55 protein-coding genes and 2 pseudogenes (1 of these 57 only partly in view) are annotated in these 56,893 nt (G+C 49.3%); 41 read left to right on the forward strand and 16 right to left on the reverse strand.

Features of this window, described 5'->3' with window-relative positions; all coding sequences use genetic code 11:
* From BN3772_RS10385 to BN3772_RS10405, 5 genes are all read left to right on the forward strand, one after another.
* Nucleotides 1-1,264 carry the 3' portion of an ABC transporter ATP-binding protein gene (locus tag BN3772_RS10385; RefSeq protein WP_042199254.1) on the forward strand. It extends 476 nt beyond the left edge of the window, so only the last 1,264 of its 1,740 coding nucleotides appear in the window; its start codon lies beyond the left edge, outside the window; it ends in the stop codon at nucleotides 1,262-1,264.
* Nucleotides 1,261-3,000, forward strand: a complete 1,740-nt coding sequence (locus BN3772_RS10390) for an ABC transporter ATP-binding protein (RefSeq protein WP_042199256.1) — start codon at nucleotides 1,261-1,263, stop codon at nucleotides 2,998-3,000. Before BN3772_RS10385 ends, BN3772_RS10390 begins: the two co-directional genes overlap by 4 nt.
* 186 nt (nucleotides 3,001-3,186) lie before the next feature.
* Nucleotides 3,187-3,720 (forward strand): TetR/AcrR family transcriptional regulator, encoded by a 534-nt coding sequence (locus tag BN3772_RS10395; RefSeq protein WP_042199258.1) that lies wholly within the window; start codon nucleotides 3,187-3,189, stop codon nucleotides 3,718-3,720.
* 13 nt (nucleotides 3,721-3,733) lie between these two features.
* Nucleotides 3,734-4,063, forward strand: coding sequence for a DMT family transporter (locus BN3772_RS10400; RefSeq protein WP_042199259.1), 330 nt, complete (start codon nucleotides 3,734-3,736; stop codon nucleotides 4,061-4,063).
* Nucleotides 4,064-4,099: 36 nt separating this feature from the next.
* Nucleotides 4,100-4,447, forward strand: a complete 348-nt coding sequence (locus tag BN3772_RS10405; RefSeq protein WP_042199329.1) for a DMT family transporter — start codon at nucleotides 4,100-4,102, stop codon at nucleotides 4,445-4,447.
* A gap of 262 nt (nucleotides 4,448-4,709) precedes the next feature.
* Here BN3772_RS10405 and BN3772_RS10410 read toward each other — a convergent pair whose 3' ends face one another.
* From BN3772_RS10410 to BN3772_RS10420, 4 genes are all read right to left on the reverse strand, one after another.
* On the reverse strand, nucleotides 4,710-5,726 hold the full coding sequence (locus BN3772_RS10410; protein WP_042199331.1) for an aminoglycoside phosphotransferase family protein: 1,017 nt from the start codon (nucleotides 5,724-5,726) through the stop codon (nucleotides 4,710-4,712).
* The gene (rsgA, locus tag BN3772_RS31230; RefSeq protein WP_244444712.1) at nucleotides 5,723-6,136 is read right to left on the reverse strand and encodes a GTPase RsgA; all 414 of its coding nucleotides are present in this window, start codon (nucleotides 6,134-6,136) and stop codon (nucleotides 5,723-5,725) included. Before rsgA ends, BN3772_RS10410 begins: the two co-directional genes overlap by 4 nt.
* 23 nt (nucleotides 6,137-6,159) lie before the next feature.
* Nucleotides 6,160-6,528, reverse strand: coding sequence for a ribosome small subunit-dependent GTPase A (locus tag BN3772_RS31235; RefSeq protein ID WP_244444713.1), 369 nt, complete (start codon nucleotides 6,526-6,528; stop codon nucleotides 6,160-6,162).
* Nucleotides 6,529-6,899: 371 nt separating this feature from the next.
* Nucleotides 6,900-8,282, reverse strand: coding sequence for a WD40 repeat domain-containing protein (locus tag BN3772_RS10420; protein ID WP_042199261.1), 1,383 nt, complete (start codon nucleotides 8,280-8,282; stop codon nucleotides 6,900-6,902).
* A 196-nt stretch (nucleotides 8,283-8,478) separates the two neighbouring features.
* Here BN3772_RS10420 and BN3772_RS10425 point away from each other — a divergent pair, with 196 nt between their 5' ends.
* The 4 genes from BN3772_RS10425 (at nucleotide 8,479) to BN3772_RS10440 (ending at nucleotide 11,749) form a co-directional block, all read left to right on the forward strand.
* The gene (locus tag BN3772_RS10425; RefSeq protein ID WP_042199262.1) at nucleotides 8,479-9,129 is read left to right on the forward strand and encodes a hypothetical protein; all 651 of its coding nucleotides are present in this window, start codon (nucleotides 8,479-8,481) and stop codon (nucleotides 9,127-9,129) included.
* 18 nt (nucleotides 9,130-9,147) lie between these two features.
* Nucleotides 9,148-9,435: a hypothetical protein gene (locus tag BN3772_RS10430; RefSeq protein WP_042199263.1), complete on the forward strand. Its 288-nt coding sequence runs from the start codon at nucleotides 9,148-9,150 to the stop codon at nucleotides 9,433-9,435.
* 383 nt (nucleotides 9,436-9,818) lie between these two features.
* Nucleotides 9,819-10,853: a ParA family protein gene (locus BN3772_RS10435; RefSeq protein ID WP_042199264.1), complete on the forward strand. Its 1,035-nt coding sequence runs from the start codon at nucleotides 9,819-9,821 to the stop codon at nucleotides 10,851-10,853.
* Nucleotides 10,850-11,749: an SIR2 family protein gene (locus BN3772_RS10440; protein ID WP_042199265.1), complete on the forward strand. Its 900-nt coding sequence runs from the start codon at nucleotides 10,850-10,852 to the stop codon at nucleotides 11,747-11,749. The genes BN3772_RS10435 and BN3772_RS10440 overlap by 4 nt, the downstream gene beginning before the upstream one ends.
* A 1,051-nt stretch (nucleotides 11,750-12,800) precedes the next feature.
* Here the strand turns inward: BN3772_RS10440 and BN3772_RS10445 are convergent.
* Nucleotides 12,801-13,187 (reverse strand): hypothetical protein, encoded by a 387-nt coding sequence (locus BN3772_RS10445; RefSeq protein WP_042199266.1) that lies wholly within the window; start codon nucleotides 13,185-13,187, stop codon nucleotides 12,801-12,803.
* Between the two features lie 142 nt (nucleotides 13,188-13,329).
* Between BN3772_RS10445 and BN3772_RS10450 the strand changes: the two genes are divergently transcribed.
* From BN3772_RS10450 to BN3772_RS10505, 12 genes and pseudogenes are all read left to right on the forward strand, one after another.
* Nucleotides 13,330-13,665: a helix-turn-helix domain-containing protein gene (locus tag BN3772_RS10450; protein ID WP_042199267.1), complete on the forward strand. Its 336-nt coding sequence runs from the start codon at nucleotides 13,330-13,332 to the stop codon at nucleotides 13,663-13,665.
* A gap of 152 nt (nucleotides 13,666-13,817) precedes the next feature.
* On the forward strand, nucleotides 13,818-14,546 hold the full coding sequence (locus BN3772_RS10455) for a restriction endonuclease (protein WP_042199268.1): 729 nt from the start codon (nucleotides 13,818-13,820) through the stop codon (nucleotides 14,544-14,546).
* 239 nt (nucleotides 14,547-14,785) lie between these two features.
* Complete coding sequence (locus tag BN3772_RS10460) at nucleotides 14,786-15,517, forward strand: formylglycine-generating enzyme family protein (protein WP_042199269.1); 732 nt, start codon at nucleotides 14,786-14,788, stop codon at nucleotides 15,515-15,517.
* A gap of 281 nt (nucleotides 15,518-15,798) precedes the next feature.
* The gene (locus tag BN3772_RS10465; protein ID WP_042199271.1) at nucleotides 15,799-16,545 is read left to right on the forward strand and encodes a creatininase family protein; all 747 of its coding nucleotides are present in this window, start codon (nucleotides 15,799-15,801) and stop codon (nucleotides 16,543-16,545) included.
* Nucleotides 16,546-16,859: 314 nt separating this feature from the next.
* Entirely contained in the window at nucleotides 16,860-17,432 is a 573-nt protein-coding gene (locus BN3772_RS10475; RefSeq protein ID WP_042199273.1) for a hypothetical protein, read from the forward strand.
* A 26-nt stretch (nucleotides 17,433-17,458) separates the two neighbouring features.
* Nucleotides 17,459-18,076 (forward strand): hypothetical protein, encoded by a 618-nt coding sequence (locus tag BN3772_RS10480; protein ID WP_042199274.1) that lies wholly within the window; start codon nucleotides 17,459-17,461, stop codon nucleotides 18,074-18,076.
* Nucleotides 18,077-18,123: 47 nt separating this feature from the next.
* Nucleotides 18,124-18,660 (forward strand): hypothetical protein, encoded by a 537-nt coding sequence (locus tag BN3772_RS10485; RefSeq protein WP_042199276.1) that lies wholly within the window; start codon nucleotides 18,124-18,126, stop codon nucleotides 18,658-18,660.
* A 32-nt stretch (nucleotides 18,661-18,692) separates the two neighbouring features.
* Nucleotides 18,693-19,166 (forward strand): SMI1/KNR4 family protein, encoded by a 474-nt coding sequence (locus BN3772_RS10490; RefSeq protein WP_042199278.1) that lies wholly within the window; start codon nucleotides 18,693-18,695, stop codon nucleotides 19,164-19,166.
* Between the two features lie 33 nt (nucleotides 19,167-19,199).
* Nucleotides 19,200-19,760 carry a DUF4303 domain-containing protein gene (locus tag BN3772_RS10495; RefSeq protein WP_042199279.1) on the forward strand — a complete coding sequence of 187 codons (561 nt, stop codon included), beginning with the start codon at nucleotides 19,200-19,202 and terminating at the stop codon, nucleotides 19,758-19,760.
* Nucleotides 19,761-19,802: 42 nt separating this feature from the next.
* Nucleotides 19,803-20,540, forward strand: coding sequence for a hypothetical protein (locus tag BN3772_RS10500; protein WP_042199281.1), 738 nt, complete (start codon nucleotides 19,803-19,805; stop codon nucleotides 20,538-20,540).
* A gap of 3 nt (nucleotides 20,541-20,543) precedes the next feature.
* Nucleotides 20,544-20,705 (forward strand): hypothetical protein, encoded by a 162-nt coding sequence (locus BN3772_RS30595; protein WP_157643575.1) that lies wholly within the window; start codon nucleotides 20,544-20,546, stop codon nucleotides 20,703-20,705.
* Nucleotides 20,692-21,108: pseudogene (locus tag BN3772_RS10505) on the forward strand (DNA alkylation repair protein); the annotation flags it as partial. The gene BN3772_RS30595 and the pseudogene BN3772_RS10505, both read left to right, overlap by 14 nt.
* A 66-nt stretch (nucleotides 21,109-21,174) precedes the next feature.
* Here BN3772_RS10505 and BN3772_RS10510 read toward each other — a convergent pair.
* The gene (locus BN3772_RS10510; protein WP_052380453.1) at nucleotides 21,175-22,887 is read right to left on the reverse strand and encodes an ABC1 kinase family protein; all 1,713 of its coding nucleotides are present in this window, start codon (nucleotides 22,885-22,887) and stop codon (nucleotides 21,175-21,177) included.
* Nucleotides 22,888-23,163: 276 nt separating this feature from the next.
* Here BN3772_RS10510 and BN3772_RS10515 point away from each other — a divergent pair, with 276 nt between their 5' ends.
* Nucleotides 23,164-25,095 carry an AraC family transcriptional regulator gene (locus BN3772_RS10515; RefSeq protein ID WP_042199283.1) on the forward strand — a complete coding sequence of 644 codons (1,932 nt, stop codon included), beginning with the start codon at nucleotides 23,164-23,166 and terminating at the stop codon, nucleotides 25,093-25,095.
* Between the two features lie 140 nt (nucleotides 25,096-25,235).
* Here BN3772_RS10515 and BN3772_RS10520 read toward each other — a convergent pair whose 3' ends face one another.
* Together BN3772_RS10520 and BN3772_RS10525 are read right to left on the reverse strand one after the other, a co-directional pair.
* Nucleotides 25,236-25,706, reverse strand: coding sequence for a pyridoxamine 5'-phosphate oxidase family protein (locus tag BN3772_RS10520; protein WP_042199285.1), 471 nt, complete (start codon nucleotides 25,704-25,706; stop codon nucleotides 25,236-25,238).
* 147 nt (nucleotides 25,707-25,853) lie between these two features.
* Entirely contained in the window at nucleotides 25,854-26,732 is an 879-nt protein-coding gene (locus tag BN3772_RS10525) for an AraC family transcriptional regulator (RefSeq protein ID WP_042199287.1), read from the reverse strand.
* A 187-nt stretch (nucleotides 26,733-26,919) separates the two neighbouring features.
* Between BN3772_RS10525 and BN3772_RS10530 the strand changes: the two genes are divergently transcribed.
* From BN3772_RS10530 to BN3772_RS10540, 3 genes are all read left to right on the forward strand, one after another.
* Nucleotides 26,920-28,992: a beta-galactosidase gene (locus BN3772_RS10530; RefSeq protein ID WP_042199289.1), complete on the forward strand. Its 2,073-nt coding sequence runs from the start codon at nucleotides 26,920-26,922 to the stop codon at nucleotides 28,990-28,992.
* 272 nt (nucleotides 28,993-29,264) lie between these two features.
* Complete coding sequence (locus BN3772_RS10535; protein ID WP_042199291.1) at nucleotides 29,265-31,043, forward strand: aminopeptidase P family protein; 1,779 nt, start codon at nucleotides 29,265-29,267, stop codon at nucleotides 31,041-31,043.
* Nucleotides 31,044-31,255: 212 nt separating this feature from the next.
* The gene (locus BN3772_RS10540) at nucleotides 31,256-31,525 is read left to right on the forward strand and encodes a hypothetical protein (protein ID WP_042199293.1); all 270 of its coding nucleotides are present in this window, start codon (nucleotides 31,256-31,258) and stop codon (nucleotides 31,523-31,525) included.
* 202 nt (nucleotides 31,526-31,727) lie between these two features.
* Here the strand turns inward: BN3772_RS10540 and BN3772_RS10545 are convergent, their stop codons facing one another.
* Complete coding sequence (locus tag BN3772_RS10545; protein WP_042199294.1) at nucleotides 31,728-32,675, reverse strand: SDR family oxidoreductase; 948 nt, start codon at nucleotides 32,673-32,675, stop codon at nucleotides 31,728-31,730.
* Between the two features lie 155 nt (nucleotides 32,676-32,830).
* Here BN3772_RS10545 and BN3772_RS10550 point away from each other — a divergent pair, with 155 nt between their 5' ends.
* The 7 genes from BN3772_RS10550 (at nucleotide 32,831) to BN3772_RS10580 (ending at nucleotide 38,144) form a co-directional block, all read left to right on the forward strand.
* Complete coding sequence (locus tag BN3772_RS10550; RefSeq protein WP_042199296.1) at nucleotides 32,831-33,205, forward strand: MerR family transcriptional regulator; 375 nt, start codon at nucleotides 32,831-32,833, stop codon at nucleotides 33,203-33,205.
* 83 nt (nucleotides 33,206-33,288) lie between these two features.
* Complete coding sequence (locus tag BN3772_RS10555) at nucleotides 33,289-34,257, forward strand: sigma-70 family RNA polymerase sigma factor (protein ID WP_042199298.1); 969 nt, start codon at nucleotides 33,289-33,291, stop codon at nucleotides 34,255-34,257.
* An 87-nt stretch (nucleotides 34,258-34,344) separates the two neighbouring features.
* Nucleotides 34,345-34,767 (forward strand): VOC family protein, encoded by a 423-nt coding sequence (locus BN3772_RS10560; protein WP_042199299.1) that lies wholly within the window; start codon nucleotides 34,345-34,347, stop codon nucleotides 34,765-34,767.
* Nucleotides 34,768-35,062: 295 nt separating this feature from the next.
* Complete coding sequence (locus BN3772_RS10565) at nucleotides 35,063-35,947, forward strand: DegV family protein (RefSeq protein WP_042199300.1); 885 nt, start codon at nucleotides 35,063-35,065, stop codon at nucleotides 35,945-35,947.
* A 667-nt stretch (nucleotides 35,948-36,614) separates the two neighbouring features.
* Complete coding sequence (locus BN3772_RS31025) at nucleotides 36,615-37,022, forward strand: hypothetical protein (RefSeq protein ID WP_042199301.1); 408 nt, start codon at nucleotides 36,615-36,617, stop codon at nucleotides 37,020-37,022.
* A 153-nt stretch (nucleotides 37,023-37,175) separates the two neighbouring features.
* Nucleotides 37,176-37,658, forward strand: a complete 483-nt coding sequence (locus BN3772_RS10575; protein ID WP_042199303.1) for an NUDIX hydrolase — start codon at nucleotides 37,176-37,178, stop codon at nucleotides 37,656-37,658.
* A 114-nt stretch (nucleotides 37,659-37,772) separates the two neighbouring features.
* Nucleotides 37,773-38,144 (forward strand): hypothetical protein, encoded by a 372-nt coding sequence (locus BN3772_RS10580; protein ID WP_042199304.1) that lies wholly within the window; start codon nucleotides 37,773-37,775, stop codon nucleotides 38,142-38,144.
* 311 nt (nucleotides 38,145-38,455) lie between these two features.
* On the opposite strand, the gene BN3772_RS10585 is transcribed toward BN3772_RS10580, so the two are convergent.
* On the reverse strand, nucleotides 38,456-39,730 hold the full coding sequence (locus tag BN3772_RS10585) for an MFS transporter (RefSeq protein ID WP_042199305.1): 1,275 nt from the start codon (nucleotides 39,728-39,730) through the stop codon (nucleotides 38,456-38,458).
* A 41-nt stretch (nucleotides 39,731-39,771) separates the two neighbouring features.
* Entirely contained in the window at nucleotides 39,772-40,395 is a 624-nt protein-coding gene (locus tag BN3772_RS10590; RefSeq protein ID WP_042199306.1) for an NUDIX hydrolase, read from the reverse strand.
* Nucleotides 40,396-40,564: 169 nt separating this feature from the next.
* Here BN3772_RS10590 and BN3772_RS10595 point away from each other — a divergent pair, with 169 nt between their 5' ends.
* Complete coding sequence (locus tag BN3772_RS10595) at nucleotides 40,565-41,650, forward strand: stalk domain-containing protein (protein WP_052380454.1); 1,086 nt, start codon at nucleotides 40,565-40,567, stop codon at nucleotides 41,648-41,650.
* A 134-nt stretch (nucleotides 41,651-41,784) separates the two neighbouring features.
* Here the strand turns inward: BN3772_RS10595 and kduD are convergent, their stop codons facing one another.
* From kduD to kduI, 3 genes are read right to left on the reverse strand one after another with little or no spacing between them, the layout of a single operon-like run.
* A complete protein-coding gene (gene kduD / locus BN3772_RS10600) occupies nucleotides 41,785-42,540 on the reverse strand; it encodes a 2-dehydro-3-deoxy-D-gluconate 5-dehydrogenase KduD (RefSeq protein ID WP_039874009.1) in 756 nt (251 codons plus the stop codon).
* Nucleotides 42,541-42,577: 37 nt separating this feature from the next.
* On the reverse strand, nucleotides 42,578-43,333 hold the full coding sequence (locus tag BN3772_RS10605) for a DeoR/GlpR family DNA-binding transcription regulator (protein ID WP_042199308.1): 756 nt from the start codon (nucleotides 43,331-43,333) through the stop codon (nucleotides 42,578-42,580).
* Between the two features lie 34 nt (nucleotides 43,334-43,367).
* Nucleotides 43,368-44,201, reverse strand: coding sequence for a 5-dehydro-4-deoxy-D-glucuronate isomerase (gene kduI / locus BN3772_RS10610; protein WP_042199309.1), 834 nt, complete (start codon nucleotides 44,199-44,201; stop codon nucleotides 43,368-43,370).
* 189 nt (nucleotides 44,202-44,390) lie between these two features.
* Here kduI and BN3772_RS10615 point away from each other — a divergent pair, with 189 nt between their 5' ends.
* The 4 genes and pseudogenes from BN3772_RS10615 (at nucleotide 44,391) to BN3772_RS10630 (ending at nucleotide 49,598) form a co-directional block, all read left to right on the forward strand.
* The gene (locus BN3772_RS10615) at nucleotides 44,391-46,079 is read left to right on the forward strand and encodes a hypothetical protein (protein WP_042199310.1); all 1,689 of its coding nucleotides are present in this window, start codon (nucleotides 44,391-44,393) and stop codon (nucleotides 46,077-46,079) included.
* 335 nt (nucleotides 46,080-46,414) lie between these two features.
* On the forward strand, nucleotides 46,415-46,897 hold the full coding sequence (locus BN3772_RS10620) for an SRPBCC family protein (RefSeq protein WP_042199311.1): 483 nt from the start codon (nucleotides 46,415-46,417) through the stop codon (nucleotides 46,895-46,897).
* A 1,121-nt stretch (nucleotides 46,898-48,018) separates the two neighbouring features.
* Nucleotides 48,019-49,185 (forward strand): annotated as a pseudogene (locus tag BN3772_RS10625) (right-handed parallel beta-helix repeat-containing protein); the annotation flags it as partial.
* Nucleotides 49,186-49,325: 140 nt separating this feature from the next.
* Nucleotides 49,326-49,598, forward strand: coding sequence for a YolD-like family protein (locus BN3772_RS10630; protein WP_280114384.1), 273 nt, complete (start codon nucleotides 49,326-49,328; stop codon nucleotides 49,596-49,598).
* Between the two features lie 67 nt (nucleotides 49,599-49,665).
* On the opposite strand, the gene BN3772_RS10635 is transcribed toward BN3772_RS10630, so the two are convergent.
* Nucleotides 49,666-50,430, reverse strand: a complete 765-nt coding sequence (locus tag BN3772_RS10635) for an amidohydrolase family protein (RefSeq protein ID WP_042199314.1) — start codon at nucleotides 50,428-50,430, stop codon at nucleotides 49,666-49,668.
* Between the two features lie 82 nt (nucleotides 50,431-50,512).
* On the opposite strand from BN3772_RS10635, the gene ybaK reads away from it, so the two are divergent.
* Nucleotides 50,513-50,986: a Cys-tRNA(Pro) deacylase gene (ybaK, locus tag BN3772_RS10640; protein ID WP_042199316.1), complete on the forward strand. Its 474-nt coding sequence runs from the start codon at nucleotides 50,513-50,515 to the stop codon at nucleotides 50,984-50,986.
* 75 nt (nucleotides 50,987-51,061) lie between these two features.
* On the opposite strand, the gene BN3772_RS10645 is transcribed toward ybaK, so the two are convergent.
* Entirely contained in the window at nucleotides 51,062-51,808 is a 747-nt protein-coding gene (locus tag BN3772_RS10645) for a YdcF family protein (protein ID WP_042199340.1), read from the reverse strand.
* A 218-nt stretch (nucleotides 51,809-52,026) separates the two neighbouring features.
* On the opposite strand from BN3772_RS10645, the gene BN3772_RS10650 reads away from it, so the two are divergent.
* From BN3772_RS10650 to BN3772_RS10660, 3 genes are read left to right on the forward strand one after another with little or no spacing between them, the layout of a single operon-like run.
* The gene (locus tag BN3772_RS10650) at nucleotides 52,027-53,628 is read left to right on the forward strand and encodes a response regulator (protein ID WP_042199317.1); all 1,602 of its coding nucleotides are present in this window, start codon (nucleotides 52,027-52,029) and stop codon (nucleotides 53,626-53,628) included.
* A gap of 35 nt (nucleotides 53,629-53,663) precedes the next feature.
* Nucleotides 53,664-55,421 carry a cache domain-containing sensor histidine kinase gene (locus BN3772_RS10655; RefSeq protein ID WP_086074503.1) on the forward strand — a complete coding sequence of 586 codons (1,758 nt, stop codon included), beginning with the start codon at nucleotides 53,664-53,666 and terminating at the stop codon, nucleotides 55,419-55,421.
* Nucleotides 55,422-55,448: 27 nt separating this feature from the next.
* Nucleotides 55,449-56,765: an ABC transporter substrate-binding protein gene (locus BN3772_RS10660; protein ID WP_042199319.1), complete on the forward strand. Its 1,317-nt coding sequence runs from the start codon at nucleotides 55,449-55,451 to the stop codon at nucleotides 56,763-56,765.
* Nucleotides 56,766-56,893 lie beyond the last annotated feature (128 nt).

Below are 56,893 nucleotides of genomic sequence, written 5' to 3' on the forward strand. Positions count from 1 at the left end.
GCTGGCTGCAACACCGGTATTCGGGGTAATCCTGTACTTTATTATCACCCGGAGCAGCCCGCTGTACCGCAAATACCAGCAGAAGCTGGATCACCTGGCGCTGGTGCTGAGCGAGAATCTGTCCGGTATCCGCGTTATCCGTGCTTTTGCGAAGTCGCGCCGCGAGAAGCAGCGTTTTGCTGCGGCATCAGACGACCTGACTGCGACAGCGATCCGGGTCGGACGCATCGCCGCCTGGCTCGGGCCGATGACGACACTAGTCGTCAACGCGGCAATTATCGCCATTCTCTGGGCAGGCGGCTGGCACATCGACGCCGGACGCCTCTCACAGGGGGAGATTATCGCTTTTATCAACTACGTGACCCAGATTCTGCTGGCCCTGATTGTTGTATCGAACCTGGTGATCCTGTTCACTAAGGCCTCCTCCTCTGCTAACCGGGTCAATGAAGTACTGGCCGCAGCAACATCGGTTCCGGATGAGGGGAATACTGCGGTTACTGCGGCAGCAGCCTCTGACGTTCCGCTTATCTCCTTCGAGCATGTCTCCTTCGGTTATAACCGTACCGGCGAGCTTGCACTGGAGGACATCACGGTAAAGATAAACCAAGGCCAGACAATCGGACTGATCGGCAGTACCGGCTCCGGCAAGTCGACGTTTGTTAATCTGATTCCGCGTTTTTATGATACCGTTCAAGGGGATATCAGGATTAGAGGCGTGAATGTGAAGGATTACCCGCTGGAGCAGCTGCGGAGCCTGATAGGCATCGTACCGCAAAAAGCGCTGCTGTTCACCGGAACCATCGCCGATAACATCCGCTGGGGCAAGCAGGAGGCTACCCGTGACGAGCTTATGCAGGCTGCAGCGGTGGCTCAGGCGGAGGAGTTCATCAGCAAGCTTCCGGAAGGACTGGAAACACCGGTAGCCCGGGGCGGCCTGAATCTGTCAGGCGGACAGAAGCAGCGTCTGACCATTGCACGCGCCGTGGTCGGCCGTCCTCCTATTATGATTCTGGATGATTCCTCGAGCGCGCTGGATTTTGCAACAGATGCGGCGCTGCGCAAGGCGCTTAAGGAATACGGGCGGGAGATGACCGTGCTGCTGGTATCTCAGCGGGTGAGCACGGTACAGCATGCGGACCAGATCATTGTCTTTGATGAGGGACGTATTGCCGGAACCGGCACTCATGAGGAGCTGCTTGTATCCTGCGCGGTCTACCGTGAGATTTGTGAATCACAGCTGTCCAGCCAGGAGGTGGCGCAATGAATACTAACAACACGTGGAAAAGACTGCTGAATTATACCCGGCAATACCGCGCCATCTCTATCGGTGCTGTAATCTGTGCCATTCTGAGCGTAGCTGCCAGTCTGATCGGGCCGCTCCTGATCGGGCAGGCCATCGACCGGATGATCGGGCCGGACAATGTTGATTTTCCAGAAATTCTCCGGCTGCTGCTGATTCTTGGCGCCGTTTATGTTACAGGCAGTTTTTTCGGCTGGCTCCTGACCTATTACACCAACAAAATCGCCTATAGAACGGTCTATGATCTGCGCAGTGACTTATTCGATAAGCTGGACACCCTGCCGCTCAAATTCCATGACAATCACCCGCAGGGTGACAGCATCAGCCGGTTTGTCAACGATATGGATGCCGTATCTGACGGGCTGCTGCAGGGCTTCTCGACGCTGCTGACGGGCATTGTCACCATTGCAGGTGCAATCGGCTTCATGCTCTATATCAGTCCTGTTATGACCGTGGTGGTGCTGTTGTCTGCGCCGGTGACCTACTATGTCGCGAGATTTATTACCACCCGCTCCCAGAAGCTGTTCCGTGAGCAGGCCAAGATTCTTGGCGGACTGAACGGCTATGTGGAGGAGATTGTCGGCGGGCAAAAGGTTGTGCAGGCCTACCATTATGAGGACCGTTCCTTTGCACGCTTCTCTGAACGCAACAATGAGCTGTATCAGACTGGCGTCAAATCACAGTTTTACGGCTCTCTCGCCAATCCGACAACCCGGCTGGTCAACAATATTACGTTCTCAGTCATTGCGATGATCGGCAGTGTGCTGGTAATAGGCGGACATCTCTCTGTCGGGGACCTGTCCAGCTTTCTGATCTACTCCAATCTGTTCGCGAAGCCGTTTAATGAAATTACCGGTGTTATCACCCAGCTGCAGTCTGCAACAGCCTCGGCACAGCGGATCTTCAAGATTCTCGATATGGTGCCGGAGATACCAGATGCCCCTGACGCTCATGTGCTGGGGGTAAGCAAAGGGACAATTATTTTTGACAAAGTAAGCTTTGCGTACACGCCGGAGCGGCCGCTAATCCGTAATTTCAGCCTGGAAGTCAAGCCGGGTACCCGTGTAGCCATTGTCGGCCAGACAGGAGCAGGAAAGACGACGCTCGTCAACCTGCTGATGCGCTTCTACGATGTGGACAGCGGCAGCATTCGGATCGACGGTACGGATATCAATCAGATCACCCGCGACAGCCTGCGGCAGAACTTCGGAATGGTGCTCCAGGATACATGGCTGTTCGGAGGCTCGATCCGCGATAATATCGCCTACGGCAAGCCGGAGGCGAGTGATGAAGAGGTTATTGCCGCTGCCAAGGCGGCGAGCGCCCACAGCTTCATCAAGCGGCTGCCAGAGGGCTATGCGACCAAAATCAGCGGCTCCGGTGACAATCTGTCCCAGGGCCAGAAGCAGCTGCTGACGATCGCCCGCGTCATGCTGGCTGATCCGCCGATGCTGATCCTTGATGAGGCAACCAGCAGCATTGATACGCTGACCGAAATCCGGATCCAGAAGGCTTTTCTGCGGATGATCTCAGGCCGGACCAGTTTTGTTATCGCCCATAGGCTGTCAACCATCCGCGAGTCGGATATTATCCTCTATATGAAGGACGGGGACATTGTCGAGAGCGGCACACATGAGGGGCTGCTGGCCAGCGGCGGGCATTATGCGAAGCTGTATAACAGCCAGTTTGCGGCGGTGTAAAGCTTTATTATGCGATAAAGACTGTATACAGTGATATTTTGCTGTGTGCAGTCTTTTTGTATATGTCGATTAAAACTCGGGAGCATTATTTTCTTCTGCGCTCATTTATTGTCACAACAAGGTCATACAATTATACTTTGACATTAAAACCGTCCAGACGGTATAGTAAATACAGAGGTGAATGATATGAACGTTAATTCCAGGCGAGGGGTTATTTTGACGGCCGCATCCTTAATCATCAGAAGCCAGGGGGTAGAGAAGCTAACCCTTGAGGCGGTTGCCAGGGAGGCCGGCGTCAGTAAGGGAGGGCTGCTGCATCATTTTCCTAATAAGAATGCTTTGATTCAGGGGCTGGTGGAGGAGCTGACGGACGAATTCGTAACCGATGTCCAGGAGCGGGCAGCGGTTTCCGCTGTTAATCAAGGGAAATGGAGCCGGGCATACACGGAATCTGTGGCCTGTGATATCAAGGACGGGAACGGGATCAGCACGGCGCTGACTGCGGCGTTATTCAGCAAACCGGAACTGCTGGAGAAGCTGCAGGAGCAATATGCATTATGGCAAAAAGACATTGAAAACGACGGGATCGACCCTGTGCGTTCAACCATAGTACGGCTGGCTGCCGACGGCCTGTGGTTCTCTGAAATGTTCAGCTTAGGGAAGCTGGATTCAGAGCTGCGTGAACAGGTCATACAGGAACTGCTCAAAATGACGGTGTAGGAGGAAAAGAATTGTGAACCCCTTTGTGTTATTGGCTTTTGCCATTGTGTCAGAGGTCTGCGGCAGCTCGCTGCTCAAATTATCCAACGGCTTCAGACGGCTATATCCATCTCTTGGGGTGGTAATTGGACTCGGCTCTGCGTTTTATTTTCTGTCGCTGGCGCTGCAGTCGATTTCACTCGGAACGGCTTATGCGATCTGGTCCGGGGCAGGGACGGCTTTAACGGCGATGGTCGGAGTCTTCTTTTATAAAGAAAGGCTTAACCGAAAAAAAATATTGGGACTGCTGCTGATCATCGGCGGTGTCATTACACTGAAGCTTGCTACAGGCGGAGCGCATTGATTGATTCTACGGGCAAAGAAGAGGATGGGGATTGAATTGAAAAGTTACATGTACCTGGCTATGGCCATCTGCTTTGAAATATTCGGGACAACGATGCTTAAGCTATCGGACGGGTTCACGAATCTGCTGCCGGGTCTCGGGGTCGTTGTGGGGATGGGGTTATCTTTTTTCTGCTTATCCATGAGTCTGCGGGTTATTCCGCTCAGCTTCGCGTATGCAGTCTGGTCAGGCGTCGGGACGGCCATTACAGCTTTGCTCGGTGTGGTGGTGTGGGGCGATCCATTCACCTTTGTATCTTTCCTCGGAATCGCGGCTATTATCGGCGGTGTAGTGCTGCTCAATTCATCTAATCAGCCGGAAAAAGCACCCCAGGGGCAGCTGTGAGTTCATTAGAACATGGAGGGATCTATGGTGCATGACCTGGAGAAAGAATTGAGGGACATTTGTATAGCCCTTACTGTGAAGCAGCAGATTCCACGTACAAAGTAAATATTCTAACAATGAAGCCGGTCTTATAAAAGAATATCATGAATTAAATCAAAAGTTAGTTCGCGTTTTCGGCAATTACAATATTTAGTTAGGAAAAGAAACTCCGAAACCCACTGCATAAGCGGGTATACGGAGTTCTTTTTTTTAGAGATTAAAATCAGCTCAGAACAGGAGTGTTCTTCATTTCATAGATTTTTTGAAGCGTCTGGAGATTTAGCGCCTTCCCGTCCTCGTCCTTTGCATGCAGATACCCTTCCACAAGCCTGTACCCGAATATGATCAGGATCAGCTCGCAGACGCAATGATCTTCCACTCGGGGAGCATCCGCATACTCTGCAAAACCTCTATAATACGCAGGTATGCATCGCTGGTAATATTCGATCATGTAATCAAGATCCACTTCGTCGGCAAGCAGGCTGGCGATGTCTTCGCCCAGATAACCCCATCCCGAGGTATCCCAGTCGATAAGCGCGATTGTCCCGCCTCTGTTGATGATATTGGTTACCCAGAAATCCCGGTGGCACAGCACAAGAGGCAGTTGTTCAATACGGGCGAATATCGCCTCTGCGTGCCCGTCAAGGTCAATAAGCATTTGCCGCACGTGCTGCGGAAATTCACAATTCTCCGAACGGATATAGTCGTAGACGACCGGCCAAGACCGGTAATGCAGGTACGTGTTCTTCATAAGATCTGCCCGGCTAAGGTTGGTCAGACTCTCCAGCACAGCAGGTTGCTCCGCATACAGCTTCCCCTGATAACGCCCTAACTCCAGTGCGGCCTGCTCATACATATCACCAGTTAAGTCTAAACCGGATACTCCATCGATATATTCCAGCCACAGCTGAAATTCATCCTGCTCGGCATTCATTTCCGCGTAATAACAAGTCGGCCAGCGAAAGGTATCCGAAAAAGTCACTCCCAAATCAGATGAATAGAGATCATACTCCCGGCGCCATGAACCCGGATCACCGAAGCGCTCCCATTTTTTCTGGATTTTCAGCACAACACGGTACGGCAGTTTCTCTCCTTCAGAGGTTTCGGCGGTTCCTGTTACCAAATTTACATTCCCTACCGTTCCGCCATGCAGAGACTTAGTAGTGAAGTCTGCTGAGATAATCTCCTTCTTGAACTGCTGGCTTAAGACATATGTTAATGTTTCGTTAGTAATCTTCATTTTTTCCATCCCCCATTTTTCCTAGTTTGTTTGCCTTGCATGGCAGTCATTTTGTCACGGGCCCGTTTGCTGATGAGGTAACCCGTCCTGTCCTGGACATATTTGTGCTCTTGCTGCTGTGTAAGATAATGCTCCCAGCGTTCACGCGGCAACGAACCGTCTTTCAGTGCGGCGAGAACGGCACAGCCTGGCTCAGCCTGATGACGGCAGTCGGCAAAACGGCATGTTCCAAACCATTCCTCCACATCACCAAAGCTTGCATGTATACCTTCACCGGCCTCAAAAAGCCCAAGCTCACGCATGCCAGGCGTATCAATAACCATCTTACCGGAGGGGAGCATGAACAACTGACGGTGTGTTGTCGTATGCCGCCCCCTGCTGTCAATTTCCCGGATTGCCTGGACCTTCATTACATCCTGTTCCATCAGCGCATTTAGCACGAAGTCAGGATAAATACATAATCAAAGTTGGTTGCGACAACCTGCTCCCGGATGGTCTTGGTGAAGCCTGCGGCATGCCCGGAGTAATCAGCGCGTGAGAACTTGGACCGGCGGGGGAGTACCGTACCGATGAGTGAATCTCCATTCCCGTTGTACTGCAGCAGGACGAAATCACCGACACACGGATAATCTGAACGCGTATCCGCACTGTGATAAAAGGCTCCTTTGAGCACCGCTGTAACTTCACCGCGTCCGGTCATAACAGTAAAACGCTCACGCCGCAGCTCCGTCACTCTGCCGGGTATTAATCCTTCTTGAATATCTTCTGTTTCAATATAGCCATAGGTTTTTAAATCAATCATGTTTGTGTGGTTAGCTCCTTTTATGTTGTTTTTTGGACGCAAAAATGCCGCGGACCAGCAGCCTCTAAAGAAGCTGCTGATACACGGCATAAGAACGCACCTAAAGAGACGATCCTCATCGTATCCTGTAAACAGCAATTTTCACGAAAGGTTACTTTGGATGGCATCACAAAGAATACGGGCATTCTCCCGCGTTGTTCGTGAATGCCTGATATTCGATTCTAAGACGAAACCACCCTATAAGTAGCTGCCACTAAAATCACATCCCCCTTCGTGTACGGAACTTGCTTATCACTAAGCTTTCTTTAAGTTATCCTATTATGGGAAAATATTCAATGTACTAGATGATTATAATTAAATTGCACATTTGCTCAAAAAGTATAAGCATGTCCTCCAACGTCTGCCCAGGCCAGCGTCCCGTCCGGCATCCATCCCAGCAGAACGCCTGCCGCCACGAATGTTATGGTCCGTTCATTGCTGTCATACAGCCGGATTGTACCTGTACCTGACGTGTATGCTGCGAACCTGCCGTCCGGCGACCACTTGAGCGTAGTCAGAAGGTAGTAGTCCTGCTGCCGCTCATGCTCCCATATATCCTCTTTAACCTGCTTCGTAATCTGTTCATCCAGGAGGACGTTAGAAGTTCCGCTGCCGGTGTCAAAACGGATTTTGCCAAGCGGATTGTCCTCCCCGTTGTCTCCAGGGAGTATCAGGATCGTATTGTCCTCCCAGCTCAGCGTATATACGGACAGGAAGCCGTCACTGTGTGAGAGGAAAGCTGCGTTTTCCCGGGACAACAGCGTAGTTCCCTTTTGATCCAATACCAGCAAATCTGCTCCGGGGCCAATGTAGTCATCATGTGCGTACAACACAGCAATACGTGTGCCGTCTGGTGATGAGGACATGCCATAGACCGGTTTATCAAAAACATGCAGCTTCTTGCGGGTGAAATCCTTCAAGTCTACCCGGTACAGCGTTTTGTTGCCCGATACCATATAAGTGAAGCCGGGATAGAAACGGTCGGAATACATTTCATGATAACCATAGTCGTTGCCGTAAGCTCCTTCCTCCGGGGGAAAAGAAGGGATCGTAAGCTCAAGGCCTGTCATAGCCTGAACCAGATGATGCTCTTCATGTCCATAGAACAGAAAGGAAGGTACCGAGTATTCCTGGTTATCGACGGCTTTGACCCAGCCCGTATTCCAGACGGGAATCATCCGCTGAGTGCCGGATACAATGCCTTTGAAATGTATACTACCCTGATCAGATAGAGATCTCACAACGACAGTATTGCGGTACGGCTGTTCTATGCTCGCATAGCTTCGGCCATCTGCGGTGACGGCTTCATCCAGATTGAAGGTCCCGGACCAGGCGTTATCCTCGTCCATCTGCAGACGAATCTGCACAAACCTTGGTGACTCCCATTCCAGCGTATAACTGAACGCTGTCTGCGGATTGCTGGTCTGCAAGCTTTTTTCCAGTGCGGACTCCAGTGATGCTTGGTCCATATCGGCATTGGACTTTACCTGCACCACTTGTCCGTATCCTTCCAGGCTTTTCATCTGCTCGATATAGAGAAAAGGCTCCTCCGGGCTTAAGGATGCCGTAGCTGAAGATGTGGCCGCCGGAGCTGCAGCTGACTGGGGCGTTGCCGAATCAGGGGGCGGAGAAATATCCGCTTGTTCTGCTGAAGGGGTCTTCTGACATCCTGCGAGCATAACAGACGCCAGCACAATAACTTTCAAATAACGCATATATACCTCCATACCGGAATAGTTAGAGTTTTCCATATTAATATGGACGTTGTTTAAGCGGATAAGTTGCTGAGGCTGACCATTTAACAGGGCTGCTTGACAGGATATTATTCGTGAGCACATTGACTAGCCGGGAGGCAGCAACGTATAATTTTTCCAAATGTGCTGTAAAGTATAATGTTAAAGGGGATTTATTATGATGCGCTTTTTGGGAAAACTATTCATTTATTTCGTGATATTTGTGTTTGCGGTGATAATGGCGGCAAATGGTTATTCACCCATTCTGACAGTAGGGATTGCTTTAACGGTTTCCCTAATTGGTTATATGATCCTATTTGTTTATCCTTTTGTTTTGGAAAAGCGTGTGGAACGGGTGGAAGACTTTTTACTTAGACACAAACACAAACCTGGGGTTTATATTCATTATGTTGTAGCGAACAGGCTTGATGACGAAGCAAAAACGACTATGGATAAGCTGATGACAAAATATAAGCACTCAAGGGCATTGGCTACTTACAAGGCGGCTTACGGGCTTTACTGCAAGGATATGGATGCTATTAGAACAGCCGTGCCATACATACGCTATGCTGATTACCGGGCTTACTATGCAACGCTTCTACTGATAGAGGACGGCAAAAGTACTGAGGCGCGTGAACATCTGGAGTCTATTAAAAAGCGGTGGATGAGATCGGCACTGCTCGCAGAAGTGGAACGCAAATCGGGAGACATTGAAGCCGCAGTCAAACACGCCAGGGAAGCAGTGGATACATCGGGAGGCGCCCAACGTTATGTGTTACATAAGGAATATGAAAGAACGTTACCGCAGGCGGTTGAGCGCGTATCTTGAGTCTGGAGGAAGTAAAGCATGAGGAAAACAGAATGGATCAAAGTACTCTTGGCATTATCGCTAATCGGCCATGCGGCAATATTTATTCATCATAAGACTGAAAGTCAGAGACAAGCACTAAGATATGAGCTGTTGAATGCATACATTTACCGCGATTTAGCCCAACTGGAAATGACTATTCAATATCAAATGGATAACAACTGGGTAAGCGAACCCCTCGTTCCTCAGAAATTGGATGATGCCATTGATTCCGTTATCCTGCATATGGGAATGGAACAAGACGATGATAAGGAAGCGGTTCTCTGAACATTACATGATTTCTTAAATGCATTCAGAGTCGGCGACGAGATCTTATCGGTTAGCTTAACGGATGAGCAGCGGGCTGATTACATTGATTTAGGGGAGAAGCTGCGCTTCAGCGGATGGAATTACGGTGTAGGGTACGACACGAAGTGGGAGGTTTTTGAAGCAAAGGTAGAGGCGCTTGTGGGGGAATAGAAACACTCAAAAAATGAAAGGCTTTTGATGAGTGTTTGCTGGGTGGATTCGTTGAAGGTTTACTTCGGTGAACCGTATCATAAGTAGGGGCAAGTTTGTGTAGTGAAAAATTCATTAATAGTAGTATAATAGGAATTATAATTTTTTGGAATTATTGTTTAAAATTTAATATTTGTTTTGGGGGAATAACTATGGCTACTAGTCTATGTTTTTTTAACAATAAAGGTGGTGTTGGTAAAACAACGTTAACCTGCAACATTGCTTCATATATAGCTACTGTACATCAAAAAAGGGTTCTTGTTGTAGATACAGATCCTCAATGTAACGCAACCCAATATATCTTGTCATTTGATGAGACAGAAGATCTTTTTGGGTCTAAGTCAGAGAACACAGTGTTAGATGTAATCCTTCCTCTTGAAGAAGGAAATGCAAATATTAATATTGATGTTGTCCCAGTAAAAAAAGAATTCAATAGATTTAATGTTGATTTATTACCTGGTCATCCTAAGATCGCACTTTTTGAAGATAAGTTTAGTAGAGCATGGTTAGATCTTAATAATGACATCGGTTCATTAAGAACGACAAATTGGTGTTATCAATTAAACTCTTACTTTTCAGATGAATATGACATCATAATATATGATGTAGGTCCAAGTTTAGGCGCACTAAATAGAACTATTCTGCTGGGTTGCGATTATTTTGTAAGTCCAATGGGATGTGATACGTTTAGTATTATGGGAATAAACAACATTTCAGATTGGTTAAGAGATTGGCATGCATTGTACTCAGCAAATTTTAAATTTATAAAGGAAAGAAAGACTGAACTAGTTGAAAAGTATAAAGATGATTTAGTGAACAGTATTGATACTCAATCTAAATTCATTGGATATACTATTCAACAATATATAGTCACTAAAAGTGCGGGTAGTAGAGCAAGACCTACAAAAGCATTTGAAAAAATATTAGAAAAAATACCAGGTGAAGTATCTGATAATTTAAATACCTTTACACCAGGTAAATTAGATAAGAATAAACTGCGACTAGGTGATGTACCCCATTTATATAGTTTGGTCCCCCTTTCGCAATCCGCAAACACACCAATATTCCTTTTAGAAAGCAAAGATGGTTTAGTTGGTTCACAATATGCACAATTAAACAATTATAAGGAAATGATAAAATCAATTACTTATAACCTTCTTGAAAATATAAAGGAGTCAGGTTTATGAGTACAGATATAGAAGTTACCGAACTCGTAGTAGAAAAGGAAATAATAAGATGGCCGTCATCACTTGTAACCGAATTGGCAGAACGGCGATGTATTATTGTTCTAGGTTCAGGAGTATCAGCATCATCCAAAAGCAATGGTGGGAAAAGCCCAAAAGATTGGGATGGATTTTTACGAGAAGGTATTAAAAGAATGAACAATGAGGATGCGAAAGTTGTAGCAACCGAATTCTGTAACAAGAAAAACTATCTAGATGCCGCTCAGATAATGAAAGATCATATTAATCCTGGTGATTATGATGATTTCTTTCAAGAGGAATTTAACCCTAGGGATGTTTATCTACCTTCTGAAATACATAAAACAATCATGCTTATGGATCCTAAAATAGTCGTTACAACAAATTATGACAAAATCTATGATAATTTATGTATGCAACAACCTTCATACAATGTTTTAAAATATTATGATAATAATATCATAGATGATATTCGATCTAGAAAAAGGTTGATCCTAAAAGCACACGGATGTGTTAGTAACACTAAACGAACAATACTAAGTAGAGGAGATTACTTTGAGGCTAGAGATAAGTATGCATCATTTTATCGAGTTTTAGATTCATTGTTCTTAGTTAATACCCTTCTTTTTATTGGGAGCGGATTATCGGATCCTGACATTAACATATTATTAGAAAATGCTAATATTACTGCAAAGTGTAGTAGACCGCATTATATTGTTTCTGGTGATAACTATAATTCTTCAATAAAAAAAGCAATAAAATCAACTTATAATTTAGAATTTTTAGAGTACCCTGCAGGGCAATATGAATTAATTCCAGAAGCATTAAATGATCTATTAAGCTTAGTATTAGAACACCGACGTGAAAATGGATTACAATAATAATATGGTGATCCTCATTCATTTAAACGCGGCATATACGCTTGAACTTTAAGTCTTTGACTTAAGGATTTTATTTTTTGAGGGGAATGCATTGTCGTTTCAACTAACTGGACTGTTGATTCTATTCTATATAGATTGAACTGAAGAACATGTGGGACTTCCAGGCGGCTATTGTTACTAAAAGGAGTTCTCGAGATAACTTTTGGGGGAATAATCAGGCAACTTTACCTGAAATCCTGCACTGAATACAACATTTCCCTCAAAAAATCGGCCGAAATCCGAAAGTGTTGTAAGAAATGCAGGATTTCACCTGTTTCAAGCGGCTTTTCCGGATTATTGTTGTATTCGTGTAACAATCCTCCCGAACAGGTAACTATCTATGAATCAAAGTTGTACAATGTACAACATTTTGTCCGATAGCGCCTATTAAAGAGTAGATTCTGAAGTTCAATCTATATAGTTCTAAATAACAATTGTATTAACTTTTTGAAAATTGGTGAAACATTAATAAATTAAAGATTTTCTTATATACATATAAGATACGAAAGTTTATTAAGCGACAGAGGGGCTATCCGCACAAAGGAAAACTCCTAGCCATTGCCTGTTTCTTCGAACTGTCCATGCCCAAGTGGGATTCCAGTGCGGAGGCATAGATCGTAAACTTCAAAAGGTTCTCCAATCACATGACCACCTTCCATTTCATTATTGAAACAGACAGCGTGGATTGTTTGTTAGAAGAGTGGGAAACGAAACGTCCGACAATGGAACTTAATGGTTGTTAAATAGTGTACATCGTAAACAATAGGCCTGATGTTGAAGTCGAAGTACCAGCGGTAACGGGAATGGGGCTTCCTGCAAATGATTTGAGGGTTTCAACCAAATCGGTTTTAGAATGAAAGCTTGCGGTTATAGCTATCGCTCTGAACCGTACCATAAGTAGTAGTTAGCGGAATGTTAGAGTCAGGCATGTAATGGGTCTGGCTCTTCTTGATTTATGGAAAGTACATTCATATCAGTGCAAAAAGGTAATTTCCTCCCTATGATGACCTCTCTACATCCCCATCCTCCAGCACAATTCTTCCAAAACTTCAGTCATCCTCCTCATCACTCTCTTCATATCCTCATCCCTTATCACCTCTAACTCTTGCCCTTCGCCATTAACAATAAAATTCAACTCACCCACAAATACCACGACCTCAAGCCCAGGATTATAATCTGTATGGATTAGCAGCAATAGATCAATTAATGATATCTCTGTGCCAAACTCTGCCTTATGCTCATAGATGTATAATGCACGAATCATTGATATGAGGGCTGAATGACAAAGAAAGAATGCAGTTTTATACTGCTTATGATTTTTCATAATATGAGCTAACTTCATGTGATAATGAGCAAGCTCTGTATAGTCGATAATTTTTTCATGCATGTTTCTTCCCATAGTAAAGGCCTCCTATATCGATTTTGGAAAAGTATTACACAATTATAATACCTATAGATATTAATATAAATAATAATATTTATTGTTTGGTGTTTACCTTTATCAAACTTGTCTACACTTTTGACATGGAGAGGTGAATACCGTGATGGATAAGGAAATACTGAAGCTCGTCGGAACCCGGATTCGTGCTCTTCGGAAAGAGCGGGGTTTATCGCAGGAAGCGCTTGGGGAGAAAGGCGGATTTCATTTTTCATATATAGGGCAGATTGAGCGTGGTGAGAAGAACGTTTCTTTATTGAATTTACATAAGATAGCGGAATCACTTGAAGTTAATTTAGTTCAGCTGTTTGCGTATCAGAATGAAGAGTTTATGGTTACCTCAGCTGAGAGAGAGATTCAGGATATTGTAGGAATGCTTCGTGACGCTAATGATGAGAAGATACGCGTGGCGAAAAATGTACTTAAAGAATTATTATGAGATACGTCCTTCAGAACAAATGAGGTCATTAAAAACAAACGCACAAGCCAGTGGCTTGTGCGTTTTGCTGTAGCTTAAGTATAGTTCTTATTTTATGATTAATGTTGAAATTTGGTTTTCAAATAATTTTATTAATTTACTAAGGAGCAGTCATGACATCATTTATTGGATTTATAGTAGTTATTTTCGTATTATCCATCTTAACCGGAATGATGCAGGGGACTAAGAAGAAGAGAAGACGCAGTACTGGCAAGCGGAAATCTACTGTTAAGAAAAGCAATAACAAAAGTGTGAAAACGACTTTTAACCGTTCTTCAACAACGTGCAGACCTGACGATGTACTTTTAAGAACATCTTTGGATAAAATTAATGGTGCTGAGTTTGAGCGATTGTTGTTTCTGTACTTCAAAGATCAAGGCTATACTGTTAAAGAAGTAGGAGTAGGAGGCAAGGATGGTGGTGTAGACTTGGTTATCGTCGATAAACGCGGCGAGAAAACTGCGGTTCAAGCCAAATGTTATGCTGATCACAATAAAGTACAGGTTATGACGGTTCGCGAACTGGTAGGTGCCAAAAGAAATCATGACTGCATCCTGTCTCTGCTGGTCACTACGTCCGACCTTACAGCCGATGCGAGGCGGGAGGCGGAGCAATTCAAGGTTGATTACTGGCATGGTGGTCTTGTCGAGAACAAGCTCCGGTCCTGGGGGAAATGGCAGCCTGTTAAAGCTAAAACCAAACCGAAAAGGGCCGTTAATTCTACAGTCAAAGATGTAACCTGCGCATGCGGCGCTCCAATGGTTCAGCGTAAAAACAAGGAAGGTGCAGCATTCTGGGGCTGCAGTAATTATCCGAGCTGCCGTAAGACCAAGGCTATCTAGGCGTAACAAAATAAATATCTTTGATAAAGAACTTTGTCGCTGTAATTAGCATGCAAAACTTGCCCCTTCTGCTATCGCGGTGAACCGTACCATAAGTAGGGGCAAGGTTTTTGCAAGGTACATTTCAGAGCTATTAAACAGGATAATACAGTTAATAAGTGAAACTTTCTGGCGATAAATGAGCAAGGGAGGTCAATAAGATTATAAAAAAATGCGGAAGTGATCGAGATCGTTTTCTAATGGATTTAATGAATTTGATGGTACCAATAGAAGGTGGGATCGTTGAATTACGCGATTTTATTAATATGAATAAATGGCTGAGTTCTAATTACACATTATCAAACCCTGGAAGAGAAAGTGATAGAAAGGTTATTACTTGGACTGAAACGATTGAACCTTTCTATGTAATGAAGTATCCGGTAACACACCAGTTGTATCATTTTGTCGTGCATCATGAAGAAGAAGTAGATCCGTATACGTATAGTCTGCCAATTACGGAAGTTTCGTGGATGGATTCGCTTGTCTTTTGTAATGAATTGTCCAGAATGCTTGGAAGGACGGAATGCTACTCATTCACAAATGAAAGTGAGAACACGATATATAACAAGACAGCAGATGGCTTTCGATTACTGTCAGACGCTGAATGGCAATATGCGTGCAGAGCGGGGACCAAGGGATATCGATATGAAAGTATCGATAAGATTGCATGGTATCAAGAAAACGCTAATGGATCAGTTCAACAAGTCGGAAAACTGCTTCCTAATCCATGGGGGCTTTACGATATGATCGGAAACGTTTGGGAGTGGTGCTGGGATTTGTATGATGCTGAACGATATGAGGACTATAGAGTCTTCCGCGGAGGCAGTTGGGCTGAAGTTGAAAATAATTGTGGATCAACGACTAGAAGGAAAAGTATGCCTGATTTCAAGATAGATGACCTTGGCTTTAGAATAGCACTTACAAAACAATGAGAATACGCATTTACCTGTCTTCAATTATCGCCGCTAGAGTGGGTGAATACCTTAACAGTGAGTTACCTAAAGAGATTTTATTACTTGGGCGGAGAAGCTATGCCTTTATGATTTCTTCGAATATAACTTCTATTCCCGTTGCTTTACCACAGAATTGCTCTGAACCGTATCATAAGTAGCGGCAAGTTTTTTTGTGCTATTGAATGATCCATTGATACAGCCATCGCGGTGAACCGTACCTTAAATAACGTTAGCACAGGTCAACATAGAAGGAGATAAAAATGTTAAATTATACGAATACTACCACGGAATTATCAGTTAGCGGTATAGACACTGTGGTCATTTCTGTTGGGGCCACAGAGCAATTCGGGCCTTATTTACCAATGCATATTGACACTTTGATTGCTGAGCTCTACGCCAATGAGTACGGTAAAGCACTTAATGCATACGTATTGCCTGCCTTACCCTTCAATACCTCGGAAGAACATGCAGATTTCAAAGGAACCGTTACTGTTAGTCCTAATATTTTGACTGCTATGCTTGAAGATATAATATTGGGTTTAAGAAGACAAGGTTTTAAGAAATACCTCCTATGTTCAGGGCATGGTGGAGCATATTGGTATAACGCGTTTATTAAACAAATGAATTATAAATATCCAGATATCATTGTTATATACCCCGGGTATAACAGTTCGTGGGAAAATGCAGTGAAAGCAGCAGGACTAGATGGACGAAATGAATTGCATGGCGGGTTAACTGGTGTTTGTACGGCAATGTGGTTATGTCCTGAGCTTGTAAAGTTAGAAGCAATGGGATCTGAAATACCGGAAGAAAACAAGAGATATTCCGATTATATTGGCTGGGACAAACTCACAGAGGATGGTAACTGGGGGTCTTTTATCAAAGGACAATACAGTGATGAAGAACTTGCTGAAAAAGGAAAGACCTTATGGATGACACTGATAAAAGGCCAATGTGATGGATTAAAAGAATATCTCGAAGAAGCGTATCGGAGGAAACTTGGATAAAATATACACTAACCTATTGGAGAATGATAGTTGTATAAAGCGAGATCAGAAACAAGGTCATCCGGTAAAGGATGGCCTTAAAACTTGCCGTTACAGCCATCGCGGTGAACCGTATCATAAGTAGGCTGTACAATCTGTCCGGATTCAGAACCAAAGAGTAAATGGCAAAACACTTCAAGGAGTATTTACCTTGAAGTGTTTTTTGGATGCGCTTTAGAATCATGACTATCTCCATTCATTTGGTAAAAGCGTGAAATAAAGTTACTATAATAGTATGATAAATATTATTGAGAAACTGGCGGAGGAGGCATCTTATGGGAAGATCATTCGCAAATCTGCATATTAAATCGGACGACCTGGAGAAAACAATTGAAGCTTTAAGAGAGCTGAGCAGCAGACACGGTGAAGTATTAGGTTACTCTAAGGGTAAGACTCCAGAGAGCAAGCCTGTCATGTACGTAAGCCAAAGCACCGGGGGGTGGATCAGCGTACTGCACGAATACATGGTCTGGGGTACGGTGAAGGAGGTTGGCAGAACGTTGTCACGGCTGATTGAAGTGCCAGTAATGACGGTGGGATATATGAATGAGGAAATCTTCGAGCTGTCGTTTTTTGAGCAAGGGGACATTCAGGCCGAACGAATCTTTTGTGAGTCATGGACCCGGGAGGAGTATGAGCAGCTAGGGGAAGAGCGTATCCTTGACAGTTATCTGCAGCAAGTACTGGGCATGAACGATGAGGCGGCCGGTGAATTCATCAGCATGACGACCCCGGAACAAGCGGTAAATAGGCTGTCTGCGATTGCAGGAATGTCTTTGTGGTGCGACTATGAGTGGGTGCCTTATGAAGAGAGCATAAGAGAACGTTTCCTGGCCTATTTATTCTGAACAAGCCATAGAAATGGGGGACGGACATGGACCGACTGAAGAACAGCGGATTCTATAAGCTCAAATTTCTCATTACGCCGGAAGAGTTCCAGAGTGTGCTGAAGCTGCTGGAGCCTGCGGCGGCACAATTCTACCAGACCAATTTCTCCCGTACTGAAGATACTTCGGATCAGGTGGCGGAGGCGTACCGCAGCTACTATGAATATTTCATGACAGCGGAGAAAAGGGAGGGCCATCGTCCCCTGTTCGTATACGCCGTTACTGTGCAGCCGGGGGATGAACAATCGGGATATCATATAAGGCCGGAGGAGATCTTTTTCCCCCGTTACGGACAGTGGGCTGAAGACATATTGCCGTGTGTAATGATCTCTTATCCCAAAGGGTTCCAGATTGATCTGGAAGACGAACGCGGAAAGTATTACATCTACGGGGACATCCGGGAGCATAAGCCGATTACCTATGCGCTTTTTGAGGAATTCACCGGTGCTATCCGGAAAATAACCAAGCCGCTCCGCTTCTCAGCGCAGGACGCTGAGGCCATGAAGGAACAGAAGCCTTCTGTTCGCATCAGCCCGGGTGCGGCTCAAGATCTTAGCCAATCGTGGATGTTCAGTAAATACGGACTGAAGCTCAAAGGGAAATAGTGAGGGTTAATATATGCGTAAAGTACGGGAGAGGAAGGTAGTCAAGCATGGAACTTGCTTTTACGCTGGATACCGGTGGAACCTGTGTGGGAGAACTGAGGGAGGAACTGCTGCCGCTAGAAGAATCGGCTGTTACATGGGAGTTTCCCTATGCAATCTTTGTTGTATTTCGCGTGTTACCTGAAAGCTATGAGAGAAGAACGTCAAGGCGGTTCGATAGCCGGGATCATACTCTTTATTTGGATATAAGCCTGAGCTATGAACAGTACCAGCGCTTGTCAAAGAATGAGCAGCGTGAGGCTTTGGGGAACCACCTATACGGCTATCTGAAAGAGTCCATTGCTAAGTATACCAAGCATGCAGATAAGACCGTCCAGGATCAACTGCTGCAACTGGTGAAAAGCTGGATGCTGGCTAATCACTGGCTGGAAGGAAAAATTCATCAGGCGAGAATCCTCCTCTCACAAGAAATAGGACTCTATGAAGTCAGCCGGAGCTTGAAGATGCCACTAGAAGAGATTGAGTACATCCTGCTGCGCATGAATGACGGTGCGACTGCCGAAGTTCATCCTGACAATTTATAATCATCCCTTAGCTGGGAGAAGGGGGCACACGTATGTATGAGCGTCTAACAGAGAAATTGAGTAAGGCTTCTGCTATCCGGTGGTTTCCCGGCCATGGAGCCGAGGAGAGCTGGATTGCCGAAGCTGAGGAGGAATTAGGCTTCAAGCTACCGCCATCTTACCGCTGGTGGCTGATCCGCTATGGGAATGCCGGTCTGGGGGACGGCAATATTCTGACCCTTGTCCCTCCCGAGCATAGAGAGTATTCCGACAATGATCTTCTGTATATCCACCGGCTGAACCTTGCGGAGGATTGGTGGGTCAGCCGGTTTCCGCACCGGCTGGATCTGTTCGTACCGGATAGCGATGAGCTGTATTACTTTGATACGTCTGTCCGGAATGAAGAGGGAGAATTCCCGGTCATGCGTTATGATCTGATGAATGATCTTATCGACGAGTATGCCCCAACGTTCGCAGTATTCCTGGAACAGCTGATCGAGGAGCGCACCGCTCCTAGAACCCCTTAGCCTTCGGCCAAGTTACAGAGGAGGGATATGTTGATGAATGTGGCTCAGGAAGCAGAGCTGCTGGCGGTAGAGATTGCAGAGGCGGCCCGGAGGTCATTTTGTGCGCTTTTTGCCAATGGGGAACGTTATTATTACTGTACACTATATACCACCGGTGAAGGACATGCTCCAAGTCTATCCGCCTGGTCGCGGGAGGCCCTGGAACGGGAAGCGGCGAAGCAAGCAGAGGGCGGCGGCACACCCGCATCCACAATTGCGGAGCTGATCAAATGGTCGTATGCCGATTCGCCTTATTGCTGCTTTGGGGATGAGAGCTTTGATGAGCTCAGGCGGTTGTTCCAGGCGCGACCGTCGGTTGCCGAGCTTGAGGCTGCCGATTGGGAGCTTGAATATGAGCTGAGGCTGGGTGCGATGGAACGGGCTATGAGTATACTAGACGCAGAAGGCTTATTTGCCGTGAATCAGCCGCGGGAAACGGTATGCGTGCTTGCCGAAGTGATGCCGCCGGATGAGGGGAATACGGAACGGGCCTTGCGGCTGAACCGGGCAGAGTCTCCGGCGATGCAGGCCTGGCTGACGGAAGCGGCAGAATAAGGTTGCCACGCTATACAATAGGTATGAGAAGTGGAGGTCATCATGTACATCGTATCTGAGCCCAAAGGGCTATCCGATCGTCAACAACAACGGCTTGCAGCAGGGAACGGTGCCGTTTACCCGCCGGGCTATGTCCGGTTCTTGCAGCAATACGGCGAAGGGACGTATCGGGGATGGATGAATATTCAGCTGCCTGACCCTGAGGTGCTGCAGCCTTTTGCCGAATATGAGTTATGGGAGCATGATAAAGGCAGCCCTATTACAGAGCAACAGATCGGCGAGTGCATAGCCATAGGGACGACAGTAGACAGTGATTTCCTGGCTGTCCATCCGCGGCACAACGGGCTGCTCTGGCTGCCCCGGCATGCAGAGCGGATCGAGGCAGTGCCGCTGGAGTTATGGGAGGAGAAGAGTGACGGGACGTATACCTCGCTGCTGGATGAAGTCTACCGTCAGAGGTACGGGACAAGACTGGAAGAATGCGTCTATTATGAGCCTTGGACGGGAACCCGCGAACACCTCTTCCTGCGGATGCCACCAGGACCGGGCCGGCTTAGCCTTCAGGAGCTGGCAGGTCTGTGCCAAGCAGAATTCCCGCCGGATCTCTTCACCGCTAATCCTTATGCCTGCTTTTTGTTCTACCGGCAGCTGGGCGGCTATATCCGCTTAAATCTGGCCAACCGTCAGGAGGTGGCTCTTTTCTATGAGCAGGAGGCAGAGGAGGTATCCGGCCGGATGCAGGAATGGCTCCTGTCGAAGGGCTGTGAACAGATTCCATAAGATATGAGAGAACTTTTCCCGCTGGAGAAGGCCGGTCAGGGCAAGCGGGCGCAGGCAGCTATTCAGTTCTATGCACACTCGTTCAGTCCCGGCTTTGGCGACGGGGCGGCAAGCTCGGCAGAGGCTTTCAGATTCATACGGAGCTGCGCCTCATCCTTTGATTGAGCGAAATAACTTAATGGATTGGTTGATGGCTAATCAGCTCGCCAAAGATAAGAAGACTATTGCACTGATGGAGTCATGGGACGATAGCCCTTCTGCTCTTCAACGACGAACTTACTGGTATTATCAAGCGCGGTTAAGATGGACCGGACAGACACCACCGGATAACACCGCAGACTTACTGTCCAGATTAGAAGCAGCTATTATGCTGGAAGAACCGGAAGTCCAATGGGCTATGAATTTCACCGCAGGCTGGATAGGCGTCTATGATGAAAAGAATCATGCACGTTGTATTGAGCTTGGCAAGGTAACGGGGCTTTATAAAGATGACATGGTATCGAAGGGCTGTACGCCCAATTATTTGCCGGAGTTCATTGCGATTGAAGTAAACAAACGAAATAAATAATTAGTTAACCTCTTGTATGTAGAAATAGGACCGATTAAATATCGGTCCTTCGCTGGTTGGCTATGATTAATCGGATCTGGACTTCGACTTTTCCAGTCTGCTGTGTTCGCGCATGGCGTTCATCTGCTGGACATGTCTTACTTCACGCCGGTTTCCTCCTGTTATCAGCTGGCTTAGCATAATGAGCAGCCCCAAGGTGCCGAGCACATAAGAAACGGTATGCTCCACCTCATTCCACATGTTGGAAGCAATTAGAAGAAATACCGCTCCAATGATGGTTGCAACAATCCGCCTTGTATTTTTATTTTGCGTCTCAATCAATTTTTTCTCAAAAGAACTGGATAGCCTTACCCGTAAATTTCCGCTATCTATTTTGTCTACTGCAGAAACGAACTTTTTGGTCGTAGGAAGGATGCCTTTTAGAAGATTCTTTCCCTCATCTACAACGTTAGAGAAGACACCTCCCCGCAGATCGTTACGCACAACCTTTTCTACATAAGGCTTAGCGGTCCCGATCAAATCAAGCTCAGGATCAAGTCCCAGACACAGCCCATAAACCGTAATGATTGCTTTGCCTAAAAAGGTTGTATTGGCGGGTAACTGAAAGGGCTGAGAATAAAGGAAATCACGTAAATCTTCAGCATTGTCACCTGACGTCACAAAACTAAGATCAAACGTATCCCCGTTAACCTGTTCAAATAATAACGTAAGATTCCTCGAAAGTACCTCTAAATCTGTATTCCGCCTTAAAAATCTCAAACGATTCATTGCATTGATGGCACCGTGGGCATCTTTTAAATACACCGCCATTAATAGGGCTATCATTTGCTTCTTCATATCACCAGCTATTCGTCCGACCATTCCATAATCGATTAATGCGATGGTGCCGCCAGGCTGAACGAGAACATTACCCGGATGAGGGTCTGCGTGAAAGAAACCGTTGATCAGAATCTGTTCTGTTAAAATTTCCATTAATGACTTCGCAAGTTGAGTCCGATCCACACCCCAGGCATCGAGCTGGGCAAAATTGTTGATTTTTACACCCTCCAAAAACTGCATGGTTAGCACCTTAGAAGTTGTATAGGACCAATGAATGTCTGGAACAACGATATCATCCCGATGGATGAACTGCTGCTGGAATTCTTCTGCATTTCGTCCCTCTTTTTGATAATCGAGCTCGTCCATCACCGTATCGTAGAACTCATCATATACCGCATCGAGGTCCATGAACGCTGCAATCCTGGTCTGGCGTTTCATTAATCGGACAGCAATTTGTATGGATTTCGAATCAATTTCAATGATATCCTCGACCCCGGGACGCATAACCTTCACTGCGACGTGTTCACCTGTTCGTAATGTCGCCCGATGTACCTGCCCCAAGGAAGCCGCTGCAATAGGCGTTGTATTAAACTCGGCAAAAATCTCGTTAACGGGCGCACTGAGTTCATGCTCTACCTTAAGTTTTATCTCAGAAAAATCTACTGGGTCTACAGAGTCCTGCAGCTTAGATAATTCATCAAGAATTTCCTTCGGTAAAATATCCGCTTGCGCACTAACATGCTGCCCAAGCTTGATAATTAATCCGCCCATGTCCATAGCAGTCTTCGTGAAATAGGTTGCCTGCTTTCGGTATACTGCTTTGGTTTTCGCTTCTAAACGCCGTCTCGGGATAAAATATTTCTGCTTGCCAAGCCACCAGAAGGCCCAGGCAAACTTAAAAATCATCCGCATGGTTCTTCTGAACCGGAGATCCTTCATCAATCTTAAGAATTCGCTCATTCTTTTTATCTGCCTCTCACCTTTGATGGACAATCTACACATTAGTATGATATTTCATACTAATTATATTTTCAATGATACCGAAGATTAAGACCGGCAATCTGTTATTCACTGGCGGCAGATCGGTTTCTGCAAGGGGAGAGCGGGATTTCGTCTTGTGGTAGTTGTAATCGCGCTGTTGACAGTACTAGTCGTATTCGTTATTGTGTTTAGAAACATGATTCAATTGAGAATGATTATCTATTAGATAATGTAGAGGGAGCTTGCCAATCAGCTATGGACGTTCTGAGACTTATACAAATGTGGAATCAGGTGAGTATACGCGTGCTGGACGTGCGGTTTAAGCTGGCCGGAATGGACGGTGATTTGCAGCAATACCGCTTGCCGTCAAGCGCGTTCATATTTGCTTTCCAAGGACAAGGCGAGCTGTGGGTTGATGATGAGGTGTGGCTGTGCGACCGTTTCTATGTCCTTCATGCCGGTAAAGGCTCCCAGCTGACGGTTCGGAGCAGAGAAGGGCTGAATATGTATATCGTACTCTACAAAGCGACACTCCCCGCTGCAGCCCCGCAAGAATTACATAGGATCATTCAGGAAAGCAATCCGTTTCTGGACAGCTGGGGATTCCCGCCCGGTGAGCCGCTGGCCATGCTTGAGCTGCTTCAGACAATCTGCGGCGGCTTTCTTGAATCGGACGATGGATTGACCGTGCTGTCGGTCAAGGGAGACTTTATCCGCTTCGTCCATGCTGTTCTGAGAGAGCGCCTGTTCGGCGCCGGTGAGCTATCCTTATCGGAGCAGGTAATTCGGTATTTGTCCCGAAATTACCGCAAGACGATCTCGATTGATGAGCTTGCGCGGCAATTGAATTACAGCCAACAATACATTTCGAGAAAATGTAAGGAGCAGACAGGGCTTAGTCCGCTGGATTACGTCATTCGTTTTCGGATGGAAGAAGCAATGGCTCTGCTGGCCGGAACGAGGGCAACACAACAGGAAATCGCATCGCATGTCGGTTATCCCGACCTTATGTATTTCAGCCGGATGTTTAAAAAGTATACCGGCCTGACGCCGGGGCAATATCGTAAACGAAACGGCCAGTCCGTTTCAGATTATGCAAGAAACAGGTCGCAATCCTCCGTTGTTCCAAGCCGGTCATTAGGCTATCCTTTTTATATGAGTGATATTGATTATCAATTTCATCGGGAAGGATCGAATAAAATGACTAGAGCAACAAGAAGTTTCTATACAGTTATGCTGTTATGCTTGACTGTGATGTTAACGGCGTGCGGCGGGGCGGTGAACAATGGAGCCTCAGCACAAAATCAAGCTGCCGCCAGCGCTTCTCCAAGTGCGATTACCCAAGAGGCAGAGGCTCCTGCAGCTGCAGAGACCAAAATAGTTAAGACCGCATTCGGTGATGTCGAGGTTCCGGCACGTCCTCAGCGCGTAGCGGCCATTTCTTATCTCGGTACCGTACTTGCGCTGGATGTTCAGCCGGTTGCAGCGGAATCGTTCCTGATGTCGAGTCCCTATCTCGAGGGTATGCTGGATGTTGTAACGGATGTAGGCGACTCGTTAGAGAAGCTGCTGGAGCTGGGTCCGGATTTGATCATAACGCATAATCCGCAGCCTGAGGTAGTCGAGAAATACCAGAAGATCGCACCTACGGTATCTGTCCCTTATAATCAGTTTGCATCTATTCAGGATGAGATGCTGTATTTCGGCGACTTGCTGGATAAGAGTGAGGAAGCAGAGCAATGGAACGAAGAGTTCGAGAAGGAGATTGCTGACATCCGGGAGAAGGTTCAGCAGGCTGTTCCTGAAGGTAAGACACTTTCGATTATGCAGGAGTACGATGGAATCGTAAGTCTGTTTGGTCCGAAGTCGGGACGGGGCGGACGTCTGATGTATGAAATCATGGGGCTGAAGCCGCCGGTGGCGGTTCCTGACTACATGCTAAAGGAATCCTACTATGAATTTTCGCTGGAAAAGCTATCGGATTACATGGGTGATTATCTGATTCTGACGACAGAATCCAGTCTGGAATCGCTGCAGGCTGATCCGGTCTGGGGATCGCTGGAGCCGATTCGCAACAATCGGGTGTTTTTGTGGACAGAGAACCAATCCTGGTACCGTGACCCGATTGCCGTAAAAAGACAAATCAAGGAACTCACCGACTGGATCATTGAGGCAGCGAGCCGGTAATGGCTCAAAGTATTGATTGAGTGGTTGACGGCAATATTCCTCAAGAAACAATCAGAGCCATCCCGAAAGGGATGGCTCTTTGACAATTATTACAGATAGCGCAAGGACCTTTCCTTTGAGTTATCTCCAGTACTATCCAGTCAATTTGCCGTCTTATTCACAAAATCGATCTCATTTCTGATCCCTTTGTGGGCATCATTCCACAGTCCCCTTGTCAGGCGAATGCGCAGCAGACAGGTGTTAGGGTCTTCGTCATTATTGGCTTCATTATACCAGCCGGCAAAAATGGTGCGCAGCTTGGTCATTATTTCTGTATTCTTATCGTCACATACCCAGCCCAGGTTTTCGCCGATCCCGTCGGCAGTGAAGTTTTCAACGATAATACAAACGGCGACTTCGGAGTTTTGGGCGATCTGCTGCATCTTGCCTGAGGTCGCGTAAGTGACGGTGTAGAAAGCGCCGTCCTCATAATAGGCATCCACAATGCGAGAGGCGGGCCGGCTTTTGCCATTAGCCCCTGGTTCCAGTGCAATGGTGGACAGCGTGATCAGGCCGTCCTTGTTACCCGCTTGTTCTTCCAGCAGCTTCATGGCTTCGTCGTATTTGCTCATTATATTACCTCCTAAAGTGTCGTAAGGCATACATAATAAGCTTAACATTGTAAAATCCTGGCGCATGTGAAGAATAATACGCTAGATATCAGGTTTGTCCTTCAGAGCTTGTCCGCTACCCGATTGCCTGCAATATGCCGGTTAAGTCTATCCCGGAGGGACGTCGCGCTCACCCGCAAGCCGGCTGCGCATAACACCCGGGGTACACCCGTAAGTCTTGCGGAATACCCGGATAAAATAATTCGTCTCCATCCCGACGTTCAGCGCCAGATCCTGTACCGGCCGCTCCGGGCTCTCGTTAATCATCTGGAGCGCACGCTGCAGCCGCAGGTTCTGCAAATATTTATGCGGCGTAACACTATACTCCTGCAGGAACAGTCGCTGGAAATGCTGCACCGAATAGCCGACCGCAGAAGCGAGGTTGGCAATCAGCAGCGGTTCGGTAAAGTGCTCATTGATCAGGCTGACCGCTTTTTGCAGCGCCTCGTTGCGGACGGTTTCGGTTTCCGGCCGTTCAGTCTGGCTAAGGGAGGAATCCCCCCGGCGCAGCATGAGCAGCAGTCTGTACAGAGTGACAGACAGCTCCTGCATAGTATGCTCATCCAGCCGGGCGGCGTTATGCCGGTCAACGGTATGCCAGATTCCGGCAATCATGTCCCAGCATTCTTCGAACCGCTCGGTCATTACAGGCACAGAGGGCAGCAGGCGCAGCCCCTCCAGTACTGCGGCAGACTGGCTGCCGTCAAAGCCGATAAAAGCCAAATGCCACGGTTCATGGGACAGCGGATAATATTCATGTCCCCGGTCAGGCGGAAAAGCAAATATCATCCCCGGGCTAAGCACCGTTTCGGTGCCGTCTGTAAGATCGCGGAACAGCCCGCTGCCGCTGCGGATCAGGAACACCTGATGTACCGGGAAGCCGGAAGGGCGGACATGATGATACTGGATATGATGGCCTACCGAGTAGGGATAGAGCGGGAATTCATCAGGCTGACGGGGCAGCTCTACCAGGGAAAATGGAAGCAAAGTGTACACCTCATATTCATTTTGTACTATGCAGTCGCGAGTTTATTCCTACTGTATGACAGCATTTATCCTATATTATAAATAGTATAAATGATTATCCGTGGTTTGGACAAGGATACTGAGTGAATATAATCAGAGAAAAGTCCCATCCTAACACGGAAGATGATGAGAGGATGAATCTACTACTATGAGTCTTAAATCCCCTGCAGTCAGCAGCAAGGCCCTGGTCATGCTGCATGGAGCCGATTATAATCCTGAGCAATGGCTGAAATACCCTGAAATTTTTAAAGAGGATATCCGCCTGATGAAGCTGGCAGGCTGTAACGTGATGTCCGTCGGCATCTTCTCTTGGGTATCCCTGGAGCCGGAAGAGGGCGTCTTTACGTTCGAATGGCTGGATCACGTACTGGATACCTTCGCTGAGAACGGTATCTTCGCATTCTTGGCGACTCCAAGCGGCGCACGTCCGGCGTGGATGTCTGCTAAATATCCGGAAGTATTGCGTACTGAGCGCAACCGTGTCCGTAATCTGCATGGCGTCCGCCACAATCACTGCTTCACTTCTCCGGTCTACCGGGAGAAAACAGCACTGATCAACTCCAAGCTGGCTGAGCGTTATGCTCACCACCCGGCAGTCATCGGCTGGCACATCTCCAATGAGTTCGGCGGCGAATGCCACTGTGATTATTGTCAGAACGCATTCAGAGATTGGCTGAAAGTGAAATATAACAACAGTCTGGAAGAGGTTAACCATGCCTGGTGGGCAACCTTCTGGAGCCATACGTATACTGCATGGGAGCAGATCGAATCTCCGGCTCCGCACGGTGAGACTCAGGTTCACGGCCTGAATCTGGACTGGCGCCGGTTTGTCAGCGAGCAGACGATTAATTTCTGCAGCCACGAAATGTCTGCGGTGCGCGGTTACAATCCCGAGCTGCCGATTACAACTAATATGCACATGATTGACGGTATCGACTACCGCGAAATGGCAAAGATTCTTGATGTAGTCTCCTGGGATGCTTATCCGGACTGGGGATATACAGAAGATGACGATGATGCCCGTCTGGCCGCTTGGACGGCAATGCACCATGACATGTACCGCACCTTCAAGCATAAGCCGTTCCTGCTGATGGAGAGCACGCCTTCGCTCACCAACTGGCAGTCGGTCAGCAAGCTGAAGCGTCCGGGCATGCACAAGCTGTCTTCCCTGCAGGCGGTTGCACACGGATCGGATTCCGTGCAGTACTTCCAGTGGCGCAAGAGCCGCGGCTCCAGTGAGAAGTTCCATGGTGCCGTACTGGATCACAGCGGACATGGTGAGACCCGCGTATTCAAGGATGTTGCCGAGGTGGGCCAGGTTCTGGCTGGCCTGACCGATGTAGTCGGCACCTCTACTCCTGCACAGACGGCGATTCTGTTTGACTGGGATAACCGCTGGGCAATTAAAGATGCCCAAGGGATCCGCAATTCCGGTCTGAAGTTCGAAGAGACCGTACTGCAGCACTACCGTGCGCTGTGGGAGCAGGGCATTCCGGTTGACATCGTCGGCTCCGCTGACGACCTGTCCCGCTATAAGCTGGTAATTGGACCGATGCTGTACCTGATCAGTGAAGAGAACGGGAAGAACATCGAGCAGTATGTAGAGCAGGGCGGTACGTTCCTGGCGACCTACTGGTCAGGCGTTGTCGGCGAGACGGATCTGTGCCACCTGGGAGGCTTCCCTGGACCGCTGCGCAAAACGCTGGGCATCTGGGCGGAAGAGACAGAAGGCCTGCACAGCCGTGATCTGAACGGATTGGTAATGGATAGCGGCAACGCGCTGGGCTTGTCCGGCGACTATGACGCACATGAAATTGCTGAGCTGATTCACCTGGAAGGTGCTGAGGCGCTCGGCCACTACCGCACCGACTTCTATGCCGGACGTCCGGCATTGACCGTTAACAAGCTTGGTGCAGGTGAAGCCTACCATCTGGCAACCCGTGTTAAAGACTTGGCATTCTATGTGGAGCTGTACGCTGCCATCACTGCTAAGCTTGGAATTACCCGCACGCTGGAGTCGGAGCTGCCTGTAGGTGTAACTGCACAGCTGCGTACAGACGGAGAGAACGAATTTGTCTTCGTACAGAACTTCAGCGGTGAAGCACAGACTGTGAAGCTGGACGGCCGCGGCTATACCGATCTGGAGACGGGCACTGAGGCTCCTGCAGAGCTTGAGCTGCCGGTGAACGGATTGGCTATACTGAAGCGTCAAGCGAAGTAATAAGAGAAGAACCCGTACAGCCGGTGGATGGCTGTACGGGTTCTTTTTGTTATACGCTATCCATAATCGTTAGATTTCTTGCAGGAACGGTTACCGCCTTCTCTGAAGGACGGCATAGGCGTTTCTACTTGCAGCAATCCCTTTGTTTGAAGACATGCCGCTTTGATACTAGTATTTGTTTTACCCTTATTTTAGGAGTAAGATCATTAAGGGCTTGTCATTTTTATATCATATGAATGCTTTTGGACTACAAGAAAGTGGAGGGATTAGAAATGAACATCAAGGATAGGGTTGAAAAGCTAAGACAGCTAATGAGAGCAAATCAGATGGAGGCTTACATCATTCCCAGCTATGATGCACATCAGAGTGAATATGTAGCGGAGCACTGGAAAGGCAGAGAGTGGATCTCGGGATTTACAGGATCTGCAGGCACAGTAGTAATTACATTAGAGGATGCCGGGTTATGGACAGATGGCAGATACTATATTCAAGCAGAGGAGCAGCTTGCGGGCTCGGGAATCAGATTATTTAGAATGGCAGATCCAGAGGTGCCTTTTTATTCGGAATGGCTGGCGGATGTTCTTAAAGAAGGAAGCGTAGTAGGGTTTGATGGTAATGTTTTCTCCATTCAAATGGTCAGAAGGATGGAAAAAGATCTACAGGCTAAGAGCATCAGTTTACATGTGAACCAAGACTTTATCGGTGCTCTGTGGGAAGACCGGCCGGAGATTCCTAAAGGAACAGTCTTTACCCATGATGTGCGATATGCAGGCAAATCGCGTACAGCTAAATTAAATGAAGTAAGAACAGAAATGAACAAGCTGGGAGCCAATTACTATTGTTTAACCTCCCTGGATGACATTGCATGGCTTTTAAATATAAGAGGGGCCGATGTGCCCAACAATCCGGTTGTTATCTCCAATGTAATCGTAGCAGAACATACAAGTTATTTGTTTATTGATTCCGGCAAGGTTCCTTCTGTGGTCCGATTGGAGCTGGAGGCTGAAGGGATCGCATTACGGGAGTATGATGAAATACATAGCTTTTTAGGAAATCTTTCAAGCGGAGACACCATTATTTTTGATACCAACAAAACAAACAGCAGAGTCTATAACGCCATTAACAGCCATACAAAGAAAGTGGAGCACCCTGACATCACGACCCATCTAAAAGCGATAAAAAATGAAGTTGAGATCAAAAATATGAAGTGGTGTGAAATAAAAGACGGCACAGCCATGGTGAAATTTATTAAATGGTTAAAAACCGCTGTGGGTCAGGAAGAAATTACAGAAATTGCTGCTGAAGAGAAATTGGAGGATTTCAGAAGGGCACAGGAAGGATGCGTAGGACCCAGCTTTGATACGATTGCAGGTTACGGGGAACATGCAGCGCTCATGCACTATAAGGCAACTGCAGAAACGCAGTATACATTAAAGAATGAAGGCCTCTTTCTGGTTGATTCAGGCGGACAGTATTATGATGGAACCACCGATATTACGCGGACGATTGTTTTAGGGCAACTTACAGATGAGCAAAAAAGAGATTTCACATTGGTATTAAAAGGATTTATTGCATTAAGCTCTGTCAAATTTTTGTATGGGGCGACAGGCTCTAACCTGGATGTATTGGCAAGACAGCCAATATGGCAATATGGAATCGACTACAAGTGCGGAACGGGGCATGGGGTTGGATTTTTCTTGAATGTTCATGAGGGACCGCAAGGCATAAGCACCAGAAACAATACGGTTGTCCTTGAAAAGGGCATGATCCTTACAAATGAGCCGGGTATTTACCTTGAAGGCAAATATGGAATCCGGACGGAAAACATGATGCTGGTAACTGAGGACGAGAAAACAGAGTTTGGCCAATTTATGAGGTTCGACACGATTACATATTGCCCAATTGATCTGGCTGGTATCAAGATAGAGCTGTTAACAGAGAGTGAAAAGCAATGGTTAAACCATTATCACCAAGAGGTATACACGAAGCTGGCTCCTTATTTGAATGAGGAAGAGAGTGCTTGGCTGAAGGAAGAAACCAGGGGAATATAAACTGCTGTCTAGCTTTGCAAGGACCACCTGCTTATATATGAGGTGGTTCTTTTGCTTGAGCTAAGTTGTCATTATTCCCCTGTACCTCTGCAGACTCCGGTAACAATTGATGCGGTGAAGCTGGGCAATAAACAGGAATAATGTCTTTTTCTGTTTGGCAAAACGCAGCAGCGTTTACTATTAAGAAAGACAGCCAAACAAGGAGGGGTAATATGAGTGGTCTGTGGATGGCATTCGTTTATCCAGGCAGCTTCCTGTCTCTGCTCGGTATCGTGTTGCTTATTATCGGTTACAAAAGGCGGCGAACCGGCCGTCGTATCGGTCAGGAAGGCGTGGTTGCAAAGCCGGGTCCGCCTGCACCCGGAGGGCCCGGTACTGCGTCGTTTCATGAGGAGGCCAGGTATTCGCTGATCGGCGGCATCTTGCTGGGCATCGGCGCGCTGCTGCTTGCTGCAATTGGCTTCACATCCTTTTTAGCTTAACAATATTTGCTTTGCAGGCCGTTAACAGGACCATACTCCACCTTTTGTTGATGAGGAGATGGTCCTATTAATGTTCCGCGTTTTTTATATTCGAGTTTGCCCGTTTGCCGCAGACAGAAACTGATTTCTGACTCTTATCTGTACCCCTCCCCCTGTTGCCTTCATCTATTTGGGGACTCAGTGACAATATCGCTTGTACAGGCTATGCGTTTATTGAAGCAAGCTTATCAAAATCCACATGCGTAAGCTGCTTAGATACCTCCCATAACCTGGCTGAGGCGGCAGTGTCCAATGCTTGCGGAGCCATCTTTCCCGGTTGCGGCAGGCCTCTCAGCTCCATGAATCCGCCGGGTCCGTAATAAGCTCCGCTTGCTGCGTCTGATGATGTAGCCGCGAAGAGTGCCGGAAGCGCGCCTTGGGCAGCCGGCTGGAATAAAACCGGACCCAGCAGCCTTCGTGTTATTCCTGCAGCACTGTTCGGCCCGGCTCCGTTAAGAAGCAGTTCTGTCCGTGAAATGCCCGGATGTACCGGTATGCTAAGCAGCCCCCAGCCGGATGCGTCGCTGCGTCTTTGAAGCTCCAGAGCGAACATGATCATCGCAATTTTGGACTGGGCATAAGCCTTGGAAGCATCATAGCGGCGTTCGAATTGCAAATCGTCAAAATGAATAGTGCCATTACGGTGGGCAATGCTGCTCAGATGGATCACGCGCGGCTGTTTTCCTTTGCTGAGCAAGGGCATCAGATAGGCGGTCAAAGCGAAATGTCCGAGGTAATTCGTACCCAGCTGAAGCTCGAACCCGTCTTTTGTAGTCCTGCGTACCGGCGGCGTCATTACTCCCGCATTGTTAATGAGCAGATCAAGTCCTTTACGCTGCTTATTCATCCGTTCACCGAATGCATGTACCGAAGCCAGATCGGCAAGATCCAGCTCCTCAAAGGTGATCTTGGCTGAGGATATGCTGCTGCGTATTTTATTGATAGCCTCATGTCCTTTATCTTTATCGCGTCCGGCGAGAATAACCTCTGATCCGTGCTTCGCCAGCTCCAGTGCCGTTTCATAGCCTAATCCCCCGGTTCCGGTAACGACAGCCGATCTGCCGCGCTGAGAGGGAATGTCTGCTGCAGTCCACTTTGGGAATTTCTTCATGTTTCTTAACACTCCTTTATTCTCTTATGAAAGCCTATGAATACGTGAGCTGCAAAATTGATAAACCTGTGCCTGCTCTATATACTTAATGCTATCACTTAGAGAATTATCGAAGTCAAGCAGCCATACAATACGAATATTTGAGGTGACGGACGGTGTACAGCATTAATGAAGTAGCTGCGATATGTGATGTTACGGCGCACACGCTCCGCTTTTATGACAAGGAAGGGTTATTGCCTTTTGTGGGGCGGAATGAGGCGGGAAACCGGGTATTTACAGAACGTGATCTGGGTCTTGTTAAATTTATTTGCTGCCTGAAAAATACGGGAATGCCGATCAAGGAGATCAGAAAGTATATCGAACTGGCCATAGAAGGAGAGCATACTGCGGATACGCGGCGGGATATGATCACCGGACACCGTAAAGAGGTGCTGCGCCAAATCGATGAATTAAAAAAGAGCCTGACCATTCTTGATTTGAAGGTTGCCTTCTATGATTCTTATAAAGTCGGATTTCAGGGCGAGCATTAGGAATTGCCCCTTTATCTGGAAAATTACTTAGAGTGGTCTCTAACGGTGTCAGCGTTTACAGTTTCCTGGAGGGAGATACGCAAATGAGCCAAAAGCAGGATGAATTGGACACGCTGCAGGAATTGCGTTCTGAATTAACGGGATATTGTTACCGGATGATGGGGTCGATATTTGAGGCGGAGGATGCGGTCCAGGATACAATGCTCCGCGCCTGGCAGGGCTGGGATCAGCTTAGAGATCATTCCTCGCGCAGAGCCTGGGTATACCGGATTGCCACCAACATCTGTCTGGACAGGCTGAGGTCGGCCAAACGCCGGGCACTTCCGATGGATATGTCGGAACCGGCAGCCGTTATAACGGAGCCCCGGGACAGCATGCCCCGTGATTCCTGGATTTGGCCGGCCCCCGGTGATGGCGGGGACCCGGCTACTATTCTGATCAGCAGGGAAAGCATCCGGTTATCCTTTATCGCCATTCTTCAGCTATTGCCGCCCCGGCAGCGCGCTGTGCTGATTCTGAATGAAGTCTTCCGCTGGTCGGCAGGTGAATCCGCGGAAGTGCTCGGGATGAGCACGGCAGCCGTCAACAGTGCCTTGCAGCGGGCAAGGGCGGCTGTGAACCGGTCGGATCTCCGGTCAGAGGAATTGCGGGAGGGAGCTGCCGAAGCAGACACGGAGCTGATCGACAGTTATGTAGAAGCGTTTGAGCAGTACAATATTGAAGCGTTAATCGCCTTGTTTAACGAAGAGGGCAGCTTGTCCATGCCGCCGTTTACAATGTGGGTCCGCGGCAGCTCGGATCTTTCTTCGTTCTACAGCATAACACGCAGCCATTGTCTGGGGTCGAGGCTGCTGCCGGTCCGTGCTAACGGGAATAGCCCTGCTTTTGCCCAGTATGTTCCGGCTGGAGCAGACGGGCTGCTGACGCCGTGGGCCATTCATGTCCTGGAGACCAGCCAGGGTAAGATCGCACATATTCATCATTTCATAGATTCTGAATTGTTTAGCCGCTTCGGTTTGCCGCCTGAACTCGGAAAGGATGACGGATTTTGAATTATACCGATGATTTTCCGGCTGCGGAAACGTCTATACTAATGAATCACAAATCCGATTTAATCCAAACTGGAGGAGGAACAAATTATGACAGTAAAACTTACCCCCTATATTACTTTGGAGGGGCGCTCGAAGGAAGCCATTCATTTTTATGAACAGGCTATAGGTGCAGAGCTGCTCTCCATTACTACTTACGGTGAAATGCCGGGCATGCCGGATACGTTCACGGATGATCTGAAGAGCCTCGTGGCACATGCCAAGCTGAAAATCGGCAATTCGGAGCTTATGTTCTCGGATGCTCCGGGCGGAGCAACGGTTAATGATGGAAAGCGTGTAACCATCTGCATTACCACAAACGCTATAGAGCAATCAAGAAAAATATATGAAGCTTTGTCTGAAGACGGTACAGTCAATTTACCTTTCAGCGAAGAAGCCTTCAGTCCCGGGTTTGGGGATGTAACAGATAAATTCGGTGTAACCTTTCAAATCTATACGGAGCTTGAAGGCTGAATATTGAATGTTGGGGGAAGAGCTGCACAGAAATGGTGCGGCTCTTTTCTTAGAATAGCGGCAGGTGTTTATCCATTTTTTTGTATTTACATACCATAGACGGCTTGTTCATTAATAGGTATATCTATCATATATAATGTGAAAGTATGTCGAATTTAGTTGAAAAAAAGTGCAGGGATCTTCACGTAAATGCTATACGGATGCATGGCTTCCTGTATAATTTATTGCATAAGCAGACATTTAAGGCTGCCGCTTCCGAATGACATCAAATCCCTCACGAAAGAGAGTAATGACTATGAAATCCATCGCCTGGGTAACCGACAGCACAAGCACCATTGATTCTGAATTCGCCAAGAACAACCACATTTATATTATTCCTTTGCGTCTTATTGTTAATAATGAATGCTACAAAGAAAATATAGACATCAGCGCCGATCAGTTCTATGAAAAAATGCGCAAAAGCGATAAGGCAGGCAGCTCCCAGCCGCCGATCGGTGAATTCGTGGAGCTATACGAGCGCCTGAAGGAAGAGTATGACGAGATTATTGCAATCCATTGCTCCTCTGAGCTCAGCGGTACGTTTCATACCTCGATGCAGGCGGCAGACATCGCCGGCGTCAATGTCATCGGGATTGATTCAAGGGTAGGGGCTTATCCGATCCGGGAGATGATCCGCCGCGGCGTTCACTGGCAGCAGGCAGGCTGCACTGCGCTGGAGATCAAGGAGAGAATTGAAGATATTATTAAAGAGATGTCCTTCTACCTGATTCCGGCCAGCCTGAGCCAGCTGCACCGCAGCGGGCGGCTCTCCGGCTCTCAGCTGCTGCTGGGCCAGCTGATGCGGATTCATCTGCTGCTGAAGTTCGATGAGGGGAAAATAGTCGTTGTGGACAAAATCCGCACCTACAAGAAGACGAAACAAGTCTTGCTGGATACCCTCCGTAAGGATATCCGGCAGATACAGGATATTTGCATTATGCATGCCAACAATATTGAAGAGGCGCTGAGCATGGAGTTGATCATTAAGGAAATGTCACCTTCTATCCGTACCGAAATCATGACTTTTGTTCCCGTTGTAGGCGTTCACATGGGCGAAGGAACACTTGCGCTTTCATGGATTAACAGCACTGCCGTTAACAGCATCACAGCTCCGGACAAAGAGATGGAGCCTGCACATTAAGGCTAAGGGCTGTACAGCAACAGGCCCTGCTTATAAGAAACCAGCGGTCCCCCGAGGAGTGGGGCCGCTGGTTTTTTTATTGTATAGGAAATGATACAGTGCAAAAAAATGCGGATAACTCCGATGAAAAATAAAAGAGGGGTGGACGTGAAGAATCAGGAGACATGAGAAGAAACGACCTGATACCCCCCCACATTGTATTCGTTTTTTCGTATAGATTTGGCCAGTCTGCCCTTATGGTGGCCTAATGTATTCGTTATTTCGCATACATTAGGCTAGTTTGCCCTCTTAGTGGCCAAATGTATTCGTTATTTCGCATACATTAGGCTAGTTTGCCCTCTTAGTGGCCAAATGTATTCGTTATTTCGCATACATTAGGCTAGTTTGCCCTCTTAGTGGCCTAATGTATTCGTTTTTTCGTATACATTAGGCCAGGGTGTGTGCCTATATTCGCTATTTCAATACAGCTGCCAGAAGGCAGCAAATTTGGTTCTTAAGTACTCTATATATAGATCCACCCTTCGGGTGGATTTCTTCCTGCGATTACAACAGGTTAAGCTGGATAATGCCGGAGGGCCCGGGGGGATTATCCTGACATCCGCCCAAGCGCAATATCCGCGAATGCATATGATGATTATGCCTAAACAATTGGAAGGAGCGATCACATATGGGATTTTTTCCAGCGCCGGGACCCGGCGGAGGGTTTCCGGGATTTCCGGGGGGACCAGGATTTCCGGGAGGACCGGGAGGACCAGGAGGACCAGGAGGACCAGGACCAGGACCAGGACCAGGACCAGGTGGGCCGGGCGGTGCACCGGGAGGCGTTCAGCCGCCAACGGCTCCGCCGCCGCAATTCGTACCGCAAATGTCCGCTACCGCATATGCCGTTGATCCCGGCGGGATCAGACGCTGCATGTTCCGCAACACCTATGTCTGGATGAATAACGGCGAGCAATTCTGGTTTTATCCGGTATTTGTAGGGCGTAATTCTATTGCGGGCTTCAGATGGTATGGATTCTTCTGGGGATATTTCGGCGTTGATCTGAACCGGATCAGCTCGTTCACCTGCTTCTAAGACGGATCAGCGAAAGAGAACAGTCTCAGCGGGCTGTTCTTTTTGCTGAGTGATTATTCCTGTTTTTTGGCACAAGATAAACATGGTATAATTTGGAATGATGGATTATGGCTCCTATCGTTCATATCCGGGGCCGGGAATGGAGGAATATTCATGGTATGGCCGACTCATATTGTTGCTGTCAGCGGGATTGTGGAGAATGAAGAGGGGCACATTCTGCTGGTGAAGACTTATCATGGTGGCTGGGTATGCCCGGGAGGACAGGTAGAAACCGGTGAGAATCTAATGGATGCTCTTATCCGGGAAATAAAAGAGGAAAGCGGAATAGATGTAACCGTCTCGCAGCTATACGGGGTAGTCTCGAATACAGGTGTACATAAATGGTATGACGGCGTGACTGCAGTCCCCACGAAAGTGATGCTGGACTTTATCTGTAAGCCTGTTGGCGGGGAGCTATGCACCTCCGATGAGACATCAGACTGCCGCTGGGTCGCTAAGGAACAGGTGCTTGAGCTGATTACAGCCCCGGCTATCCGTGCGCGGTATCAGGCTTATCTCGATTTTGACGGGAAAACACAGTATCTGGACTATGTGACTAAACCTGATTTTGAAGTGAAATTAAGCAGAACTATATAATTCGGGTGTAACAATATTGTTGTCATGACAGGTATTACCGGGTAATAGGTATTAATAGGACATTCAAAACAGGCTGGACCACCAGTGGCGGCCGGGGAAACGGAGGGGAAGATAATGGGGATGCAGATCGTAGCCGGTATCAGTTCGGTGCAGGTGATAATGGCCTACGGCGGAACACAGAGCGAGGTCAGTTCCATGGAGAAGCAGCGAGACCGGCTGATGATGGAGCTGGAAAGGATGAACGCGCCGGGCGGTGCAGATACGGTTAACCGCCGTGAGCAGCTGCAGCGGCAAATCCGGCTGATAGAGGTACAGCTCGCGCACAAAGTCGGGAGCACTGCATCAGCTGATATGATCTCCTCCCCCGCACAGAACGTGAGCACAATCGGGCGCACGGAATGGAAGGGAGGCCTCCGGGGGATCGGGATGACGGACCCGCGGACGGCAACAGTAGACCCGGATGGCCATTTTAATGCCTTAATTTAGATGACATACAACAGGTGCGAAAGCGTCCGGACGGTAATAAGCCGGATGCTCGCACCTGTTGTATGTCCTGCTCCATCTCCATCTCCATAGAACCCTTAACCCGCGCCAAACATTCGGCACAATAGAACAGCAGGATTCCGGCCAGATTGAAGACACTTCCAAGCGGTAATTCTTCGCCTATCCTGCTGAGCAGGTATGTAGGGCTGATGTCTCCCGGCGTTACAAGTGGTTTGTGTCTTCTAACATAAGAGCTGCCGTTCTTTTTGTCAAACCTCCGGCAGGCCTGGGCAGTTCTCACCTGACCGTCAGGCTTAATGGCCGGGAAGCCCGGTGTCTTCAATCTTCTGCAGCGATTTGGCGTACACTATTCCAACCGCTACAGCAAGGCAGGTCAGGCAAGCGGCAAAAATATACAGCCTGACGATGCCAAACGTTTCTGCCGCCCAGGCCATCCCCAGCAGGGAGATACAAAAGAACAGGTGGAGTACTGTCGCCTGTGCGGATAATACCTTCGGCAGCTGCTCACTGTCTACGCTGTGCTGGACAAGGGTGCGGCGGGTTACGATACTCAGCTCGGCAAAAGGCCCCATCAGGAGGACCAGCACAAGGGCAAGGATAAGGTTCGTATTGACCGCGTACAGGAAAGTAAGCAGGCCGTAACCGGCCATGCCGATCAGCATAAAGCGCAGCAGTCTGCTGCCGATCCGGCGTACAGCCGAAATGACCAGCAGTCCTCCGCCGATGGTGCCGGCAAAATAAGCAGCGTTAATGAATCCCCACCATTGTTCGCCCTGTCCCAGAGCCTGCTGGACAAAAATAAGCGTGAACGCACCAACCCAGACCGAGCCTCCAAGCATGTCGATTGCATCTATAGCGGTAAGGGCTCTTAGTGCCGGGGTGCGCCAGATGATTTTCCAGCCTTCACTCAGCACCGACCATCCCGAGCTCCGGGGAAGATTGCCTTCACTGCCGGCGGCACTCGGTTCCGGAGCTGTATTCCCGGATTCCGGCTCCCTGATCTGCAGGGTGAACAGGGCAGCCAGGGCGTAGATTACACCAGTTAGCAGGAGTGTGGAGGAGGTTCCGATCCAGATGATAATCAGGCCGCTGAGACCCCAGCCGGCGAACTGGACAACCTGGTCGCTGACGGATAACAGGCCGTTGGCCCGCAGCAATCCTTCACGCGATGCGGTAAGCCTCGGGACGAGTGCATTGCGCGCAGGAACCGTCCAGCCGTCCAGGAAGGACATTGCAAAGATCAGCAGGAACACAATGAGCAGTGAAGCATTGCCGCCCTGAATGCCGAGATAGGCTGCCATCACGGCAAAGAATACGAACTGCCCGGACTGCGACAGCAGGAGCAGGCGGGACAGCTTAAACCGTTCGATCAGCAGCGGGGCGAGCAGGCCGCTGATCATCTGCGAGAGTGAGCGGAACAGAGGGACCAGCGTCGCTGAGATCAGGCTGCCGGTATGGTCCAGTACCAGCACAGTTAGAGCCATAATATAGAGGACATCGGCAGCATTTGCCGCAGATTGAGTGCCCCATAAGTAGTAAAAGGATTTGCTGAGCCCAATCTTATTCATTACATTAAAGTCTCCATTATCCCGGATATGATTTGGTATAATTAAGCAAATACGGCAGAAATGCCGGCAATGATCTTCCTGTAATAGGATGGTTCATGCGGAACAAAGGAGCTGATCCCCGCTTCTTCGTCAATCGGTATACGGAGCGTACCTTCCATACGGAAGCCCCGGACCCGTATGGAGCTGCTGCCGCCTTCCCATAGACTGGTAAAGTCTGTAAAGCTGGCGGTAACGAGGCCGGCGACCTCTTCGGGCTGCAGGTTAAAGGCCTCCATCGGTAAGGCCGTTTCAAGTATAAAGACGTTAGCACGTTCACGGTCAAGGAAGCCCGCTGTATTCATGGTATATGGAATAATGCCCAGCGGATGCAGCGCCGCAAAGGGGACTGAAATCCCAAGCTCCTCTTCAAGCTCGCGGATGCCGTCCTGCGGGGTTTCATGGGTGAGCAGATGTCCTGCGGCTGTGATGTCCAGCAAGCCGGCATAATCCCGTTTCTGCCGGCTGCGCAGCTGGAGCCAGATGGATATTCCCCCGTCTGGTTCCCGGCTCACCAGCCAGCAGTGAAAGGTCTCATGCCACAGTCCGAGCCGGTGCACGTCATTGCGGGGCGCAGAACCGGTTATATTTCCGTCTTCATCAAATGTAGTGAGCCATTCATCGTTCATGGGTGTTCCCCTTTTGTTATGTAGTTATGGAGCAGCCGTGATTAAGATTACTTGGAGGGTGTTTGGTTAAGTAATGTAGACAGCCCTGCTGTCCATCGGCTAAATATAACATAGCCTTTGATTCGCGGGCAATGCTTTGCCTTTTCAATAATAATAAGGAGGTATGTTAGTGAATACGCTATTAAACTCCCGTCTTAGCAAGCTGATTCTTGCTTCTGCCATTATATTCTCCGGATTTTTTGCCAGTAGTGCCGCTACGAGGGTCTATGCAGATTCCCCGGTCACTTCAACCGCTATTTATAAGGCTTACCTGGATGTGGATATCGTTGCGGCAGCCGAGAAAAGCGGACTGAACCGCACAGTAGCCGACTATCTGGCTTCATCAGGCAATGCGCTGGATGTAAAGGCGGCAGCTATTAATGCCTTGTATTCAGACCTGGCCTGGTCGGACAGGGAGCATGCAGAGGAATATTCGCAGCTGGTGTACGGTAAATCCACTGCTGCACTGGATAAGTCTGCTCTGAGTGCCCAGCAGCTGTTTGTTATCGGATATTTGAAGGTGCTGGATCATTATCTGGACCCGGATATCACCTGGATAACTGCAGCACAGAAGGCATTGCCGGGCAGCCAGACGGTCGCCTTGATCCATGCATTGGCAGCTTCACAGCAAAATATGGACTGCAGCTGGGTTATCACGGAACCGGTGCTTAATGATGCGGAGCTGACCAAGGATTTGAGGCAGGGTGCGGTGGATATTATTACGGATTACATGGTGCTGTACAAGGGGAGCCCATGCCAGCAGTCAGGAGAGGAGCCGGCTGTAGACAGACTGGTAAATGATATTTTGCAGGATGGGGTTGTCCTATCCATTGGTCAATCAGCGGTGCTGGTTAAAGGCAATGCGGCAGCAATAGACAGTGCGAACTCAAGTGTGGTGCCGTATATCCGCAACAATACAACAATGGTCCCGCTGAAATTTATTTCTGATAAGTTCGGTGCCCGCATCGAGGTCAATACGAACAAGCTGGAGGCCGCTGTGGTATATCTGAATCAGAAGACGGTTGTCCCGAAGGTTGAGATCAGAAACGGGCGGACCTTTGTCCCGCTTAGGGCTGTAATGGATATTTTTAAAAAGCAGACCTATTACAACAAGGGATTAATCATCATCACAGCCAATATAGCATTGGACGCGCAGAACCCGTTGAACCAGCAGGCGGCAGAGCTGATCAGGAAAGAATTGTTGTCTCTTAAATAACGCCGGGCCCATTATGTTGCAGAAATGCTCAAGCGGGCTGATAGTTACTTTGCAAAAAAAGCACCCGCATGCCTGTGGCATGCGGGTGCAAGTGTATGTGATAAAGCTCCTTCATTCGGAGGAATGAAGAGATATTATCTAGCTAACCATCCGCCGTCTACAGCCAGTACGTGGCCGTTCAGGTAGTCGGAAGCAGCAGATGCCAGGAATACAGCAGGGCCCTTAACATCTTCAGCAGTTCCCCAACGTCCTGCAGGGATACGGTCAAGGATTGAATCGGAACGGCTCTGGTCGGCACGGATTGGTGCAGTGTTCTCAGTAGCCATGTAGCCTGGAGCGATAGCGTTAACGTTCAGGCCGAATTGAGCCCACTCGTTAGCGAATGCCTTAGTCAGACCGGCAACAGCATGCTTACTTGCAGTGTAACCAGGAACGTTGATACCGCCCTGGTAGGACAGCATGGAGCAGATGTTGATGATTTTTCCTGTGCCTCTTTCAATGAAGTGACGGCCGGCGATCTGGGACAGCAGGAACACAGTGTTCTGGTTAAGGTTAATTACGTCGAACCAGTCTTTTTCACTGTGGTCTTTGGCTGGAGTACGGCGGATCATACCTGCACAGTTAACAAGAATGTCAACGTGGCCGGTCAGTTCCAGTGCCTGATCGAAAGCGCCCTGCAGCTTGCTGTGATCGCTCAGGTCAGCTTCGATGCTAAGTGCTTTTACGCCGTAAGCTTCTGCAGCTTTTACGGATTCTTCACTGCTGTTCAGGGAGATGGAGACAACATCTGCGCCTGCCTCAGCGAACGCAAGCAGAATGCCTTGTCCAAGACCTTGTGCTGCTCCGGTTACGATTGCTGTTTTGCCTGCAAGACTGAATAGTGATGACATAATAATATTCGCTCCTTTTAATGTGCTGTTATTTAGATTACCCGACTTCAATATTGATGCCTGCACTCCGGAAATGCTCTGCCGTTTCAGGCGGAAGACCGCTGTCTGTAAGCAGCACATCGACTTCACGGAGGGAAGCGAAGGTGCGCAGTGCAGTCTGCCCGAATTTGTGATGATCACAGGCAGCGAATACCTTGCGGGCGGTGGATACCAGCGCCTGCTTGAAGTCAATCAAATCACCGGTGTAGATAGACAGTCCGTGCTCGATGTGCACGGCTGTAGCCGACAGGAAAGCTTTCTGTATGTTTAGCTTTTGGACGTAGGCGACGGCTTCAGGGCCGGCCAGCATGTTGCGGACACGGTAACCCCCGGGAACGACAAGACGGATGTTTTCTTTTGGAACGAGCTCGCTGATGATGTACACATCATTGGTAACAACCGTCAGGGACATATTGTCCAGCCGCCGGGCAATTTCCAGCGTCGTGCTTCCGCCGTCCAGGGCAATGATGTCGTCCTTCTCGATATGGGTAATAGCGCGCAGGGCAATCTCCGTTTTGTCGTCGGCATATTTATCCAGCGGATTCTTGAGCGGGAGGATGCCGAACTGATCGCTTTGGGCCAGCACAGCACCGCCGTGTACCCGTATTATCAGCCCTTGTTCCTCCAGCTTGCTGAGGTCCTCGCGAATCGTTTTGCCGCTAACCTGGAGTTTGTCACTAAGCTCATTTACCGTAACATCCTTCTGATTCAGCATAACTTCCATAATCATCTCGTGCCGCCGTATCGGGTTCATCCGCCTGCCTCGTCTTTCCGAAATTGGTTATGTTCTATTTCAGTTCTTTCATGCCTACAGGGTCCATGTCATCGTAGCGCTTGTTATCTCCGGCCATGCTCCAGATGAAGGTATAGTTGTGTGTACCTACACCGCTGTGGATGGACCAGCTTGGAGAAATAACAGCCTGCTCATTGTGCATAACGATATGGCGGGTTTCGTTTGGTTCACCCATCAGGTGGAACGCAATCGAATCGTCCGGCAGATCGAAGTAGAAGTAGGCTTCCATCCGGCGCGGGTGAGTGTGGGATGGCATTGTATTCCACATGCTGCCCGGCTTCAGCTGGGTCATACCCATAACAAGCTGAGCGCTCTGTACGCCGTTGGCATGGATGAAGCGGTGAATTGTACGCTCGTTGGAATTTTCCAGTCCGCCGAGTGCGCCGGATTCGGATTCTTCCAGTGTAGTCTTAGTAGTAGGGTAGGATTGGTGTGCAGGAGCAGAGTTCAGATAGAATTTGGCTGGCTTGGCGCTGTCAGCGCTTTTGAAGACAACATCCTGGACGCCTTGTCCTACATACAGACATTCTTTGTAATCGATCTCATAGTCAGTACCGTCAACAACGACAGTTCCCTTGCCCCCGACATTGATAATGCCCAGCTCGCGGCGCTCCAGGAAGTAAGTAACCCCAAGCTCCTTAAGATCAGTTGTAAGTACAACATCCTGGTTTACCGGATTAGCTCCGCCGACGATCATGCGGTCTTCGTGGGTCAGGACAAGCTTCAGTTCATCCGGAGCAAAAATAACCGGGATATGGAACTCTTTGCGCAAGCGCTCTGTGTCAAACTGCTTCACTTCATTCGGATGCGATGCAAAACGTCTTTCCATTTCGTATTCATTCCCCTTCACTAACGTATTTTCGTTCGTATAGGTACAATTTAATCCATTTACGTTCATTTGGCAAGAGATAATCTTTTTTAGTGCGTGTATTTTAGTTTATTTGTTGGTTTTTGTGATTGCTAAATGAACGGAAAGCGTGCACAATAGGATGGAAATAATACCCTGGGAGGGGAAAAGATGACGGCTCAATTACATTATAAATTAGACAATCCCTATGCATATAGACAGCGGGAGATTATCCGAAATGCGGCATCTGAGGCGCTGGAGCTGCCGCTGCAGGACAGCGGCCTGTGGTTTCATGACGATGTACGCAACAACTTCTATTATGCATGCTATCTTTTCGCGGCTGCTGTAGATGATGAAATGCTTCCGGAATCTGATAGAGAGCCGGCCAGGCAAAAAGCGGAGGCAGTGCTGCTGGAAACCGTGCTGCTGCAAAACCGGCAGCCTGAAACACACCTGTACGGCCACTGGCCGCTCGGGCTGGGTCTGCTGCCCCGTGAAGCCGCTCCGCATGAGCTGCCTGTGGAGATTATGGGCAGTCTGCTGGTCTGGTTCTGCAAATACTATAAAAGCCAGCTGAGTGCGGCGCTTAGAGTGGCTGTACATACGGCTACCGGACATATTTACCGCAGCGGTTTTTTCCGTAAAGAAGTTGTGCATTACGGACATCACGAAGCCAAGTATACAGCCGCCAAGCTGATCTTCGGTCAGGTGTTTGAGGATGAGGAGCTGCGGCAGGACGGGCTTGCCGGCCTTAAGCAGACGCTGGATTACATTAAGAACCATGGCATGCCTGAATACGGCAGCCTGCCATGGTTCTGGCACTGGGTGCAGGCGTTCACCTGTGCCTGGGAGCTGGAGGAGGACAGTGCAGTAAGAGCAGCGCTAAGCGAGATGCTTGACCATCTGTGGCATGAGCGTGCTGCGTTCTATCTGCGCGGAGCATGGGTTGGCGCGCACTCCCGCGGCTGGCCGCATGATGTGCCGGCAGACCGCAACGTGCTGCATGATTATGTGCAGTTCGGGAATTTCCCGCTTAGCCGCAGTATGCCGCGTACAGAGTACGCCGGATTCCTGTTCTATGAAGCTCCGGCACAGGCAAGGGAGCGGGCGCTGGACCGCCGTAACCCTATTGAAGTACAGAAGCTTACACAAAAGGTGGTTCCCGGAGATGCTCAGCCGCAGCCGCACTTGCATTCATACGCTTATATTACAGAAGAATACGCTGCAGGCGGCCTATGGGAAAGAGTGGAGGAGTTTGATAATGAACAGCTCCGCTGGGCTTATTCTCTGCCGGTCAGCGCGGAAGGTGACGTTAACCGGCTGTTTTTCTTCCATCCGGGCGAGGGCTACCGTGCAGGCGATCCCCGCCACCAGAGTCCATATATGGAAGTGCTGTACTATAAGGGGACAGTATTGTCATTGTTCCCTGTGCCTGAAGGAACGGATAATCCGATTGTCGGTGTGCTTCCGGAAGGGGAGTGGCAGCAGCAGGAACAGGCTGTGTACGGCCTGGTGAAGGATGTCTATTTTGCCGTCTGGCTGTCGCATGCGTATCAGCTGGTGAGCCGCGAAGGTTATCTGGAGGTAACGGCGTCAGTTGAGCCCGGCGCTGTGGCGGTTGAAGCCGTTACGGCAAAGGAAGCCGCAGCTGCAGGATTGTACAGCCTCACGGAGTTCGCCGACGCTATGTCAGCACGCAAGCCTGCATTTACTGTGGGGGCCGGTGGAGCGGAAGCCGCACTCCTATTAGCACACACTACCTTTACCGGTGACTTGCTGCGGCTTGAAGCAGGCACAGATCATGGCACTGTTGCTGCAGTTAACGGCAGTCCGGTTAGCTTCGGGGAGTATAAGGTATAGTATCCGCAGCTCACTTGATAACGTGCTGTGCAGCTGGTATTCTTTTCGGTAGGATAGCCTGGATATCATATAATGAGTATGGTCCGGCTGCATCAGTTGGATTTTCTCCATCTGATTTCCGAATCTCGTGACTTTTAGGACGTTTAGCTGGAAAAAGGATACTTAATTCGGGTCGTAAGGCTCTTTTTGGAGTAAGTAAGCGAATTTAAGATGCCTATTTCCACCTAATGCCGTTATTGCCGGAAGTTCTTTATGATTTAGGTTGCAATATTCCACTTAACCTACACAGCGATTCTGTAAGATGGGGCAATTTCACTGAGACTGGAGGTATGGGTATGATTGCCAAGCTGCAAAAGGTGCATGCCGGCACCACAGCAACCTTTGAGCGCCATTACAAGCATTCCGCGGAGCAGGTCTGGGCATATCTGACCGATAACGAGCTGCTGCCCAAGTGGTTTCCTGAGCTTCGTTCCGGGGAACTGCGAACAGGCGGAAGTATGACGTTTGATATGGGAGACGGCACCTTTGAGTTTATGGAAATCTCCGATTATGTACCGGCCTCTGTGCTGGAATATGCCTGGGGTGCAGATAAGGTGCGCTTTGAGCTTGATGAGGTGCCCGGTGGCAGCCGTCTGCTGCTTATCGAAACAATCGGCACCTTCACTGACCGTACCCCCAAAGATCTCGCCGGCTGGCATGTCTGTCTGGAAGTTATAGCGGCTCTGCTGGACGGAAATGTGCCGGTTAACCGTAAGCTTGCTTGGGAAGAGCAGTACAGGAAGTATTCAGTGCTGGTAGAGCAGTATCACAATAGCTGAACATTTATAAGCTGCCCGTTTGGGTGGCTTTTTTTGCGCTTTTCAAGGGAAAGGGTCTAACTGGTGACACTCTTTGGAGAGCGAGATCTCTAATGAAATACTGAAAACCCATGTAAATATATACATTTCACATATATGTAATAAAATACATAAAAACCATCTGTACAATTCCAAAAATTTACTTATAGTGAAGATTAGATTGGTTACTGCGAAAAATTCATTATTGCAGCAATCTGCATATTGCCTGGTAAAGGGGAGATGCGATGATTATATAAATACATCCATCAGTAGAAATAGCCAAGAACGACAGTGTAATGCAATAGCTGCAACTGGTTCTGAAAAAATATATTATTATGGAGGTAAATGTTAACGTGAAAATAAAAAAGAGATTTTCTTTCACTGCATGTATTGCGCTCTCAGCTATGCTCGCCTTTGGCGGCCTGCAATGGGGTATCCCGTCGGTCCATGCGGCAAGCCTCTTCAGTGAAGACTTTGAGTCCGGAAGCGCCGGTAACTGGACTAGTACGACGGGAACCTGGTCTGTTGTACAGGACGGCGGCTCATATGTATATTATCAATCCGGGAGCTCAGAGGGGCGCACCTCGGCTGGAAGCAGCGCCTGGACTGATTACAGCGTAAAGGCTGACGTGAAAATCGATAATTTCAACGGCAACAACCGTACGTATGTGTGCGGCCGGTACCAGGACGGGAACAATTATTATGCCGCTTCCATATCCAACTCAAACGGAGGCACATTGGAGATCCGCAAGAAATCGGGCGGCGAGAGCACTACACTGACATCGAAAACCGGCTTCGCCATCACCACCGGAACTGTGTATAACATCCGGCTTGAATTGAGCGGAGACTCAATCAGCATGTATGTAAATAATGTGCTGCAATTAAATGCACACGATAACATTATTGCATCCGGCGGAGTTGGACTGATTGCATACAAGACGGCAGCCAAGTTCGATAACGTTATTGTAAGCGATACCACGGCTGTCCCTACTTCCACACCAGACACATCAGCAGCACCTACGCCTACTGCAACTCCTGCAGCAACAGCGACTGCGGCTCCTACAATTACCCCGACTGCTGCCCCGACTGCAACTCCGGTCTCCGGTGCGCTTTATGTTGCGGCTAACGGTGCGGCAGGCAATGCAGGTACCATTGGAAGTCCGACTACGCTGCAGTCTGCATTGACCCGGGTTGCTGCAGGCGGCACGATTTACTTACGCGGCGGTACGTATTTCTTCTCTTCGCCGGTAACCATCGAGCGTGACAACAGCGGCACCTCCGGCGCCCGCAAGAGCATTGTTGCCTATGGCAGTGAAAAGCCGGTTTTTGATTTCTCTGCACAAGCCTTTGCATCCACTGAGCGGGGATTACAGATCTTCGGCCATTACTGGCATGTGAAGGGTCTGGAAGTAAAAGGAGCCGGAGACAACGGCATCTTTATCGGCGGCAACTACAACATTATTGAGAATGTGGAGACGCACCATAACCGGGATTCCGGCCTGCAGATCAGCCGTTATGCCTCTTCTGCCTCCAGCATGAGCGACTGGCCGAGCTATAATCAGATTATAGGTGTATACTCCCATGATAATTTTGACCCGGACAACGGGGAGGATGCAGACGGATTTGCCGCGAAGCTGACTATCGGTCCCGGCAATGTATTCGATAGATGTATTGCAGCCTGGAATACAGATGACGGCTGGGATCTGTACACCAAGACGGATACCGGCCCGATCGGCGTCGTAACCATTAAGAACAGTATTGCTTATAAGAACGGCCAAACTTCCGATGGCAATTCAACTTCCAATAGTGACGGCAACGGCTTCAAATTGGGCGGGGAATCCATTTCCGTGAACCATATTGTGACGAACAGCATTGCCTTCCAGAACAAAAAGCACGGGTTCACCTATAACAGTAACCCCGGCTCCATCAAAATGACCAACAATACGTCATGGAGCAATGGCGGAAGCAACTATGCTTTTGATGCAGGCACCCATGTCTTCACGAATAACCTGAGCTTTGCCGGAGCATCAAGCGACAAGACTAGCGGAACGGATGTTTCCAGCACCAATGTATGGTGGAAGAATAAAGCCAGCACCAATGCCAAAGGACTTGTGGTCAGCAGTGCTGATTTCGTGAGCCTGACTCCTGCGGTTGTAAGGAATGCGGACGGCTCGTTCAACCTTGGCAATTTCCTGAAACTGGCCACTGGCAGTGATCTGATTGGGTCCGGGACCCCAAGCGGCACTAATATCGGCGCCACGATTCAATAGTTATAGAATAAATTTATGTTTCTGGAGCAGGAAGGAACCGGAGCTGTCCGGTTCTTTTTTGCTATGCGGTTTAATGCCGGGCATGTACATGTTATACTATTCAGGAGCATTCATCGGATGGTATGATCGTATTTTTCAGGATGGCTTATTGGAGGAATAGCGTGGCAAAAGCGAAGGTGGCCAAACGGCCGACAAGAGATGAATTTGTGCTGGAGGAGCTTGGCAACCAGCTGACTGAAGCGATGCAGGAGGAGTCTGTAATCCTGCTCACCGTATGGGGCAAGGAAGATGAGGTGCGCGGGCAGATTACCGGTATGGATTCACGGACCGGCAAGGTGCATGTAAGCTCTAATGAGGAGCTGCTCAAGGTCCCTTTCATGGATATTATGGCTGTTAATTATCCGCGCGATTAGATAGCCGGGACGGCGCAGTCTAATGGCGGTACAATAACTGAACCCTTGGGATACCCAAGGGTTTTTGTTATGCCCGGACAACTGCTCCTTTCAGGTACCAGTCAGACGCATTTCTATAAAGCACTTTGTCAGCGAGCTCCTCACCCAGTGCGTCGTAAATAAGCTCAATATCTGAAGCGCGGTAAGGGCGGCGTGCCCTGGTGGAGGGGAGATCAGTCCCGAACATTAACGCATCCGGATTAACGGCAGCGATTGCACGCAGCGCCTGCGGCACATCAAGCTCGGTACGGCCGAAGCCGGTGGCTTTTACACGGACTCCCGTATCGACGAGGGCAAGAAGGTGGTGAAACCCGGTCTGTGACAAGCCTAAATGATCTACTGATACAGCTGGAAGGGCAGCCAGCACCGGGGCGATGTCAGGCAGATTCACAGAGTCAATGTAGAGCTCCGTATGCCAACCGGCTATTTCGTGGACTCTCCTGGCCACGTAATCAAGCTGAGACAAGTCTTCCGAGCCGCCGCGCCTGACGTTGAACCGGACAGCCCTTACGCCATAACCGTGCAGCCTAAGCAGCTCTTCGTCAGTAGTATCATGGGGCAGCTGAGTTACGCCGACAAAGCCGGGACCCAGTGACTGCAGGGCGTCTGTTAAATAAGTCTGGTCAAACCCCTGAAAGGACCCGGAGACAACCGCGCCGCCGATCAGCTGGAGCTCCCGGACAGTGTCCAGATAATGCCGGCAGGTAAAAGGGTCAGGCAGATAGCCTTGATTCTCGATCAGCGGAAAACGGGGGTCAATGATATGCATATGGGCATCAAACGCAGTGCGCATGTAATCTCCTTCCTTCAAGCGGGAATAGAATGCGTGTATAATAGCTTTTAATACATAAACGGGCTGGAAAGGTTGGAGCAGGATGCAGATCAGCAAAACCAATGCACTGCGCATGCTGGATGCCAAGGGCATCCGCTATGAGGTGCATCTATACGATAATGAGGATGGGGCTATTCACGGAACCGCAGTGGCTGAGAAAATCGGGCTTGACCCGGATACTGTGTTTAAGACCCTGGTGGCGCACGGCGGACCCAACCTGTATGTGTTCGTCATTCCGGTAGGCGAAGAGCTGGATTTGAAAAGTGCGGCCAAAGCCTCCGGTGAAAAGAAAATCGAGATGCTGCCGCTGAAGGATCTGCTGAAATGGACTGGGTATGTAAGGGGCGGCTGTTCTCCGGTCGGGATGAAAAAGCTGTATCCGACCTTTATTGAGGAGACCGCACAGCTGCACCACACCATTGCAGTCAGCGCAGGCAAAATCGGCATGCAGATGGAGCTTGATCCGCAGGAGCTGGCCGGGATGACCGGCGCCGTGTTCTGCGGGCTGGTGAAATAAGCTGCCGGCTACAGAAAGCAGTGGCTGGGGTTTCCCCCTGGACCACTGCTTTTACTTGACCGGGGCTAAGCATGTCTACAGCCCGGCTGCGAGCAGGCCGAGGTATTCCTTCATTGCAATACCGGTAGACTGCATGGCACCGGGCGAAGGGAACAGCTTGGATAGGTAGAAGGAGCCGCCTTGGCTGACGGTATAATCACTCGGGTAAGCCTGCGGAGTCAACCCGGACTTACGGAATTCCTCCATACCCCGCGCGATATGGAAGCCGGAGGTGACCAGCACCGGCCGGCTGAGCCCGTGCTCCTTCATCAGCGCTGCGGTAAACTCAGCGTTCTGTCCGGTATTGAGCGACTGGTTCTCGGTCAGAATATCCTCTGCCGGTATCCCGAGGCCAATCAGCTGGCGCTTGGCGATATCCGCTTCATTGCCGCTGTCGGTGTATACCTGGCCTCCGGTGAAGAGCAGCGGCAGTCCGGTCTCCCTGTACAGCCGCGCTGCTGTCAGCAGCCGGTTGGCTGCAGCGCCGTACAGATTGCCCTCGCCGTCCATATCCGGCGTGCCGCTCGTCGCTCCGCCGCCCAGGACAACAATAACATCACCTTCAATCCGGGACGGCTGTGCGTATTTACGTTCCAGGCCGCCCATCAGCAGCTCTGCCGTCAGCGGGGTCATGGACAGGTACAGGAGCACTGTTATAATGAGCAGCATCAAGGCCGGACGGCGGTTCTTGCGCCATATCCGGATTGCAGCCGCAGTGAACAGCAGGACGAACAGGCCCGGCGGCAGAACGAAGCTGTAGAGGAATTTGATGAAATAGATCAGGTGGAAAACCGCCTTTCCTTTTTTGTACAAGTATACAAGCTGTACAAGGTTTGTGCCATGCCTCAGCGGAAATCCAGGAAGGCCCTTCAGCGGCAGCACGCTTAAAAAACTGCGGTTTTCCATTAAAAAGCTGCATCTGCCGGACCGTGCTTCTATGGTACAGTAGTGGTGGGGAAATCCCGGAAACGGCTGCATGACATATACACGGAGGGACAAGAATGAACAGAAGCATACGTGTTGTATTGGCCGATGATGAGCCGGTTATTCTGCGTGGTCTCAAAAAGCTGATTGCCTGGGAGTCGCTCGGTCTTGAAATTGTCGGGGAAGCCAGTGACGGGATCGAGTTAAAGGCGCTGATTGACAGCGCAGCTCCCGATTTGATTATTAGTGACATTAGTATGCCGGGATTTTCAGGCATTGATATTATACGCGGCATTCATGAATCCGGGCGTTCAATCAAGGTAGTGTTCATCAGCGCATACCAGGAATTCACCTACGCCCGGCAGGCCCTGCAGTACGGGGCGCTGGATTACCTGATTAAGCCGGTCAACACCGGCCAGCTGGAGCAGGCGGCAGGCAAGGCGGCGGCACTGATCCGCCAGGAGTCGGAGGAGGAGCGGAACAAGGAGATGCTCAAATCCTACGAACGTAAAAATGTCACCGGCACGATCGAAGAGCTGCTGGAGCAGCTGACGGACGGGAATAAAGGGGCAGCCGCTGCCCTGGCCCGGATCGGGAACACGTCGATAACCAGATATGCTACGGTATGTGCGGTTGAGACCGATGAATACAGCAGCGGCTCTTCACGCTGGGAGGAGCATGAGCGCAAGCTGGTGGAGTTTGCTCTGTCGAATATCATAAAGGAAACGGTGGAAAGCGGCGGCGGCTATGTATTCCGCAAAGGGGAGCGGCTCTGCATTCTCCTTCAGCATGAGCAGCCGGACATGCCGCAGGAGCTGATGGAGGATCTGCACCAGAAGGTCAACAGCTATCTTAAGCTGCAGGTGACCATTGGGGTCGGACGGCCCGCCGGCGGGATTGAGGAGGCGGATGAATCGTACCGCAGCGCTTTGAAAGCGCTCAAAGCGAAGTATTTCTCCGGACTGAACCGGGTGATCGCTGATGATAGCGGGGCTCAGGCCGCCTATGATCTGTCATCGACCGCCGGGCTTGCAGAAGTTCAGCTGGCGCTGCTAGAAGCGCTGAAGATGCTTGAGAAGGAGGAATGCATGCTGCGCGCCGGAGAGCTGCTGGCCGCGGTAGCGCGGATCTCCGCCGGCAGCCCGGCTCAGGCGGTAACGCATCTTTACAATACGGTGGTGCAGCTTGAGCAGGAGCTTGCCGAATACAGTGCAGATGCCGCGGCCCAGCACGGACCCAGTCCGCTGCTGCTGGAGCAGTTCACCGCCGCTCCGACCTATGCTGCTCTGGGTACTGCTTTCTGCACTGCGGTGCAGCAGCTGTTCGGGCAGCTGGCCGGCCGGCTGAGCGGCAAGGAAATGCCCCAGCTGCTGCAAGTGAAAGCCTATGTAGAAGAGCATTACGCTGAGAATATTACGCTGGAGTCAATGGCGGCCATGCTGTATATGAACCCGTATTATTTCAGCAGCTTTTTTAAGAAGCATACCGGCCAGAACTTCAAGCACTATTTAACAGAGGTCCGGATGAACCACGCCCGCAGGCTGCTGCTCCAGAGCAGCCTCATGATCTATGAGATTGCCGAGCAGGTCGGCTATAACAATGCCCGCCACTTCAGCGATATGTTCAAGAAGAAATTCGGCAAGCTGCCGCAGGAGTACAAGCAGTCCTGGAAGCCGTGACTGCTTACACCTGTTAATGATAAGGAGGAATAACCGTGCTGAACCGGGGGCGGAGAAGCAGCAGCATCTTTGTCAAATTTTCGGCGTCTTTTCTGCTGGTGGGGCTAATTCCGCTGCTGGCGCTCAGTTTTTTTTCCGTGCAGACCTTCTCCGGCTATGTGGAGCGCTACACGACCAGTAATTTGCAGCAGATGGTGCTGTATATGAGCTATAATCTGAATTCTGCGTTTAACCAATACAATGAAATATCCAAGCTGATGTATACCGGACGATATGACGGATATATCGACAGCTACAGCCGCAACCAGACGGCAAACGTCAATGACCAGGGGCAGATCAATGCGATCCCGATTGACAGCTTCCTCAAAACGCTGCTGTTCAGCGACTCTTATATAACCGGAGTGCAGTTTGTGCGCAGCGCGGACGGCAGAGTCTACTCGCAGCAGAAGGAGAACCGCTCGCTGGTAGCAGATACATTCGCCCGGCCGGAATGGCTGGCGGCTATGGCTGCCGATCCGGCCAAGGCGGCGGTGTTCCCGGCACATACGGACGATTATTTTTTTGATTCCCGCAAAACGGTGTTCACGATCGGGCGTACCCTGATTGATACCTCGGGCCGGGTTACGCGTGAGCCCAAGGTTGTAGGCACCCTGTTTCTGGACATCGACACTTCGCTGTTCCGGCAGTTTAGCGAGGAGCTGAGTCTCGGACCCAAGGATGAGCTGTATCTGCTTGACGGTGAGAACAGAGTGTATTTCAGCAATCAGGACGCGGCTCCGGGCACGGTGGTGAAACCCATACTTGACGACGAGGAGCGGATTACACTCAGTCAGGACATCCCTTTTCTGGAGGGGAAGGTTATCGCCCGGATTCACCGCGGCAGCCTGTTTGAGCAGCTGCTGTCGGCCAGGACCACCGTATATATCGCCATTGCCATCTGCGCAGTCGTAATGATTGTGATGGGGGCGTGGTTCTCCCGCCGTCTGGCTGCACCCATCCGGGAGCTGATCAGGCAGATGACCGTTGTGGAGTCCGGCAACCTGGACACTCAGCTTACAGTGAACAGCAATGATGAGATGGGCAGGCTGGCCCATGGCTTTAACCGGATGGTGGAGCGCCTCCGAATCTATATCGAAGAAGCCTATGTGGCCCAGATTAAGCAGAAGCAGACCGAGCTGAATGCGCTGAAGAGTCAGATCAGGCCCCATTATCTGTACAACACGCTTGAAGTTATCCGGATGAATGCGGTGGACAAGGAGGCAGGGGAAGTAGGAGATATGATTCTTGCCCTCTCCGATCAGCTGAAATATGTCATTGACTACGGGGAGGACCGCGTCAGCCTGGGCAGCGAGCTTGCGCATCTGCATAATTATTTCTATATTATCTCCGTACGCTATGAGAACCGTTATACATTGCAGCAGGATATTCCGCCGGAGATTGATCTGAACTGGCCGGTGCTGAAGCTGTCACTGCAGCCCATTGTCGAGAATGCCGTGCAGCACGGCCTGCGCCAGAAGGGCAGGGGGACCGTCGGTATCACGGTAGAGCGGAGAGCGGACAGGCTTGCGGTAACCGTATATGATGACGGAATCGGCATGAGCCGGGAGACCCTGTCGCAGATTCAGCGGAACCTGGAGGACCCGGGTGCCCCGAGCAAAAATGTCGGGCTGAAAAATGTCCATGAGCGCATCCGTACAAGCTTCGGGGAAGAGTACGGCCTTACAGTCAGCAGCCGGGAGCATATCGGAACCTCTGTTACCCTGCTGTTTCCCGTACTTGAACAAGGAGCGTAGTCTACTGTGAGGGAGCGCAAGCGATGTATGTACAAGAATAGCAGAATTCAGACAACAGCCGGTATGCTACTTATTGCGGCCCTCCTTGTATCCTGCAGCAGCCGTTCACAGGACAATGTCGGCGAAGAGGTACTGAAGCTGCAGCCGGTTAGCTTTTCCATTGCTTATGCAGCCGGGGATATGGCGACCACCCAGGCGCTGAAGGCGGTCATTGCCGCTTATATGCAGACACATCCCCATGTGACGATTAAAGATACCAGCGAAATTTCCTCCAGTGCCTATCTTGACTGGCTGAAAATAAAGGATGCGGTCGGTGAGTTTCCCGATCTGCTGGAGATGCGTGATACCGAGGCCTTTGCCGCTGCAGGTAAAATCGCCCCGCTCCCGCCGGAGCTGGTAGAGCTGCTGGACCAGCCGGTACAGGTATTCGGCCAGGTGTGGAACGCTCCGCTGTACGAAACCCCGCCGCAAGGCATCATTTACAGTAAAAAGGCTTATGCGGCAGCCGGAATTACCAGGCTTCCCGCAACGTATGAGGAATTTTTGGCGGTACAAGAGAAGCTTGAGGCCTCCGGGATTACGCCGCTGGTGGCCGGGGGCAAGGATCTTTTTCACCTGGGCTTCTGGATCAACAAATTCTGGATTGATGATGTCTATGCGGAGGACCCGGACTGGAATGCCCGTAAAACAGCCGGAGCGGCGAGCTTTACCGATGCCGGGGTGCTTCAGGCGGTGAGTGATTTCAAAACGTTATTCACCCGGTATGTGGAGCCGGGCTGGCAGAACATCGGCGACAACCAGACGGTCTCGTATCTCGTTACCGGCAAGGCGGCGCAGCTCTATTCGGGGCCTTGGATGTTTTCTCCGATTGAAGCCGCTGATCCGGCCTTTGAATTCGGGTTCTATGCGGTGCCGGACCGGAAAGGGCAGGTGAATGTGACCGGACTCCCTTCGCTCGCGGGCTGGTCCCTCTCGGCAGAAGCCGCCTGTGATCCGGTGAAGAGCGCGGCGATCACTGATTTTTTGCAGTTCTTTTTCGAGCCGGACCAGTACAGCCGGTTTCTGTCAGCCATTAACGGCATTCCGGCGACCAAAGCCAAGGCGGCTTATCCGGCAAGCGAGGCAATGAATGAAGTGCTGCGCATCCTGCGTGATCCGCAGACGGTGAAATCCAGGATGATGAACAACTGGTGGGGGGCAAATACCCTGCCCCAGCAATTCCGCAACTGGTATTATAAGCTGCTGGAGGAGCTGGTTGTTACGGACGGCGATGTGCTCAGCGCAATGCAGGAGGCGGACCGGGAATATGACCGGCAGGCTCTGGAAGAAGGCTTGGGGAAATAGCACGGCATAAGGGGAGATCTGCGGATCTCCTTTTTGAATATATTACGCCAGAATTTATATGTTTTACGCTATCCATAATCCTTAGATTTCTCGCAGGAACGGTTGCCGCCTTCTCTGAAGGACGGCAT

Origin of the sequence: Paenibacillus camerounensis (assembly GCF_000723885.1) — a bacterium.
Classification (GTDB): domain Bacteria; phylum Bacillota; class Bacilli; order Paenibacillales; family Paenibacillaceae; genus Paenibacillus_AQ; species Paenibacillus_AQ camerounensis.

Bases quoted from the DNA above. Each gene is read 5' to 3' on its own strand.
- BN3772_RS10620 (WP_042199311.1), top strand. From the start codon at position 46,415: ATGATTGCCAAGCTGCAAAAGGTGCATGCCGGCACCACAGCAACCTTT.
- BN3772_RS10605 (WP_042199308.1), bottom strand. From the start codon at position 43,333: ATGAACCCGATACGGCGGCACGAGATGATTATGGAAGTTATGCTGAAT.
- BN3772_RS10485 (WP_042199276.1), top strand. From the start codon at position 18,124: ATGGAACTTGCTTTTACGCTGGATACCGGTGGAACCTGTGTGGGAGAA.
- BN3772_RS10465 (WP_042199271.1), top strand. From the start codon at position 15,799: ATGTTAAATTATACGAATACTACCACGGAATTATCAGTTAGCGGTATA.
- rsgA (WP_244444712.1), bottom strand. From the start codon at position 6,136: ATGAAGGTCCAGGCAATCCGGGAAATTGACAGCAGGGGGCGGCATACG.
- BN3772_RS10395 (WP_042199258.1), top strand. From the start codon at position 3,187: ATGAACGTTAATTCCAGGCGAGGGGTTATTTTGACGGCCGCATCCTTA.
- BN3772_RS10455 (WP_042199268.1), top strand. From the start codon at position 13,818: ATGACATCATTTATTGGATTTATAGTAGTTATTTTCGTATTATCCATC.
- ybaK (WP_042199316.1), top strand. From the start codon at position 50,513: ATGCAGATCAGCAAAACCAATGCACTGCGCATGCTGGATGCCAAGGGC.
- BN3772_RS10650 (WP_042199317.1), top strand. From the start codon at position 52,027: ATGAACAGAAGCATACGTGTTGTATTGGCCGATGATGAGCCGGTTATT.
- kduI (WP_042199309.1), bottom strand. From the start codon at position 44,201: ATGGAAAGACGTTTTGCATCGCATCCGAATGAAGTGAAGCAGTTTGAC.
- BN3772_RS10440 (WP_042199265.1), top strand. From the start codon at position 10,850: ATGAGTACAGATATAGAAGTTACCGAACTCGTAGTAGAAAAGGAAATA.
- BN3772_RS10515 (WP_042199283.1), top strand. From the start codon at position 23,164: ATGGACGTTCTGAGACTTATACAAATGTGGAATCAGGTGAGTATACGC.
- BN3772_RS10520 (WP_042199285.1), bottom strand. From the start codon at position 25,706: ATGAGCAAATACGACGAAGCCATGAAGCTGCTGGAAGAACAAGCGGGT.
- BN3772_RS10590 (WP_042199306.1), bottom strand. From the start codon at position 40,395: ATGAACGATGAATGGCTCACTACATTTGATGAAGACGGAAATATAACC.
- BN3772_RS10565 (WP_042199300.1), top strand. From the start codon at position 35,063: ATGAAATCCATCGCCTGGGTAACCGACAGCACAAGCACCATTGATTCT.
- BN3772_RS10615 (WP_042199310.1), top strand. From the start codon at position 44,391: ATGACGGCTCAATTACATTATAAATTAGACAATCCCTATGCATATAGA.
- BN3772_RS10545 (WP_042199294.1), bottom strand. From the start codon at position 32,675: ATGAAGAAATTCCCAAAGTGGACTGCAGCAGACATTCCCTCTCAGCGC.
- BN3772_RS10410 (WP_042199331.1), bottom strand. From the start codon at position 5,726: ATGAAGATTACTAACGAAACATTAACATATGTCTTAAGCCAGCAGTTC.
- BN3772_RS30595 (WP_157643575.1), top strand. From the start codon at position 20,544: ATGAGAGAACTTTTCCCGCTGGAGAAGGCCGGTCAGGGCAAGCGGGCG.
- BN3772_RS31235 (WP_244444713.1), bottom strand. From the start codon at position 6,528: ATGATTGATTTAAAAACCTATGGCTATATTGAAACAGAAGATATTCAA.
- BN3772_RS10660 (WP_042199319.1), top strand. From the start codon at position 55,449: ATGTACAAGAATAGCAGAATTCAGACAACAGCCGGTATGCTACTTATT.
- BN3772_RS31025 (WP_042199301.1), top strand. From the start codon at position 36,615: ATGGGATTTTTTCCAGCGCCGGGACCCGGCGGAGGGTTTCCGGGATTT.
- BN3772_RS10535 (WP_042199291.1), top strand. From the start codon at position 29,265: ATGAACATCAAGGATAGGGTTGAAAAGCTAAGACAGCTAATGAGAGCA.
- BN3772_RS10575 (WP_042199303.1), top strand. From the start codon at position 37,176: ATGGTATGGCCGACTCATATTGTTGCTGTCAGCGGGATTGTGGAGAAT.
- BN3772_RS10530 (WP_042199289.1), top strand. From the start codon at position 26,920: ATGAGTCTTAAATCCCCTGCAGTCAGCAGCAAGGCCCTGGTCATGCTG.
- BN3772_RS10580 (WP_042199304.1), top strand. From the start codon at position 37,773: ATGGGGATGCAGATCGTAGCCGGTATCAGTTCGGTGCAGGTGATAATG.
- BN3772_RS10585 (WP_042199305.1), bottom strand. From the start codon at position 39,730: ATGAATAAGATTGGGCTCAGCAAATCCTTTTACTACTTATGGGGCACT.
- BN3772_RS10390 (WP_042199256.1), top strand. From the start codon at position 1,261: ATGAATACTAACAACACGTGGAAAAGACTGCTGAATTATACCCGGCAA.
- BN3772_RS10425 (WP_042199262.1), top strand. From the start codon at position 8,479: ATGATGCGCTTTTTGGGAAAACTATTCATTTATTTCGTGATATTTGTG.
- BN3772_RS10475 (WP_042199273.1), top strand. From the start codon at position 16,860: ATGGGAAGATCATTCGCAAATCTGCATATTAAATCGGACGACCTGGAG.
- BN3772_RS10500 (WP_042199281.1), top strand. From the start codon at position 19,803: ATGTACATCGTATCTGAGCCCAAAGGGCTATCCGATCGTCAACAACAA.
- BN3772_RS10460 (WP_042199269.1), top strand. From the start codon at position 14,786: ATGGATTTAATGAATTTGATGGTACCAATAGAAGGTGGGATCGTTGAA.
- BN3772_RS10435 (WP_042199264.1), top strand. From the start codon at position 9,819: ATGGCTACTAGTCTATGTTTTTTTAACAATAAAGGTGGTGTTGGTAAA.
- BN3772_RS10495 (WP_042199279.1), top strand. From the start codon at position 19,200: ATGAATGTGGCTCAGGAAGCAGAGCTGCTGGCGGTAGAGATTGCAGAG.
- BN3772_RS10560 (WP_042199299.1), top strand. From the start codon at position 34,345: ATGACAGTAAAACTTACCCCCTATATTACTTTGGAGGGGCGCTCGAAG.
- BN3772_RS10540 (WP_042199293.1), top strand. From the start codon at position 31,256: ATGAGTGGTCTGTGGATGGCATTCGTTTATCCAGGCAGCTTCCTGTCT.
- BN3772_RS10630 (WP_280114384.1), top strand. From the start codon at position 49,326: ATGGCTTATTGGAGGAATAGCGTGGCAAAAGCGAAGGTGGCCAAACGG.
- kduD (WP_039874009.1), bottom strand. From the start codon at position 42,540: ATGTCATCACTATTCAGTCTTGCAGGCAAAACAGCAATCGTAACCGGA.
- BN3772_RS10635 (WP_042199314.1), bottom strand. From the start codon at position 50,430: ATGCGCACTGCGTTTGATGCCCATATGCATATCATTGACCCCCGTTTT.
- BN3772_RS10445 (WP_042199266.1), bottom strand. From the start codon at position 13,187: ATGGGAAGAAACATGCATGAAAAAATTATCGACTATACAGAGCTTGCT.
- BN3772_RS10555 (WP_042199298.1), top strand. From the start codon at position 33,289: ATGAGCCAAAAGCAGGATGAATTGGACACGCTGCAGGAATTGCGTTCT.
- BN3772_RS10430 (WP_042199263.1), top strand. From the start codon at position 9,148: ATGAGGAAAACAGAATGGATCAAAGTACTCTTGGCATTATCGCTAATC.
- BN3772_RS10480 (WP_042199274.1), top strand. From the start codon at position 17,459: ATGGACCGACTGAAGAACAGCGGATTCTATAAGCTCAAATTTCTCATT.
- BN3772_RS10490 (WP_042199278.1), top strand. From the start codon at position 18,693: ATGTATGAGCGTCTAACAGAGAAATTGAGTAAGGCTTCTGCTATCCGG.
- BN3772_RS10510 (WP_052380453.1), bottom strand. From the start codon at position 22,887: ATGAGCGAATTCTTAAGATTGATGAAGGATCTCCGGTTCAGAAGAACC.
- BN3772_RS10420 (WP_042199261.1), bottom strand. From the start codon at position 8,282: ATGCGTTATTTGAAAGTTATTGTGCTGGCGTCTGTTATGCTCGCAGGA.